Annotated in this window: 44 protein-coding genes, 1 pseudogene and 1 CRISPR repeat array (1 of these 46 running past the window's edge); of the genes and pseudogenes, 7 read left to right on the top strand and 38 right to left on the bottom strand. The window is 68.4% G+C overall.

Going from position 1 to position 57,671, the window contains the following annotated elements; translation table 11 throughout:
* Positions 1 to 1,451 carry the 5' portion of a hypothetical protein gene (locus tag FJR00_RS13990; protein ID WP_141339271.1) on the bottom strand. Its footprint begins 1,225 nt before the window's first position, so 1,451 of the gene's 2,676 nt are visible here — the first part of the coding sequence; it begins with the start codon at positions 1,449 to 1,451; its stop codon lies off the left edge, out of view.
* A 465-nt stretch (positions 1,452 to 1,916) separates the two neighbouring features.
* Between FJR00_RS13990 and FJR00_RS13985 the strand changes: the two genes are divergently transcribed.
* Positions 1,917 to 3,554, top strand: a complete 1,638-nt coding sequence (locus tag FJR00_RS13985) for an SGNH/GDSL hydrolase family protein (RefSeq protein WP_141339270.1) — start codon at positions 1,917 to 1,919, stop codon at positions 3,552 to 3,554.
* A 591-nt stretch (positions 3,555 to 4,145) separates the two neighbouring features.
* On the opposite strand, the gene FJR00_RS13980 is transcribed toward FJR00_RS13985, so the two are convergent.
* The 5 genes from FJR00_RS13980 to FJR00_RS16050 form a co-directional block, all read right to left on the bottom strand.
* Positions 4,146 to 5,183, bottom strand: a complete 1,038-nt coding sequence (locus FJR00_RS13980) for an Eco57I restriction-modification methylase domain-containing protein (protein WP_141339269.1) — start codon at positions 5,181 to 5,183, stop codon at positions 4,146 to 4,148.
* A gap of 1 nt (position 5,184) precedes the next feature.
* Positions 5,185 to 8,478, bottom strand: coding sequence for a DEAD/DEAH box helicase (locus FJR00_RS13975; RefSeq protein WP_141339268.1), 3,294 nt, complete (start codon positions 8,476 to 8,478; stop codon positions 5,185 to 5,187).
* Positions 8,471 to 9,031 carry a methylase gene (locus FJR00_RS13970; protein ID WP_181409642.1) on the bottom strand — a complete coding sequence of 187 codons (561 nt, stop codon included), beginning with the start codon at positions 9,029 to 9,031 and terminating at the stop codon, positions 8,471 to 8,473. Before FJR00_RS13970 ends, FJR00_RS13975 begins: the two co-directional genes overlap by 8 nt.
* A gap of 704 nt (positions 9,032 to 9,735) precedes the next feature.
* Positions 9,736 to 10,299, bottom strand: a complete 564-nt coding sequence (locus FJR00_RS16055; RefSeq protein WP_202876687.1) for a thermonuclease family protein — start codon at positions 10,297 to 10,299, stop codon at positions 9,736 to 9,738.
* A gap of 88 nt (positions 10,300 to 10,387) precedes the next feature.
* Positions 10,388 to 10,744, bottom strand: a complete 357-nt coding sequence (locus FJR00_RS16050; RefSeq protein ID WP_238330503.1) for a hypothetical protein — start codon at positions 10,742 to 10,744, stop codon at positions 10,388 to 10,390.
* 1,510 nt (positions 10,745 to 12,254) lie between these two features.
* On the opposite strand from FJR00_RS16050, the gene mobF reads away from it, so the two are divergent.
* Positions 12,255 to 17,984: a MobF family relaxase gene (gene mobF, locus FJR00_RS13955; RefSeq protein ID WP_141339266.1), complete on the top strand. Its 5,730-nt coding sequence runs from the start codon at positions 12,255 to 12,257 to the stop codon at positions 17,982 to 17,984.
* A 10-nt stretch (positions 17,985 to 17,994) separates the two neighbouring features.
* A pseudogene (locus FJR00_RS13950) lies at positions 17,995 to 18,174 on the top strand (hypothetical protein); the annotation flags it as partial.
* Positions 18,175 to 18,213: 39 nt separating this feature from the next.
* A CRISPR array of direct repeats spans positions 18,214 to 19,875; the repeat unit is 37 nt; unit sequence GTTTCTATTCGCTATGGCGCGAGACGTGCTTCAGAAC.
* Between the two features lie 355 nt (positions 19,876 to 20,230).
* Here FJR00_RS13950 and cas2 read toward each other — a convergent pair.
* From cas2 to FJR00_RS13815, 26 genes are all read right to left on the bottom strand, one after another.
* Positions 20,231 to 20,518, bottom strand: coding sequence for a CRISPR-associated endonuclease Cas2 (cas2, locus tag FJR00_RS13945; RefSeq protein WP_141339265.1), 288 nt, complete (start codon positions 20,516 to 20,518; stop codon positions 20,231 to 20,233).
* Positions 20,509 to 22,377: a CRISPR-associated endonuclease Cas1 gene (gene cas1 / locus FJR00_RS13940; RefSeq protein ID WP_181409641.1), complete on the bottom strand. Its 1,869-nt coding sequence runs from the start codon at positions 22,375 to 22,377 to the stop codon at positions 20,509 to 20,511. The genes cas2 and cas1 overlap by 10 nt, the downstream gene beginning before the upstream one ends.
* 5 nt (positions 22,378 to 22,382) lie before the next feature.
* Entirely contained in the window at positions 22,383 to 23,159 is a 777-nt protein-coding gene (gene cas6 / locus FJR00_RS13935; protein WP_181409640.1) for a CRISPR system precrRNA processing endoribonuclease RAMP protein Cas6, read from the bottom strand.
* Positions 23,152 to 23,499 (bottom strand): hypothetical protein, encoded by a 348-nt coding sequence (locus FJR00_RS13930; RefSeq protein ID WP_141339262.1) that lies wholly within the window; start codon positions 23,497 to 23,499, stop codon positions 23,152 to 23,154. The genes cas6 and FJR00_RS13930 overlap by 8 nt, the downstream gene beginning before the upstream one ends.
* A gap of 22 nt (positions 23,500 to 23,521) precedes the next feature.
* The gene (locus FJR00_RS13925) at positions 23,522 to 24,691 is read right to left on the bottom strand and encodes a hypothetical protein (protein ID WP_141339261.1); all 1,170 of its coding nucleotides are present in this window, start codon (positions 24,689 to 24,691) and stop codon (positions 23,522 to 23,524) included.
* 71 nt (positions 24,692 to 24,762) lie between these two features.
* On the bottom strand, positions 24,763 to 25,182 hold the full coding sequence (locus FJR00_RS13920) for a hypothetical protein (RefSeq protein WP_141339260.1): 420 nt from the start codon (positions 25,180 to 25,182) through the stop codon (positions 24,763 to 24,765).
* Complete coding sequence (locus FJR00_RS13915) at positions 25,182 to 26,504, bottom strand: RAMP superfamily CRISPR-associated protein (protein WP_141339259.1); 1,323 nt, start codon at positions 26,502 to 26,504, stop codon at positions 25,182 to 25,184. Before FJR00_RS13915 ends, FJR00_RS13920 begins: the two co-directional genes overlap by 1 nt.
* On the bottom strand, positions 26,501 to 26,914 hold the full coding sequence (locus FJR00_RS16680; protein ID WP_377466741.1) for a type III-B CRISPR module-associated Cmr3 family protein: 414 nt from the start codon (positions 26,912 to 26,914) through the stop codon (positions 26,501 to 26,503). The genes FJR00_RS13915 and FJR00_RS16680 overlap by 4 nt, the downstream gene beginning before the upstream one ends.
* Before the next feature lie 638 nt (positions 26,915 to 27,552).
* Positions 27,553 to 28,116 (bottom strand): RAMP superfamily CRISPR-associated protein, encoded by a 564-nt coding sequence (locus tag FJR00_RS13905; RefSeq protein ID WP_141339257.1) that lies wholly within the window; start codon positions 28,114 to 28,116, stop codon positions 27,553 to 27,555.
* A complete protein-coding gene (locus FJR00_RS16675) occupies positions 28,113 to 29,501 on the bottom strand; it encodes a Cas10/Cmr2 second palm domain-containing protein (protein ID WP_377466739.1) in 1,389 nt (462 codons plus the stop codon). Before FJR00_RS16675 ends, FJR00_RS13905 begins: the two co-directional genes overlap by 4 nt.
* A gap of 89 nt (positions 29,502 to 29,590) precedes the next feature.
* The gene (locus tag FJR00_RS13895; protein ID WP_238330502.1) at positions 29,591 to 31,387 is read right to left on the bottom strand and encodes a hypothetical protein; all 1,797 of its coding nucleotides are present in this window, start codon (positions 31,385 to 31,387) and stop codon (positions 29,591 to 29,593) included.
* A 568-nt stretch (positions 31,388 to 31,955) separates the two neighbouring features.
* The gene (locus FJR00_RS13890) at positions 31,956 to 32,603 is read right to left on the bottom strand and encodes a hypothetical protein (RefSeq protein ID WP_141339254.1); all 648 of its coding nucleotides are present in this window, start codon (positions 32,601 to 32,603) and stop codon (positions 31,956 to 31,958) included.
* The gene (locus FJR00_RS13885) at positions 32,600 to 34,126 is read right to left on the bottom strand and encodes a type IV secretory system conjugative DNA transfer family protein (RefSeq protein WP_141339253.1); all 1,527 of its coding nucleotides are present in this window, start codon (positions 34,124 to 34,126) and stop codon (positions 32,600 to 32,602) included. Before FJR00_RS13885 ends, FJR00_RS13890 begins: the two co-directional genes overlap by 4 nt.
* Complete coding sequence (locus FJR00_RS13880) at positions 34,123 to 34,572, bottom strand: hypothetical protein (protein WP_141339252.1); 450 nt, start codon at positions 34,570 to 34,572, stop codon at positions 34,123 to 34,125. The genes FJR00_RS13885 and FJR00_RS13880 overlap by 4 nt, the downstream gene beginning before the upstream one ends.
* A 67-nt stretch (positions 34,573 to 34,639) precedes the next feature.
* Positions 34,640 to 36,220, bottom strand: coding sequence for a peptidoglycan DD-metalloendopeptidase family protein (locus FJR00_RS13875; RefSeq protein ID WP_141339251.1), 1,581 nt, complete (start codon positions 36,218 to 36,220; stop codon positions 34,640 to 34,642).
* 5 nt (positions 36,221 to 36,225) lie between these two features.
* Positions 36,226 to 37,548, bottom strand: coding sequence for an ATP-binding protein (locus FJR00_RS13870; RefSeq protein WP_238330501.1), 1,323 nt, complete (start codon positions 37,546 to 37,548; stop codon positions 36,226 to 36,228).
* A gap of 209 nt (positions 37,549 to 37,757) precedes the next feature.
* The gene (locus FJR00_RS13865) at positions 37,758 to 39,266 is read right to left on the bottom strand and encodes an SCO6880 family protein (RefSeq protein ID WP_141339249.1); all 1,509 of its coding nucleotides are present in this window, start codon (positions 39,264 to 39,266) and stop codon (positions 37,758 to 37,760) included.
* A 61-nt stretch (positions 39,267 to 39,327) separates the two neighbouring features.
* Entirely contained in the window at positions 39,328 to 40,758 is a 1,431-nt protein-coding gene (locus tag FJR00_RS13860) for a TrbL/VirB6 family protein (RefSeq protein ID WP_141339248.1), read from the bottom strand.
* Positions 40,758 to 41,660: a hypothetical protein gene (locus FJR00_RS13855; RefSeq protein ID WP_141339247.1), complete on the bottom strand. Its 903-nt coding sequence runs from the start codon at positions 41,658 to 41,660 to the stop codon at positions 40,758 to 40,760. The genes FJR00_RS13860 and FJR00_RS13855 overlap by 1 nt, the downstream gene beginning before the upstream one ends.
* A 1-nt stretch (position 41,661) precedes the next feature.
* On the bottom strand, positions 41,662 to 41,970 hold the full coding sequence (locus FJR00_RS13850; protein WP_141339246.1) for a hypothetical protein: 309 nt from the start codon (positions 41,968 to 41,970) through the stop codon (positions 41,662 to 41,664).
* Complete coding sequence (locus FJR00_RS13845; protein WP_141339245.1) at positions 41,967 to 42,899, bottom strand: hypothetical protein; 933 nt, start codon at positions 42,897 to 42,899, stop codon at positions 41,967 to 41,969. The genes FJR00_RS13850 and FJR00_RS13845 overlap by 4 nt, the downstream gene beginning before the upstream one ends.
* Positions 42,896 to 43,672: a hypothetical protein gene (locus FJR00_RS15840; RefSeq protein ID WP_181409637.1), complete on the bottom strand. Its 777-nt coding sequence runs from the start codon at positions 43,670 to 43,672 to the stop codon at positions 42,896 to 42,898. Before FJR00_RS15840 ends, FJR00_RS13845 begins: the two co-directional genes overlap by 4 nt.
* An 849-nt stretch (positions 43,673 to 44,521) precedes the next feature.
* Positions 44,522 to 45,751: an NAD(P)/FAD-dependent oxidoreductase gene (locus tag FJR00_RS13830; protein ID WP_141339243.1), complete on the bottom strand. Its 1,230-nt coding sequence runs from the start codon at positions 45,749 to 45,751 to the stop codon at positions 44,522 to 44,524.
* A gap of 9 nt (positions 45,752 to 45,760) precedes the next feature.
* The gene (locus tag FJR00_RS13825; protein ID WP_141339242.1) at positions 45,761 to 45,991 is read right to left on the bottom strand and encodes a helix-turn-helix domain-containing protein; all 231 of its coding nucleotides are present in this window, start codon (positions 45,989 to 45,991) and stop codon (positions 45,761 to 45,763) included.
* Positions 45,991 to 46,497: a DUF2975 domain-containing protein gene (locus FJR00_RS13820; RefSeq protein WP_141339241.1), complete on the bottom strand. Its 507-nt coding sequence runs from the start codon at positions 46,495 to 46,497 to the stop codon at positions 45,991 to 45,993. The genes FJR00_RS13825 and FJR00_RS13820 overlap by 1 nt, the downstream gene beginning before the upstream one ends.
* 221 nt (positions 46,498 to 46,718) lie before the next feature.
* On the bottom strand, positions 46,719 to 47,546 hold the full coding sequence (locus FJR00_RS13815; RefSeq protein ID WP_141339240.1) for an SDR family oxidoreductase: 828 nt from the start codon (positions 47,544 to 47,546) through the stop codon (positions 46,719 to 46,721).
* Positions 47,547 to 47,633: 87 nt separating this feature from the next.
* Here FJR00_RS13815 and FJR00_RS13810 point away from each other — a divergent pair, with 87 nt between their 5' ends.
* On the top strand, positions 47,634 to 48,176 hold the full coding sequence (locus FJR00_RS13810) for a TetR/AcrR family transcriptional regulator (protein WP_141339239.1): 543 nt from the start codon (positions 47,634 to 47,636) through the stop codon (positions 48,174 to 48,176).
* Between the two features lie 307 nt (positions 48,177 to 48,483).
* On the opposite strand, the gene FJR00_RS13805 is transcribed toward FJR00_RS13810, so the two are convergent.
* Positions 48,484 to 48,717, bottom strand: a complete 234-nt coding sequence (locus tag FJR00_RS13805; protein ID WP_141339238.1) for a hypothetical protein — start codon at positions 48,715 to 48,717, stop codon at positions 48,484 to 48,486.
* Positions 48,718 to 48,946: 229 nt separating this feature from the next.
* The gene (locus tag FJR00_RS13800; protein WP_141339237.1) at positions 48,947 to 49,729 is read right to left on the bottom strand and encodes a helix-turn-helix transcriptional regulator; all 783 of its coding nucleotides are present in this window, start codon (positions 49,727 to 49,729) and stop codon (positions 48,947 to 48,949) included.
* 851 nt (positions 49,730 to 50,580) lie between these two features.
* Here FJR00_RS13800 and FJR00_RS13795 point away from each other — a divergent pair.
* The 3 genes from FJR00_RS13795 (at position 50,581) to FJR00_RS13785 (ending at position 54,287) form a co-directional block, all read left to right on the top strand.
* Positions 50,581 to 51,513, top strand: a complete 933-nt coding sequence (locus FJR00_RS13795; RefSeq protein ID WP_141339236.1) for an NADP-dependent oxidoreductase — start codon at positions 50,581 to 50,583, stop codon at positions 51,511 to 51,513.
* Between the two features lie 542 nt (positions 51,514 to 52,055).
* A complete protein-coding gene (locus FJR00_RS13790) occupies positions 52,056 to 53,237 on the top strand; it encodes an IS110 family RNA-guided transposase (RefSeq protein WP_141339235.1) in 1,182 nt (393 codons plus the stop codon).
* Between the two features lie 678 nt (positions 53,238 to 53,915).
* The gene (locus tag FJR00_RS13785) at positions 53,916 to 54,287 is read left to right on the top strand and encodes a DUF1622 domain-containing protein (protein ID WP_141339234.1); all 372 of its coding nucleotides are present in this window, start codon (positions 53,916 to 53,918) and stop codon (positions 54,285 to 54,287) included.
* A gap of 246 nt (positions 54,288 to 54,533) precedes the next feature.
* On the opposite strand, the gene FJR00_RS13775 is transcribed toward FJR00_RS13785, so the two are convergent.
* The 4 genes from FJR00_RS13775 to FJR00_RS13760 form a co-directional block, all read right to left on the bottom strand.
* Positions 54,534 to 55,409: a potassium channel family protein gene (locus FJR00_RS13775; protein WP_238330505.1), complete on the bottom strand. Its 876-nt coding sequence runs from the start codon at positions 55,407 to 55,409 to the stop codon at positions 54,534 to 54,536.
* Positions 55,410 to 55,728: 319 nt separating this feature from the next.
* Complete coding sequence (locus tag FJR00_RS13770; RefSeq protein ID WP_075957153.1) at positions 55,729 to 56,175, bottom strand: AAA family ATPase; 447 nt, start codon at positions 56,173 to 56,175, stop codon at positions 55,729 to 55,731.
* Between the two features lie 143 nt (positions 56,176 to 56,318).
* The gene (locus FJR00_RS13765) at positions 56,319 to 56,795 is read right to left on the bottom strand and encodes a hypothetical protein (RefSeq protein WP_141339232.1); all 477 of its coding nucleotides are present in this window, start codon (positions 56,793 to 56,795) and stop codon (positions 56,319 to 56,321) included.
* A 126-nt stretch (positions 56,796 to 56,921) separates the two neighbouring features.
* Entirely contained in the window at positions 56,922 to 57,476 is a 555-nt protein-coding gene (locus FJR00_RS13760) for a DUF2500 domain-containing protein (protein ID WP_141339231.1), read from the bottom strand.
* Between the last annotated feature and the right edge of the window lie 195 nt (positions 57,477 to 57,671).

Below are 57,671 nucleotides of genomic sequence, written 5' to 3'. Positions count from 1 at the left end.
TCCCCGGCCGCGGGCGCGTCCGCGGTGGGAGCCACCGGACCGAGCTCGAGCTCTGCGGGATGGACAACCGCCGCAGTCTCCGCACGGCCGTTGCGGGTGATGACGACGTTGAACCGACCGTTGGTGTCCTCGTCGACCTGGATCCGCCACGGGACAGGAGCGACCACGACCTGCCACAAGGACCACAACACCTTCAGCACGGCGTTGGTGGGGTCGGTCGAGATGATGTTCGACGTCAGCGCGGTCACGTCCGCTCCACGCGGCACCTCCAGCCCACGGGGCTCCTCGCCCCCCATGGTCTCCAACAGGGCGACCAGGTGGCCGACCGTGGCCTCCTTGTCCGCGTTGGCGGTGTCCCTGACGGCGATGGACAGGCGTAGACGGGTGGCCATCTCCGTCGCCACAAGCACGACGCCAAGTCCGGCGAGCACCGAGCCGATCACGAGGAGAAGCACACGGTCCGAGGCTTGGGTGACCGCTCCGATGACGGGGACGGCCACAGCGAGCGACCCCAGCGCAAGAGTCCACCAAGCCCCCGGCCGCAAGACGGCAAGCATGATCGAAGCTGCAACCACAGCCACTGCTGCGAAGACGAGTACTGGTATCTCGATGGCTCCATGGAGACCCGTGGGCAGGCTGGCCGCGATCGACAACGCCGCCGCCAGCACCGTCACGCCCGATACGAGGGCGAGCCAACCGTGTCCACGACTGCTGACCCGCGGCCAGCGCCGCGGCAGGGGGACGACCAGCCGAGCCATCACCATCAACGCGAGCCCCACGAGCGCGACGGGCAGCGCGAGCGTCTGCAAGGGGTCGACGACCGCGGTGACCGCCTTGTGCCACGCACGCTGCACGGTCGCCAGGAGGCCTTCGTCGACCGGTGGAGGGTTGTCACGGTTGCACTGAAAGGCCAGCTGTCGCGCGCCCCGCGCGTCCAGACCGGCCGCGTCGACCGGAGGACACAGGTCAGTCTGGGCGGGCGAGGTTCCTGCCGGGTCGTCGGCAGAGCCGTCAGCCTCGTTGGCAGCTGCCGCCTCCAGACTCGTGGCCAGGGAGGTGTAGGCCTCTCCCCGGGCGATGCGGATCAGCGCATCGACCTTCACCTCACGGCACAGGTCGGGTTCGTCCACGGGTCCGTCGTCAGGATCAGCGGTCGCAGTTGACCCATCGTCGGTGGGTGGGTCTTCCCCGGCCTCACCGGTGGGCGTGGCCGTCGCACTTGCCCCATCGGGTACCTGTTCATCCAGCAGACCGAGGGCCTTCGTCGGCCACCCTTGGGCGTTGAGATCCTCCGCCTCCCTGCACAGGTCCAATGGCCCCTCCGGAGCCTCACCACCGGTCTCGGCAGCGATCGCCTCCTGGTGCACGACCAGCGGCATGCTCAGGCCACCCATCATGACAACGAACAGCACACGAAGAAGGAACTGTTGGTGGAGCACCCTCAGAGTCATGCCGCGCACCTCCGCCCGAGAGGATGAATGTACTGCTAAGACAGTCCTCACCGCAGCCGGACGGGCGGGTGGGACCTGCGGCCACCGATCACGGCACCGCGGACCCCCATCGGTTCGCTGTTGCGACCAGACGCGCACTACCCTCCCCCGGTGAGATCACGCCCAGATGGTGTGAGACGCCCGGGCGTTCCTGCAGGTCACGCCCTGGGTGATCGGAGACGACATCCGATCGTGACCACCCTTGGGCGGGAGCCCCATTCTCAGGGCAGTCGTCGCGCCCCGACCGGGTTTCTAGGAACCTCATGGCTCGGCCCGAGGAGGCGCCCTTGCACAGCGTCACTGAACGTTGCGAACGCTCAGCGAACGGTGCCTGACTAATCTCACTTGACGGCAGGTAATGAGGCGCTAGGCCCCATCACCGTGCCATCGCCAAGGCCCCAAAGCAGACCTCAGGAGGAGATTTTGATGCCTGGTCAGAACAGGAGCGGTGCGTTCTGGGACTCGATGAAGATCAAGAACCAAGTCTCGGAATTCCTAGAGGAGCAACATGGCCAGGAGGCGAAGAAGCCACCTGAAAGAGTCAAGAGCAAGGGGATCGACGTCCGGGTTGAGCCTGTCGTCCGTGGCCGTTACGACGCAGACAGCCACCGCTGGGACCCTGCCTCCATCACCCCGGGCGACTACCGGCTGCGAATCACACTCGCGAAGAACGTCATTCGGAGAGGCCGGGGCATGTGGGCTACCGCTGCTCGTTGGTCTCTGACGGACGCGTCCGGGATCGAACGATCAGGTGAGGCTCCCCTCCCGGAGTTGCCTGGCGCCGATGACTTGAATATCGACGTGGGCGGAGAACCAGGGGGGGCGGGCGATTTCCAGAAGCCGGTCCGTGAGGAGGCGGGCCAGACCAGTGGCGAGCTATCCTTGACGGCACGCCAAGCAGGCCCTTTCACGGTACGGATCACCCCACTGTTCGGACAAGATGGGGAGATCGGAAGTGCCGGATCGACACTCACCTATCAGGGACAGATCGAGGATTGGCTAATCTGCGTTATGGGTGACTCCTTCGCCTCAGGCCAGGGCAATCCGAACCGAGAAGGAGAACTGGACTTCTTCGACGACAAATTCGCCGCCAACTTCACCACGCTCTTCTGGATGGACGCATTCGATGTGAGCGGTCGGCCGCCCACCTGGCAGGAGCCTCTGTCCTGGAGGTCTAACAACTCCGGCATTTGTTGGGCCGCTTCTCGGCAGCATACGAACGAACGTGTCATCAGTTTCGTCTCGACCGCTGTCAGCGGAGCCGAGGTGCGCAACGGTTTGCTGACGCGACAGAAGAACGGTGATGCACCCCTACCCCACCTGCATCCGGAAGGCCAAATCAGTGAGCTCGCCGATCTCCTAGGGGGACTTGGCCAAGGAGGCAGGCCAGACGTTCTCATGCTCAGCATCGGCGGCAACGACATGGGATTTGCCCAGGCACTCCAGTCCCTGACGAAGGAGACATCGTCGTGGTGGGATTTCTTCACCGTTCTCAACCTCTTTGCGCCGCCCTTGGCCTTTGCCAAAGCCTACGCCTCCAAAGGCGTGCACAGCCCGGGTGAAGTGCAGGCTAGGGTTTTGGAGCAGTTGCGTGATGGCTCGGAATTCTCCCGATCCCTCGAGCAGCTCGCACATCGAATCAACAGCGAACTGCGGCCCCGCGCGGTCATGGTAGTCGAGTACCCGACCGCACTCTTCGATGGGGACGACGAACGCCCGCAGGCAGGCTGCGGCCTCTTTGATGTCCCGTCACTGGGATTGTCTCTGAGCGAGGCCGAAGCCGCACTTGTCGAAGCGGTAGGCAATGCTCTCAACGCGCGCTTGGAGGAGTGGTGCGAGAAACACACCTATCGCTATGTGGGCGGGATCGCCCGAGCGTTCAAGGGACATGGCTACTGCTCGAGCGACAGCTATTGGCGAGCCGCTGAGGGTACCGTGCGCAAACAATTGGACAAGGAAGGCGTCTTGCACCCTGACGCGGGCGGCCATACCGTCATCGCCGACATCATCGGCCCCGTTCTGGCACAGGAGATGGGGCGCTTGCGTAGGCCAGCGCGCGGTTGAGTGGCCCTCGCGCAGATCGGACACGGACTAGGATTCCTCCCATCAACTCCGCGTCATCTGGCTGCTTTAGTCGTCAGACCGACCACTTTCTCCGGATCTCAGTTGACTCCCCGCCCGAGCAGCATCCGCTGGGCCTGAGGATCACCACTGTGTCCGGGTATTAGAGGCCCCTCGGTGCTTGCTCCGTCCGTCCAGGGGCTGCGACGTGGCATCAACATTCGGACCAGACCCCCTTCGGACAGTTGCGTGAAAGCAGGCCATCCCGGGGTTTCGCTCACCACCACGACCCGAGCGGCGATGCCGTGCGCCGCATCCAGGTGAGACAAGGCGCCGGGACGTGAGATCATCGCTGCAACGTCGCTGGTCAGCGACACGGTGATCGGATCGGGTATCCGACAAAATGGGCCGGTCCACGGACGAGCGAGAACCCATTCCTACAGGTCGTGGCGCTCCTTCAGGCCCGCCTCGACGGGGTTGACGGCCTCAGGGGCCGCCCCACTGCCGTCTGCGACGCTGTAGACGCGCTCACCGCTCGTGCTGCTCTGTCCTGTCTGTCTCGACCCAGTATCTTTCACCGGTCCGAACACCCGATCAGCTCATCGGCTTGACTTTCTCCTCGATAAAGGCGATTTCCTCAGCGTTCAACGCATACTTCGCGTAGAGCTGCCGGTCGATGTCGGGAATGGGCTTAGTCCAGTCGATGTCTGATGCGTCCGTGAAGTCCTGCAGCGGTACAAGGTTCCACTTGATGGCGGGGTTGTGCTGCGTGGTCTTGAGGACGCCTAACATTGCCCGAGCGAACTTGGACTTCACGTACTTGAGGCACGACACCGCCTCGAGCTCGGTGTCATACGCCCCGATGCAGATGAAGGTCTGCGTCACACCAGTCGCCGGACCCATGGTCACCGGACCCGCCAAGACCTCGCCAAACTTGCCAGATCCATTTGCGGCCGCGACGACCACCTTGTGTGCGTCGACAACTGGAGGGGCGATGAGATAGTCACGGCGGATCCACCGCGTGGCTCGGTTGCGGGGCCCAAGGAGCCCTAGGATCCCGAGGTACTCGTGCCCATCGTCAGGCATCGTTTCCATGCAGACCTCGCGCATACGATCGAAGGTATTGGTCTTCAGCCGAGTGCCGCTCTTTGCCGGGATTCGTGTCTGCAGCTCCGGGTGGTCGATGAACACCTGGTTGGTCCACTTACAGGGGTGCTCGGTGATGACGGTTGCCAGGGAGTCCTCTCCTAGCGCCTGCACAGAGTTAACGATGCTCTGCACCTCTGGCATGTAGGCCAAGGTGCCGATCGGGCCGATCACCCGAGTCTCGTCACGGTGAGTCACAACGATCCCTCCCTTGATGTCGGTCCCAGGGAAGACGGTCGCTGACGATGGCTCGAATAGCGCGACCTTCAGGTGCTCATCCGTAAGCACCTTCCGATTCCAAGATTTCGGGGTTTGCCCCGCGTTCGAGAGGAAGCGGCCAGGCGTGATCAGTACAGTTTGCACTGACACCTCGAAGGCCGCATCCATGAACTTGTCGTAGATCGGCGGTGCTTTGTTCTCGTTGTCACCGACCAGGTCCGCCTGGTACGGCGGGTTTCCGATGACGACGTCGAACTTCTTGCTCATGTCAGTTTCCTTCCGCCAGCATCCGGTCGACCACCGTCTGCCGTTCCTGCTTGCTCATGCTGATGAGATTGTCGACCGTGAAGTGGCCGGAGTCCTCGATCCACCTCTTGCGTGTCGGGATGCCACCGGAAACCGCCTCGATGGTGATGCGGTGCAAAATCTTGTTGTGGCTCATCTCGAACACCTGTGAGGTGAGGATGTGCCGCAGCCTCTCCTCCTGGTCTGGGTAGATTTCTGCCAGGCCGGTGTCGAGTCGCCGGACCAGCTCCATGAGGAACAACCCGGCCGTGGAGAACAGATCGGCGAAGGTCTTGGTCGGGTCGCTGAAGATGCCGGGATTCTCGGCTTCAAGGATGTCGACCATCCGCTTGACGACGGGCTGTGGTGTGAACACTAGGGACGTTTTCTGCTGGGGGATGTAGGCGAAGATGTTCTCGGTCTGGGCGTCGTCGAAGTAGTTGGCCAGGGCTTCCTTCTTGTCGAGGAACTCCTGGACCGCCTGGTCGAACACGGGCGCGTCGAACATGCCGGGGATCGTGGTGACCGTGCCGTCCTCCTCGGTGACCTCCTGACCGTCGCGCAGGAGGCGAAACTCCTCCTCCGTGATGCCGGTGATCTCCTCGAAGACGTCGGCCGGGGTGTAGTCGTCGAAGTTCGCCAGGCGCAGGTCGCGGTGGCCGTAGGCCATGAGGAACATCGGGATGGTCCGGGCGAACCCTCGCAGGTGGGACCGAGCGTCGTCCATCGTCTGGTTGGCGCGCTTCTGCTCGGTCCTGGTCTCCTCACGAATGACGACCTCGGTCACGATCGAACCCAGTGACTCCTCGACGATGCCCAGGACGTTCGCCTTGAGCGCCTCCTCCAGCTGGGCCTTCCTGACCTCGATGTCCTGCGCCTCGTCCTCGGTGGCGGCGTTCCTCAGCTCGTCCTCGAGATGCTTGGTGGCGATGGTGTGCTCCGCGTAGGCACGTTCGACCTTGGCCTGGACGGCCTGCTCGGTGCGCTTTTCGTCGCGTTCGACCTGCTTGTTGGACAGGTGGTACTCCTCCTTGAGCGCCTGGCGCGCTTCGCGTGCCTGGTTAGTCACTGCCTTGGCGATCTCGCGGGCCGCCACATGCGCGGGGACGTCCGGTGCGGGTGTCGGGATGTCCTCGACCCGGTAGACCGGCTTGCCCAGCTGCTCCACCTTGGGGTTGATGACGGTCTCGACGTCGACCTGGACGTTGCCGTCAGGATCGGTCACCGGGGGCGGCTGCGGAATTTCTAGGGACTCCCCAACCTTGACCTTGCCCTGCTTCGCCGTCGGAAGTTTGTCGAGGATCTCCTTGACGTGCTCGCTGTATCGGAAGATGCCGGCAACGTTGGCGAACAGCAGGTTCGACAGGAAGCCACGTCGCACGACCTCGCGGGCCTTGAACACCTGCGGGAACGTCAGCACCTTGGAAGCGTCGAGCTGGATCATCCGGCCTTCGGTGTCCTCGCCCAAGATGGGGAAGAAGTTCAGCAACGTGCGGATGTTCTCCCGGCGCGCGTCCGGGTCGCCGGAGGGGTTCGGATGCAGATTGTTCGCGAACTCGTCGAAGATCCTCAGCGTGCGCTCGGGTGCGAAGTCGAAGATGTAGGCGTTCTCCTTACGGAACACCTGTCCGTTGCGCTCGAAGATGCGAGGGTTCTGTGCCCGGAACGCGGCCTGCATGTACTGGGCGGGAGAGGACATGTCCGAGAGCATGATGACGGCGGTCCACTCGGGAACGGTCACGCCGGTGGTCAGCTGGCGGACGGACAGGGTGATCGTCTTCCCGTCCGCCTTCTCGGCCTCTGCGATGGCGTTGCGGACCCTGTCCAGGGACTTCTCGGTGGCTTCGAGGTCGGTGTCGTCGTGCGAACGTCCGTCGCCCGCGGCCAGGACGATCGTGTAGTCCTTGAACACCTCGTGCTTCTTGAGCAGCCGTTCCAGTGCCTTGGCCGAGGCGACACGGTTGAGCAGCCAGAACGAGTGCCGGATCTCGTCGCGCAGCTCAGGGGTGGAGAAAGGGTACTTCTCGTTGGTCGTGAGGCTGTCGAGGAACTTGATGACCTCTGCCTCGTGCTCGAAGAAGCCGTTGTCCTTGGTCGCGAAGAACTCATTCAGGTCGAACGTGAAGTCGATGTTCGCCTCGTCCTCGTCTACGGCCACGCCGACTTCGAGACGGTCGGTGATCATCCGAGACAGCTGGTAGGTCAGGAGGTTCAGCCTGGGCAGCGCCGCGTACGGGTTCTCCTGGGAGTCGTCGTCCCACGCCTGCCGCGCGACCTGCTCGTCCTCGTAAGTCCAGTTGAAGATCTGGTCCTGATCGAACTTGCCCGAGGCCAGCGCCTTGAACGGGGTCCCGGACAGATGGAGGGTGTACCTGCGCTTGATCTGGTTGAACGCCACGCCCGTCTTCGCGGTGTCGACACCCTCGTGGGCCTCGTCGATGACCAGCAGATCCCAGTCGAACTGCGCTATGTGCCTCAGCTTGTCGAAAGGACCGCCGAAGTACTGCGACCCCTTCAGATCCTGCAACGAGACGAACTCGACGATGCGCGGGTCGAAGTCCTGATACTCGTTCGAGAACGACCTCCACTGGGCGCGGGTCATGGGGCTCCGGTCCTTCAGAGACTCCGACTCGGACACGAACTTGAACGTCGTCTGGTGTCCGATGAACATCGTGAAGTCGTCGAACCAGGAGTTCGCGATCGCGGGCCGGTTGGTGAGGACGAGGACCCTGCGCACGTCGTCAAGGGTGCGCATCAGGTGGTAGGTGGTGAGCGTCTTCCCGAACCGCGGCTTGGCGTTCCACAGCACCTCGGTCTTACCGGACCCAAAGGCCTCGATCGCCTGGTCCACGGCGGCCTGCTGCTCCGGCCGCAGGACGTAGTCCTCCTCGGCAACGGCCCGCTGCAGATCGGAGAAGTCCTGACCCGCGAAGCTGTTGAAGTAGTCCAGCGACGACCTTCGGGCCACAGCGAAGTGGTGCCACTCGGTGCGCTTCGGCGCGGTCTCCCGCTCGACCCCCTGCTGCTGGAGGTAGGCATGGAAGTCCTTGTCCGTGAAGCGCCCACCTCCCTCGGACGTGAACAGCGCCCGGCGCGACCATTCCTTGCGCTTCTCGATACCCAGCTGAGAAGCCTGCTGGGCGATCCGGGTGTCAGCGTCCGCCTGCTCGGTGTACCCGATCTTCTCCCAACCCGCGTACTTGGGGATGTCCGGCGTGGACCAGGAGTAGATGAGGGGTGTGATCTGGTGGAACGTCCTGAGCTTTGGGCTATCCACGTGCTTTTCCCTCCCGGTGCACATGCTCGATCCGGCATGGTGAGTAGCGTTCATACTCGGTGAAGTCGAAGGCGCCGCCACGAAGCGAATTGAAGGTGAACAGATCGCGCTGGACGAGCGACACGTCGCCCTCGACACGGGTCCACCACGAGAACTGGATCGGGGCACCGCTCGGGTCCAGGCCTGTCAGGGTGTCCCCACGGACGATGTTGGTGTCTATGAGGAAGGCAGCCGCACGGTACACGTGGGTGCGGTGATAGCAGCGCACCCCGTGCCGCCGGTGGAACTGGAGAAACTCCGCGAGCATCTTCTCCTTGGCGATCTGATGGTTGTCCTCCAGCAGCTCGATCCCGTAGATGGAGGCCAGTGCGAACAGCGACTCCCGGATCCACTGCCCGGCGGGGTACTGCTCTTCGATAGCGCTGAGCTTGCGGTGCAGGATCGCCAGGAGGAAGTTGCCGTCGCCTGCCGCCGGCTCGAGGAATGTCTTGTCGACGAAGCCGGGTCCGCTACCCAGCTCTTCTGGGACAAGGTCAAGCATCTGGTCGACCATGTACCGGGGCGTGAAGACCTCACCGTAGGTCCGGACACGGTGCCGACACTTCACGATCAGCTCCTCGATGCTTGTCCGGTTCGAGCCAACGCTTGGGCGGACTGCGGTAGACGGTGAATAGGACCCGCCCTGTGTGGGAATCGCTACTGTCATTCGTTCCAGGGCACCTCGTCCGCCAACTCGCCGCCACAGTCCCCACACGCTCGGCTGGCGGTCCCCCACAACGCGTCCATCGGTGCGTCGCTCATACGTCCTCTCGTCGTTCGTAGGACCCCAGCACGATCGCGAGCGCCTGGTAGGTCGATCCAGCGTCCGACAAACCTACAACGTGCAACACGCAACACATCGCAACGCGCCGGAGATCAGCTAGGGATCAGGCTCCGGCCGAGTGGCCATCACCAGGTTGACGGTGCGCCCCTGACTCTGGGCCGTAGACGGAGCCGCTGGTGGTCCAGCCCGCGAGTCGGCCCGCAGCTTCCGACCGCCAGACGGGAATGGTGTCGAAGTTGCCGACGGATGAGCTGGTCGGACACCATCTCCGATCGTCGGCGCCACCATCAGCGATGACCGGTCTCGGTCTCACGGCGCTCTCACGGCCGCCGGTGCCGGTGCCACTTGATTGTTGGGGGTGCCCGTAGCAGCGCGCGCACGACCCGTCCTAGAGGCCGCGCACGGCTCCCTCCCGAGCTAGCCGGCCGGGTCGGTCAGCGTTCGCAGACGATCCCGTCGCTGTCGGCGTCGCGGTACCAGTGGTACTCCGGGTCCACGCCGACGACGTACGGCCCGTACCCGTTGGCGATCGCCTCCTTGCAGGTGCCGAACTGGGGATCGGTGCCTCCCCCGGCCGGTGGCTGGGGGACGAACGGCTGCGGTTGCGGTGCTGGCTCGGGCGCGGGTGGGGGCGCAGCTGGGGCGAGGCAGGAGTAGGCCTGCGGGCTGGCGGCGTCGGCGGCGACGTACTCCGCCTCGCGGTGGTGCCACCCGTAGCCGTCGCGGGAGTCGTACCGGGCGATGGCCAGGCCCTCCTGGATCAGCGTCAGGCCCACGTCGCGTCCGTCCACGTCCAGGTAGCGGATCAGCCGCCCGTACCGGTCGATGCTGTCCGCGCCCGCCTTGACCAGGACCGCCTCACGGTCCCGGGCCAGCTCCATCATCCGGGCACCGGCCTCCTCGTAGCCGCACTCCCCACGCTCGGGGGTGTCGATCCCGGCGATCCTGATGCGGGCACCGGTGGACACGTCGACGGTGTCCCCGTCCACGATGGCCACGACCGTCGCGAGCTCCCCCGCGGCGGCCTTCTTCTCCGCAGCTTCCTCGGCTGCCTTCTCCTCGGCCGCCTTCTTCTCTGCGGCCTCCTCAGCAGCCTTCTTCTCCTCGGCCGCCTTCTTCTCCGCGGCTTCCTGGGCGGCCTCCTCCTGGGCGGCTCGCGTCTCGGCGGCGAATGCGCTTGCCCTCCTCGGCGCGTGCCTCGGCCCTCTCGGCGCGCCTCGCGTCGGCCGCCTCCTTCTCCGCAGCCTGCTCCGCGGTCTCGTCGTCGGAAGGCTCTTCCGGCGTCGTCGGCACCGGCTCCTCGGTAGGAGCCTCCCGTGTCGCGGCAGGGACGGGCGCGGAGGACACCGCCGCGGGGTCCGACTCCTCGACCCCGACCATGGCCACGACGGACACCGTGAGCAAGACCAGTCCCCCGATGAACGAGGCCACGGTGATCAGCACGCCGATCAGAGCGGCACGAACCATTCCTTCTCCCCATCTGCCTGCTTCGCTGCAGGACATCTCCGGCTGGCGGGGGCCCCTTTCAGGACCCCGCCCCATCAGACCTTCGCGGAGGCAGGTGATGGCACCCCTCGGCACGTTCTGGACGGCTGTGACGTTACCCCGCACCTCCGACAGGCCTGAAGGCTCCGTCACTGTGGTCCTCCATGGGTCGGTGCCTGCGGCTGCACGACCCATGGCAGATTCCCGGGCACGCGTCGACGTCGTCGAGCAGACCGAAGGTCGCCGGCAGGTGGGCGCAGAGCGTGCCGGGAAGCCACCCGCTGTCCCCTCCGGGTCAGTGCCCGGGAGCGAGCGTCAGATGGGACACGCGCCCCGGACTGATGCCTGCCGCCTTGGCCACCACCGAGGGCCTCACCCCTGCCTTGACAGCAGCTCGCACGGCCCGGTTACGTGCTTCTCGAGCCCGCCTCTCCTCGAGCACAGCCCGCTCCAACGCTGCGGCTGCGGCCTCGACCGCTTCAAGCTTCATCCGCTCGTGCGCGGCCGTCGCCCCGATGTCCATCCTTGGTCCCTCCACCGTCGTCGTTCCCGACCGCCAAGGATGCCGGACGGCGAAGACGACGGCGTGAAGGTATCCACAGCCCGGGCTATCCGGCGACGGCGCGCAGGGGGACCAGCAGGGTCTCGCTGTTCAACCAGAACGCCTACGGCCAGGCCGGTGACCGCAACGGCAAGGGCCAGCCGCATGGGCACCTCCCCACGGTACCGGTGCACCTTGCCGGTTGATGGGACACGGGCGATGGAGGCGCTGCGGCCCGCCGGAGCCCCGGTTCAACCCTCCCGTGCCCCGTTGACCTCGCCTGCGTGCATGGTCTTCTCGACTGGGCGGTGCATCATCCGCAGGGCCTGCCTCGATGTCAGGCCCTGCACGCCGCACCATCTCAAGGCGTCTCGGACGCTGAGTCGCTCGTCCTGAACCATCGTGCGCAGTGCCTCCCCTGCGCGTCGTTCGTGATCGGCCACCGCGGCGTCGCGCCGCGCCAGTTCGACGGCGACCGTCTCCCCTGCTCGGGCCAGCCGCTTCTCCCGCGCGGCACGCTCGGCCCGAACCCTCGCCCTGGCCTCCCTGGCCGCCCGCCGTGCCTCCTGCGCCGCCGCTTGATCCGCCATCTGCGATCACACCCTTCCTCGAAACGACGTTCCACATCCCACAGGCAGTACCCAGGACCGTCCCGGTTCCAGCGATCCTCGAGTGACCTCGCGACCCGACGACGTCGAGCACCGACGTCCCCGCCCATTCCCGCTCCGCTCAACTCCCACACACCTCTTGCATCCACGGGAATTTCGACGCGAGTCGCACCTGGGTTGACCGCGTCCCCACCTGCGCTTTTCGGTCCCAGATCGCCCGTTCGACGGAATTTGTCCCGGTGCCTGGAACCGTGTTCAGCGGCCCGTGCTGGTCCAGTCTGCGGACCCCGTCCGCCCCCCATTGCTGCGTTCGGGAAGCGTGACGGCCTCCATCCACAAGCTGACCGCCGGGTCGGGGTATGACTACCTGACCCGGCAGGTCGCGCGGCAGGACGCCACCGAGGTCGGGCACAGCGGGCTGGGCAGCTACTACACGGCCCAGGGCGAGGCTCCGGGTGTGTGGGTCGGCGCGGGCATGGCCGGGATCGTGGGCCTGGCCGCCGGCGAGGAGGTCACCGCCGAGCACATGACCCGCCTGTTCGGCACCGGGGAGCACCCGCTGGGTGATGAGTCCGGGCAGAGCTTGGGCCGTCCGTTCCGGGTGTACCGCGGGCGCGAGGACGTGACCGGATTCCGGATCGAGGTGGCGCGCCGGTTCGAGAAGCACAATAAGGCTCTCGGGTTGCCGGTGGACCACCCGATCTCGGTGGAGGAACGCGCGAGCATCCGCACCCAGGTCGCCCTGGAGATGTTCCGTGCCGAGCACGGCCGCGAGCCGTTCGATGAGCGGGAGCTGGCCGGGCTCATCGCCAAGCAGTCCCGGCCGCGGACCATCGCCGTGGCCGGGTTCGACCTGACGTTCTCCCCGGTGAAGTCGGTCTCCACGCTGTGGGCGGTGGCCGACCGCCCCTTGGCCCTGAGCATCGAGGCGGCCCACCAGGCGGCTGTCCGGGACGCCCTGGGTTACATCGAGAAGCACGCCCTGTTCACCCGCACCGGTAAGGACGGCGTGCAGCAGGTGGACGTGCGCGGTCTGGTCGCCGCGGCGTTCACCCACCGCGACTCCCGCGCCGGGGACCCGGACCTGCACACCCACGTCGCCGTGGCGAACAAGGTGCAGACCGCCAAGGACGGGCGGTGGCTCTCCGTCGACGGGCGCACCCTGTTCAAGGCGATGGTCTCCGCCTCCGAGGCGTACAACACTGCCCTGGAGAAGCACCTGCGACCGCTGGGGATCACCTTCGCCGCGCGTGCAGTTCGCAGTGATGCGCACAGGCGGCCGGTGCGCGAGGTCGTCGGTGTCGACGACCGGCTCAACCAGGCGTGGTCGACCCGGCGGGTGAGCATCCAGGCGCGGCGCAGCGAGCTGGCGCAGGCGTTCCAGGCCCAGCACGGCCGGCCGCCGACCCCGGTGGAGTCGATCCAGCTGGCGCAGCAGGCCACCCTGGAGACCCGGGACGCCAAGCACGAGCCCCGCTCCGAGGCGCAGCAGCGGCAGACGTGGCGGGCAGAGGCCCTGGCCGTGCTCGGTGACCAGGACGGGCTGGCCTCGATGGTGGACGCGGCGCTGTCCGGTGCTCGCACCCACGGGCTAGGGGAGAGCGTCGATGAGGCGTGGGTGGAGCGGACCGCAGCCCGGGTGGTGGACACCGTGCAGGCGTCCCGGTCCACGTGGCAGGTGTGGCACGTCCGGGCCGAGGCCCAGCGTCGCGTCCGCGCCGTCGACGTGCCGCTGGAGCGGGTCGAGGACTGGGTCGAGCAGCTCACGCAGGCAGCGCTGGCGCGTAGCAGGGCGATGACGTCGGCCAAGGCCGACACCATCGTCGAACCGGAACCGTTGCGCCGGGCCGACGGGACCAGCGTCTACACCGTCGCCGGATCTCAGTTGTTCACCTCCACCGCGGTCCTTCAGGCCGAGCAACGGCTGGTCGCCGCTGCCGGGGTCACGGACGGGCGCCGCGCCTGCGAGCAGGACGTGGACGTGGCCCTGCTGGAATCGGTCGCCAACGGGGTGGCTCTCAACGCCGGGCAGGCCGCCCTGGTCAAGGGCATGGCGACGTCAGGGGCGCGGGTGCAGCTGGCGATCGCTCCCGCAGGGTCGGGCAAGACCACCGCCATGCGGGCCCTGGCCCGGGCCTGGGAGTCCTCCGGCGGGACCGTCGTCGGGCTCGCCCCGTCCGCGGCCGCCGCCGCGGTGCTGCGGGAGAACGCCGACACCCAGGCCGACACCCTGGCCAAGCTGGTCTGGCACCTGGAGCACGACCCCGAGCACCTGCCCACCTGGGCCCGGGACATCGACGAACGGGCCCTGGTGGTCATCGACGAGGCCGGGATGGTCGACACCCTGTCCCTGGACAAGGCCGTGGAATTCATCATGTCCCGAGGCGCCTCGGTCCGGCTGGTCGGAGACGACCAGCAGCTGGCCGCGGTAGGCGCCGGAGGGGTGCTGCGCGACATCCGCGCCACCCACGGTGCCCTGCACCTGACCGAGCTGATGCGCTTCACCGGGGCCGCCGAGGGCGGCGCCTCCCTCGAGTTGCGCGACGGTCGCCCCTCCGCGCTGGGGTTCTACCTCGACACCGGCCGGGTGCACGTCGGTGACCTGGCCACCATGACCGAGGACGTCTTCGGTGCCTGGTCCGCCGACCGGGCCCGCGGCAAGGACGCGATCATGCTCGCCCCCACCCGGGAGCTGGTCGCCGAGCTCAACCAGCGCGCCCGCGACCACCGCCTGGACGGAGCCCCCCGCCCCACCGACGAGGTCGCCCTGTCCGACGGCAACCACGCCTCGGTCGGGGACACCGTCATCACCCGCCGCAACGACCGCCGCCTGCAGACCGCACCGACCGACTGGGTCAAGAACGGTGACCGGTGGACCGTGCTGGACGCGCGCCGCGCCGGGGCCCTGGTCGTGCAGCACACCCGCACCGGCCGCAAGATCGTCCTGCCGGCCGACTACGTCGCGGCCAACGTCGAGCTGGGGTATGCCTCCACCGTGCACACCGCCCAAGGGGTGTCGGTCGACGTCACCCACGGCCTGGCCACCGGGCAGGAGTCGCGCCAGCAGCTGTACACGATGATGACCCGCGGCCGGGACGCCAACCACGTGTACCTGGAGGTCGTCGGCACCGGGGACGAGCACGACGTCGCGAAGCCGGACACGGTCAGCCCGCGCACCGCCATCGACCTGCTCGAGGCCATCCTGGCCCGGGACGAGGCACCGGCCTCGGCCTCCACCCTGCTGCGGCAGGCCGACGACCCGGCCGTCCTGCTCGGGGAGTCCACCGCCCGGTACGTCGACGCGCTCTACACCGCCGCGGCCGCAACGGTCGGCACCGAGCGCCTCCAGCGCCTCGACGAGGCCGCTGACCGTCTGGTCCCCGGCATGACCGGCGCGGCGGCGTGGCCGACCCTGCGGGCACACCTGACCCTCATCGCCGCCGCCGGCGGGCAGGACCCGGTGCAGGCGCTGACCGGCGCGGTCACCGCGCGGGAGGTCGACACCGCCGCCGACCCCGCCGCCACGGTCGACTGGCGCCTGGACGACACCGGGATGCGCAACACGCCCACCGGACCGCTGCCGTGGATCCCCGGCATCCCCGCCACCCTGGGCACCGACCCGACCTGGGGGCCCTACCTGGCCGCCCGCGCCCAGCGCGTCACCGACCTCGCCACCGAGGTCGCCGAGCACGCGGTCACCGCACCCACCCCCGAGTGGGCCGCACAAGGAACTGCACCCCCGGCCGATGACGTGCTCGCAGCCGTCGCCGTCTGGCGGGCCGCCAACCAGGTCGAGGCCACCGACCTGCGCCCCACCGGCCCGGCCCACGCCTCCAAGGCCGCAGCGACCTACCAACGCCAGCTGCGATCGCAGATCCAGGGCGACCGCTCCCCCGCCCTGGCCGAGTGGGGACCGCTGCTGGCCCAGGTCGCCCCAGGTGCGGTCAAGGACGCCTTCGCCCCGGTCCTGGCCGAGCGCCTGGCCGCCGCCACCCGGGCCGGGATCGACGCCGCTGCCCTGGTCCGGGAGGCCGCCGGCACCCGGGCACTGCCGGACGACCACGCCGCGGCCGCGCTGTGGTGGCGCGTCGCGCAGCACCTGACCCCGGCCGTGGACACCACCGCCGGGCCCGACCAGCTCCTGTCCACCACATGGGTGCCGACCCTGACCAGCAAGCTCGGGGAGCACCGGGCCCAGGCGATGCAGACCAGCACCTGGTGGCCGGCGCTGGTCACCACCGTCGACCACGCCCTGCAACGCGGCTGGTCCCTGGACGACCTCGCCGCCACCGCACCCACGCCCGGCACCGATGTCGACGACGCCGCGGCCATGACCTGGACCATCAGCACCCTCCTGGACGACCCGACCCACCTGCACCAGGCCGCCGGCCCCCACGAGCAGGACCTCGAGCTGGCCGCAGTCGCTGTCGACCCGCACCCGGTCTCGGTGCAGGCCACCGACGCCGAGTACCGCCAGTACCTCGACACGCTCACAGCCTCCTCCGCCGCCACCGACGTCGACCAGGCCGACGACCTCGACATCGCGCAGGTGAACGCTGGTCTGGCCCTGGCCGCGCAGTACCGCCGGCTCATGGGGCCGCTGGACCCGACCGACACCGACCTACAGCGGGCCTACGACCGCGCGGTCCAGGCGCAGGAATCACCCGTCCCGCTGCAGCGGCTGGCGCAGGTCAACGCGATGGCGCTGCACTACTACGAGCAGCAGCTGACCGCCGGTGGCTGGGCCCGCGACTACCTGACCGACCGGTTCGGCCAGGACGTCGCCGGCCACCCGCACGTGCGCCCCGGGTACGCCCCGACCGGCTGGACCCGGCTGGCCGACCACCTCCGCGCCCAGGGCGTCACCGACACCGAGCTGCAGACCACCGGGCTGGCCACCACCACCAAGGACGGCCGCCTCATCGACCGGTTCCGCGACCGGGCCGTCTTCCCCATCACCGACACCAGCGGGCAGGTGCTCGGCTTCGTCGGCCGCCGCAACCCCTCCACCACCGATGACACCCCGCACGCCGGTCCCAAGTACCTCAACACCCCCACCACGCCCCTCTTCGCCAAGGGCAACCAGCTCTACGGCGCCGACGCCAACCTCATCAAGGCCGGGGCCACCCCGGTGCTCGTCGAGGGCCCGATGGACGCCCACGCCATCACCCTCGCCACCCACGGCCGGTACGTCGGCCTCGCTCCGCTGGGCACCGCCCTCACCGACGACCAGGCCGCGCAGCTGGCCCAGCTCGGCGGCCCGGTCATCGCGGCCACCGACGCGGACCTGGCCGGCCGCATGGCCGCCGAACGGGCCCACTGGCTCCTCGCCCAGCACAACATCCCCACCTTCCACACGCCCCTGCCCGAGGGAACCGACCCCGCAGCCATGCTCCACGACCAGGGCGCCGACGCTGTGACCGGCGCCATCCTCGGCTCCTGCCCCCTGTCCGAGGTCCTGCTGGAGGAGCGGCTGACCAACCTGCCCGCCGACGAGGCGCTCGAGCCGGCGGCCCGGGTCCTGGCCACCGCCGACCCGTCCAGCTGGGACCGCACCTGCACCGAGATCGCCGACCGGCTCGGCACCGACGAACAGACCACCCGCCGGGCCCTGCACCAGGCAATCAGCGCCTGGCACGACGACCCCCACGCGGTCGCCACCCAGCAGCTCGACAACGCCCGCGATGTGCGAGCCCGGCTCGAAGCAGCCGCCCGGCAAGCCCCCGAACAGCGGTGGGCTCCCCTCGCCGACCAGCTCGACACCCGACTCACCGCCCAGGAGGACTGGCCCGCCCTGGCCCACGTCATGCAGCACCTGCACGACGAGGGCCACGACGTCCAGGCCCTGGCCCAGGCAAGCATCACCGACGAGCCCCTGGTGTCCTCCCGCCCGGCACAGGCGCTGCGCTACCGCCTCGTTGTCGTAGTTCCATCCGCGGGCAGCACGCAAGGGCCCAAGGACGCCATCGCCAAAATACCGGCCCGGCCCGAGACCGAACGGGCCCTGTCCCACGAACTATCTCATGGTCCCGTCTCACCCGGACGGTGATTCCTGCCCCATCGCGATGGCGTTCAAACTCATCGAGTCCGCGCAGCGACGCTGGCGAGCGGTCAACGCCCCGCCCCTGGTCGCCCCCGTCCGTGCCGGCGCGACCTTCGAGAAGGGCAAACTCGTCGAACGACCGAGGAATCAGAAGACCAGCAACACGTCGCGTGCTAGGCCGATCTACAGCTCTTGACAATTAATCGGTGGCTTCGTCACCGTGCGCAGTTGCCCTAGTTTTTATCCCTATGGCGCGAGACGTGCTTCAGAACCGCAGCAGTTGAGCGAGAGGGCGGCAAGCACCGTCGAACCGTTTCTGTTCGCTGTAGCGCGAGACGTGCTTCAGAACAAAAGCCTATGACCTTCTGGTCCGTCCACACCGAGGAGTTTCTATTCGCTGGAGCGCGAGACGTGCTTCAGAACGCGATGCCGGCCAGCTGGACTGAGTAGTTCACTGTCTGGTTTCTATTCGCGATGGCGCGAGACGTGCTTCAGAACCCGCAATCGTCTGGCCCAAGCCAGCGGAACCAAGTTTCTATTCGCTATGGCGCGAGACGTGCTTCAGAACGCAACGGCACGAACCTCGCTCCGGCGGCGTTCGTTGTTTCTATTCGCTATGGCGCGAGACATGCTTCAGAACTCGTGCGTCACCGTGCGCAGTTGCCCTACTGCGCCCGAAGGTTTCTATTCGCTATGGCGCGAGACATGCTTCAGACCTCGTGCGTCACCGTGCGCAGTTGCCCTACTGCGCCCGAATGTTTCTATTCGCTATGGCGCGAGATATGCTTCAGAACTCGTGCGTCACCGTGCGCCGTTGCCCTCCTGCGCCCGAAGGTTTCTATTCGCTACGGCGCGAGACGTGCTTCAGAACCGGAACATCGCATCGATGATCAACGAGGGTCACGTTTCTATTCGCTATGGCGCGAGACATGCTTCAGAACTCGTGCGTCACCGTGCGCAGTTGCCCTACTGCGCCCGAAGGTTTCTATTCGCTACGGCGCGAGACGTGCTTCAGAACCGGAACATCGCATCGAGGATCAACGAGGGTCACGTTTCTATTCGCTATCGCGCGAGACGTGCTTCAGAACGAGCGGGTCAGAAGGTACATCCAGCGCTTCATCAACAGTTTCTATTCGCTATGGCGCGAGACGTGCTTCAGAACTCGAAGAGGTCGCACGAGCCGTAGATGTCCTCGCCTCGTTTCTATTCGCTATGGCGCGAGACGTGCTTCAGAACAAGCCCGATCCGACTCCGCCAGCAGTCATGACCTTCGCGTTTCTATTCGCTATGGCGCGAGACGTGCTTCAGAACAGAGGAACGCTAGTGCTTGCGATGGCCGGCGTGGTTGGGTTTCTATTCGCTATGGCGCGAGACGTGCTTCAGAACAGATCGAGATCGCACTCACGGTGGGCATCTTGTTGTTTCTATTCGCTATGGCGCGAGACGTGCTTCAGAACACTCACCGAACATGCAGCAGGACTTCACGAAGGACGAGTTTCTATTCGCTATGGCGCGAGACGTGCTTCAGAACCCGCGACGGGTCCCGACAACAGTGACGTGGTTCCGTTCGTTTCTATTCGCTATGGCGCGAGACGTGCTTCAGAACGGGCTGGGTCGACATGCTGGACGCGGAGATGTCCTCGGTTTCTATTCGCTATGGCGCGAGACGTGCTTCAGAACGGCAACAACGCCGACGAGAAGGCGCGCAAGCTCCTGTTTCTATTCGCTATGGCGCGAGACGTGCTTCAGAACCACGACCCTTCGCGAGGTCAGCGGCGTCATCAACGAGTTTCTATTCGCTATGGCGCGAGACGTGCTTCAGAACCCCTTCGTCTCGATGTCTGCGGACCTGGATGTCGAGTTTCTATTCGCTATGGCGCGAGACGTGCTTCAGAACGAGAATCGTCGAGAGGAATCATCATGAGCTCCTGGCCCGTTTCTATTCGCTATGGCGAGACGTGCTTCAGAACACGATACCGAGCTGGCCGATGAGTTCATCGCTGAGGTTTCTATTCGCTATGGCGCGAGACGTGCTTCAGAACCCTTGGTCAGCCACGAGCACTCTGACCAGCGACGTTACAGGCTGGTGGCACACCCGGCAAGGCGGAGCCGGCAGAACCGTAGTGGTGAGGCGTTCCCGGAGTGTTCAAGTGCTGGTCACCCGCCCTGCACACCCGAGGTTCCGGTTGGGCAATGGCCCACCCAGTGTCCCTGGAGCTCAACGGAACGATCGCGGACGAACGTGAGGTTGGTCAGAGGACGCACCAATAGAGCACTTTGCTCGTCGGTTCGGCCTGACCGATGCACCGCACGTCGTCCCAGCAGACAGCACACTGGGGGAAGAGGTAGAACGAATCCTGCTCCAGGTCAAGGATGGTGTTGGCGCGCAGGACGACATGGGCCAGCTGCTCCTCATCGAGGGTCAGGATGAAGACGGATCGTTGCGTGCGGTCCCCGACCGACTGCAGCAGCGCGGCAAGTCGGGCTCGTCGTGAATCGTCGCGGACATCGTAGGCCGCAACCACCGTCCTCAACGCCATGACAGACCTGTCCATGCCACGTCGGGGTCAGAGATACTTGCAGCGAGCCGCTGCGCCTGCCGGTACAGGTGACACCGCCACGTCCCCGAGAAGCCCGGAAGAGCACCGCGGGTCATGCGCAACATCCGCCGCTCGTAGCCAGAGAGCATCTCTTCCCGGCCCGCCCTGGTCAACAGGATTCCCGTTCGTCCCGTTTCACGATGCGCGTGGCCCGGCGTCAGGCGCCTGTGCCGTGCTGCCTCGAGGACCACCTGATCCACGATCAACGGCCGGAATTCTTCCAGCAGGTCCAGGGCCAAACTAGGGCGGTTACCATCGTCCGAGTGCAGGAGGCCGATAGCTGGGTCAAGCCCCGCGGCGGCCACGGCGCTGACGCACTCTCCGAGGAGGACGACGTAAAGGAATGATAGCGCTGCGTTGGCGACGTCCATCGGAGGCTGGCGACTGCGGTGCTCGAACATCAGGTCGGCGGGGAACAATGAACCGAAAGCTGGAAAGTACGCGGCTGCGGCCGCACCCTCGACACCCATGATTTCTTGGGCAGAGGAGGTCTCGGGCAAGAGTCGGAGGCTCCGCTGCAACTGACTGACCGCTGCCGGGACGTCGTCGCGGTGGGCTCGTCGACCGAAGCGCTGGAGCACCACCGCCTGCTTTCGGATCTTCGCTTCAACGATGGCCCGGCCCAGAGCCACGGCGTCCTGGGATCCCTGCGCCGCCAGTTGCGCCCGGACTCGTTCGACACGCGTCACCCCGGCTGCCTGCAGACTACCCAGGTAGCTCCCGCGCCTTGACGCCAATACGACGTCGACACCGTTAGTCAACGCCCATGACCGGGCACCCGCGCTGAGTCCGACGCCGCCAAAGAGCACGATTCTGCTGACTCGCGAGGTGGGCACCGATAATAGATCGACGTCCTGCGCAGACTCGACCAGTAGCCGTCCAGCGGCAACGCGAACGCGAGCGCCCTGGGTGGCCACATACACCACCTTGTGCTCCGGCTCCTCCACCCCGGCCTCGGAGAGTACCGGCGGGTATCGTAGACCGAAGTCCTCGCCAAGGAAGGAAAAGCCCTCCTCGAAAGACATGATTGCCGTGTCCTCGGAACCTAGTTTCATGCCCATCCGTTCCAAGGCGCGCGAGGTGTGACGTAGCGCCTCCATGCCTTCACCCCGATCAGAGACTGCGATGGCCACGTTGTCGGCGTAACGGACCACCGAGAAGCCAGCCGCCAACACGGCCTGGTCCACTTCGACGAGGATCAGGTTGGACAGCAGAGGCGACAGTGCACACCCCTGCGCTAGCCCTCTCACAACCCCACGTCCGCCGCCAGGACGCTGTACCTTGCGGTCTAGCAACAGGTCCACGACATCCAACAGTTGCCCATCGTCGACCAACGCGCCCAATCGACGGCGGGAAACGGCGACCGGAGAGCTGGGAAAGCAGTCGTCGATGTCCGTGAGGGCCACCCACCTGAAGCCTTCGTCGCGGTGGCGGGCGAGTTCCTGGACTGCGTCCGCAACGCCCAGTCCGGGGCGGTAGGCGTAGGACGCCGGTCCGAGCACGGGATCGACGATGGGTACAAGGACGTCGTGCAGTGCGCGCTCGACGACTCGATCCCGGATGGTAGGGACTTGCAGTGTGCGGTCATGGTCCTCCAGTCGGACCTCCACCAGGTCCGCGGGCCGGTAGGCTCCCCAAGCGAGATCGGCCTGCAGCCGGATCAGTTGCTCGTCGAGATGCTCGGCGAACCGGGTGGTCCCTCGGGTCAACTGTCCGTCCTCGCCGTCTCTCTTCACCACCGCCGCCCAGGCCTCGCGCAGCGCGCGCTCGCTGAATGCACGGTCCGCGAGGAGGCCCATGTCGGTCAGGCCCCTGCCGGCCTGGTCAACGGGCGCATCTGTCGCATGTCGCGGGGAGCTCCCATGCAGTCGACGGTGGTAACGCCCATCCCCTTGAGGGTGAAGGACCCGACTCCCGTGTAGGGGGCAAGGCGCAGGAGTGCCTCTGCGACGTCGCTGTCGGCCGTCGCGCGCAGCACGATGGATCCCTTGCATGCGGACACGACCTTGAGCGTTGAGGGTAGTCCCCTGGTCCGGCGTTCGGCCGCGGAGAGCACGTCGCTGACCACACTCAGGTCGCTCGCCCACATCTGGGGTCTTGGCGGGATCGGTATGGGGCTCCACAGTCGCCATGCCCGATGGAGGTTTCTGACGATCGTGTCCGGCACCGGCAAGGGGGTCGTCCGGTTTCTGGTACTCCAGGTCGTGGGCTCGTGGAAGGTCAGCCTCCATCGGTCGGCATGGCTCCACGTGGCCAGAGCACCCCACGACTCCGCGTGCAGCAGCTGCACCTGGCGGACCGTACCGTGCTGGCTGCCCAGTCGGATCGCTGCACCCGGCCTGGCGTGCTCGTGCAGTCGGTCTTCCGCGAGCTCGCTCACGATTCCTACCTCCACCTCCAGCCCGCCTGCTGCCCAACCCGGGCCGACAGCGTCTACGGTGCGGGGGTACAGCGAGTACGGCTTGTCCGTCGCGCGGTGATCGGATCCGTCGAACCATCTCGTCATGGCGGCGTGGACGAACTCGGGCGTCACCCTCTGCGGGTCGATCCCGGCGATGCTGATCAACCAGCGGCTAGGCATCGCCGAAACTCCTCCACCGGGCGAGGGCATGACAGCCGTCGACGCGTCCCTGCGCATCGCGGTGCTCTCTGTAAGGGAAGACCACATCGGTGCGCGACGACGCCATGGCCGTTATCCGGGAGACGATCACCAGCGTGTCTGCACGTGGCTCGGGGAGCCCGGTCACCTCGCCCTCGCTCCAGACCTCCACCAGAGGAACGTCGCAGCCCTGCACTGTGATCGTGCCGGCCACCTGCTCCCGGTCCTGGGTCCGTGCTGGACCTGTGGGCTCCGGTGGCCACATCGTGATGGCGGCATCGCCCTCGTAAAGGGTGACAGGGTGCGAGGTGAGGTTCAGCACCCGAACCGGCCCTTGCTGCTGGTCACGTGGCTGCATGTGTGTGCTCGCCGTCCGGTGGGTGGATGAAGAGGCCGTCGCGGATGGCCAGGGCCGAGAGCTCGGCCACCTCGGGTTGAGCGGGATCGACCCTGGCTACGAGGAAGCAAGGGCTGGGTTCTGCGGGGTCGTTGGAAGACTCTTGGTTCAGGAGCAGCGGCACGAGCCGCGACCAGGGGCGCCGGGCGGCCGGGGGGATGATGGGGGTGCCGTTGGCTCGTCCGGGACCGCCCAGTCCGTGACCGACAGCGATCGCCACGGTCTTGGGCAGCCGGGCGGCCAGGTAGACCGTGGCCCGGGGATATGAGGTCAAGGTCTGGGTGATGGCGGCGATCACCGCCCGGGTGGCCGACTCGAAGTCGGGTGCCGTTTTCGCGCCTGTTGCCGGCGCACCGGGCTGGTGAAGGGTGACGGATACCGGCCTGCCATGCTCGTCCAGAATCCCCACGACGTGGCATCGGTCAGTTGTCAGGCCACGAGGGGCGAAGGAATGGCTGTTGGGGGTCAGGTACACGCTCAGCAGAACGCTGCGGACATCGGGGTCCCCGTCTGCGGGCAGTTGTGGTCCGATGCTCACCACCTTTGTGTCCGGAAGTTCCTCCCCACCACCCTTTGCCATCCTCCACGTGATCGCTTGCTCGCCGTCGCCCCCGAACTCGATGAGTCTGGTGTCCTTCGGGGCGTGCATGCGGTACCCCACAGCCAGCGCTACGGCGTAGAGCATGTTGGGGGCGATGGTGAAGCTGGTTCGCGTGTCGTCCTGAGCCATCAGCAGCTGGAGCTTGTGGGTGACCGAGGCGACCTGGTCGGAAAGGTCCCACACTCCCTGCCGGGGCTGAGCGATGATGTGCTCGGCGACGACCTTCTCGTCACCGTAGGTGTTGCCGAACTCCGACTCCATGTCGGCGTACAGGTCCGGCATCCAACCCCCGATCAGGCGGACGTAGTACAAGGTGCCGCGTTCTTTGGTGACCCGCGCCTGGGTGAGCAGCAGGATGACCAGCAGCACCGCGCTGACGATGCTGATGAGCAGACGGACCCACTCGTGGTTTTCCGTCCAGACCTCGATCACCACCGATCCTGCGGCCGCAAGGGTGACGGCAAGGATGGTGATGCCGGAGGCCAGCACGGGTCGGCGGTGGCTCCACAGGTCCACCCACTGCTCCGCGAGTCTTTCCTGCGATCTCTTCAGCTTCTTCCGGGGGTACCGCAGACCGGATGGAGGAATCATGCGACGCTCATCGGCCGCAGGAAGAGCAAGCCTCCCCGGCCCATGTCGGGGACCTCGACGTGTTCGAACACCTGTGCGCGGGCTTTCGTCGCGCGGCCCTTCGCCTGGGCCACCTGACCCAGGTCGTGCCACGGGACGGTCTGCGAGATCACCACTTGTACCAGTTGAGCAGCGTCCAGTGGTTGCTGGTGCTGCACCAGTCGCGCCGCGTACGCCCGGTGACCGGCCCAACGAAGCCGGACCAGAACGGTACCGTCGAGGTTCCAGCCGTGCAGGAGGGAGCTCTTGGGTGGTGTCTCGGGCAGTTCTTCCTGGTGGAAGCCGTCGAGATCCTGCCACTGGTAGGTCATGCCAGCCTGAAGGCGACGCACCTTCTCCCAATTGGTGAGAACACCCCCGGTGAGATACCACTCCATCACGGTCTCCTGCTTCCGACGAAGGTCGACATGGTGTGCTGGGCCTGGTCCAGAGGCATCAGTCTTGGCCCGGCCGCGGGCTCGGGGGCCAGTTCCACTCGGCCGTATCCGCGACTCGCACCGCCCCCGAGACGTACGAATCCTTCGTGGAGGTCCTGGGCCACCAGACGGACCAGGGCCTCGAGCAGGCGCCAGGCGTCACTGGGCGGATCAAGTCGCTCGATGACCACATCGAAGGTGCCTTCGATGATGACCTCGTCGGTGAACAATGCCGAGTCTTTCGCGCCGCCGGTGAACCTGTCTATGGCCACGTGTTCGAGGGTTTCGGTGCGAGCATCTCGGACAGCGCTGTCGAGAATGCGGACTGAGGCCCGCCGCCCGCCTGTCGGGCTCGTGAAACCGAACAGCTCGCAGGAGAGGCACACACCGCACCGCTGCTCCGGACAGTCCGCCAGGCCGAGGGTGTGCAGCATGTAGTCGAGCCGCGACCGCAGGATGCCTCGCACGCTGCGGCCGGGGATCACCAGGTCCTGACCCATCCTGACGACCAGGTTGACCCTTGGTCGGGTCGTGCTTTGTGTGGTTTCGCCCGTACCGAAGTGGAGCGGTTCGACGATGCGCAGCGGGATGACGATGGTCGCCCGGGGCTCTGGATCGGCGATGGCGACCTCGTCTGTGGCCACCACCGTGCACAGCTCTGGCCCGTGGTGGGTCAGGTAGAGGAGGAGGTCACGCTCGTCGGACAGGTCCAGGGTCCCTGTGCGAACCTCGACCACCTGCGAGTCACCGCGACCGTTGGTCACCGAACTTCCCAACAGCGGGTGCCACGTGCCGAGCGCCTCGCTGACGACCGCCGACTCCCCCGGTGTCGGGTTCTCGAGCAACCAGAACGTGATGAACTCGGTTCCGGGCGGGAGGCGCCGGACGTGACGCTTCGTGCTTTCCCGCGCCGCGCCCCTGTATCGATCTACTGCCGTGGAATGCTCGTCGAGGAAACCCTGGTCACCGCGGTCCGGGGTTCTGCCACCCAGGACGCACAGTCGACTGGCGTTGGGGTCTTGGCCTCCCCGGCCCATCAGGCGAACCAGGTCCGTGTCGCCGACGCCTCGGGACTGCAGGTGCTGACGAAAACTGCCGGCCAGCGTGGTGCCCGGCATCACGCTCCCGTTGCCCAGCTCGACGACCGGGACGGCGTCTGGTCCGCTGATGCCGGTGGCCTCGCCCAGGATGGGCGTCGACTGCGGGGCCATCACCCCGCCTGGGCTGGTCAGCCGGATGGTGGCCGTGAACACCTGCACCGTGCGCAACCGGGTGACGTTCATACTGCGGCTCCGCAGCTCCGTGTGGTGGCCAGGGCACCGTAACCCTCATGACGGCGTAGACCCAGACCCTGCATGGCGAGGGTCTGCAGTGCCGTGTCGGTCAGGGGCTGTGCTGTGCGAACCAAATAGGTCGTGCCCGCCGCCACGACTCTCTCCTCCGGCTTGGGAAGGCCAGAGGCTGCGTGCCAGCCGCCGTGGACGTCCCATCGTGGATCGCTCCAGGGGTTGGTGAGGCGAACCTCTGCCTGAAGCAGATCCTCCAGCTCGGCGGTGTCGGGGACAGGGGCCGGGCGTCCAAACTGGTCGACGAAAACGCCAGGGGAGGCGAGCCGCAGGATTGCTTGCCTGTCTGATCCGGGCACTCTCTCCAGGGTGGGTGCTGGGCCCGCGGTCAGTTCGATCGTCGCCATTCCTTGGGTCGAGCCGGCGCCCCCTAGCACCACTCGACCCGTGCACAAGTCGAGCAGTTGGGTGAGCAGATCGACGGCCCCCTTCCTGCCCGCGATTCCCCCGCGGAACACCGTGCCGCGCGGGACGACCTCGCGCTCGAACAGTCTGGTGTCGACTGCGGTGCCACTCTGTCGTGAGATCTCAACATGCATGTCCCGTCGCAGGCCCCGCGGACGGGCGCCACGGTCTGGTGGACCGTCCGGTGCGGGTAGCTGCCCTGTAGCTTCTTCGAGCGGTCCACCGCAGGTCGGGCATTCTCCAGCGGTTGGACACTCCTGGTCCAAGGCACGATCCCACGCCGGTCGACACTGCGGTGACGGCCGTCTCTTGTGACGCAGGATGGCGTGCGACAACGGGAACCCGCCGGTGTAGCTCGGCCGGAAGATCAGGTCACCTTCGAACAGGGCTTCGAACTCGGTGCGCCGAGGGTGCTCGGGCGTGGGTGCGCCGTGAGCGTTGATCCATACCTTCGCCAGCGCCCCTCGCAGGACACTCCCTGGCACGTGGGTGAGCGTCGTTCGAATCTGGCCGCCCCGTGGCCGAGAGCCTAGCGTCGCGGCCTGTTCCAGGGTGATGCGGACGTCGAGCCAGTGATCCATCAGTCGCCTTCCTCGATCGTCCAGAGACCCAGCTCCCTGAGCGAGTCCTGGTTCAGCTCTACCCCGCCGGTGACTCCGACCCAGCCGAAGCCACGTCGGCGCATCCCCCCGAGGAGGTGGATCGCCCTGGCTGCGGCCGTCAGGGCCAACGCCTCGGCACGGGCTTGTTCACTCCCGGTGCAGTCGATCCGGTCCACGCGGAACTGCGCCTGGCGGGTCTGGCCGACCCTGGCGCGCAGCAACATGTCCTGGGTGCTGGTGTGCGTGTCGGGATCGATGGAGACACGGAACCTCTCCGCCGGTGCTACCGCGCCCGCCTCACCATCGGCCGGTACGACGAACCAGTGCCACGGGCTCGGCACCTCCGCACTGCCGAAGATCTGCTCCAGGCGGCGCGGCGGCAGCCCGAGCACACGAGCTGCAGCGTCACTCATCAATCCCTTGATGTGCGACTCGCGCAGAGGATCGACGAGGTCGACGGTGGCGTCGAAGCCGGCTCGGGCCTGGCCGGTCGCGATGAGGAACGGTGAGTGGAAGTGCACTGTGAAGGCGAGGGACGTCATCGGGAGTCCTCCTGCGACGACCGACCACCTGGGTGGGGGTCAAGGTCGGCGGCAACCTGCAACGCCCACTGGACATCCTCCAGGTGACCTTCCGGCGTCGTGGACGAGCCGACCAGGCGTTCCACCAGGTGGCGCGTCCCCTGTCTGCGCGTGACCTCCGAGACGAGTTCCCATGCCTCTGCTGCCTCGTGGTTCGCCGCCGCGTGCATCATCACCGTCGAACGATGGGCACGAGGCACAGAGGCGAAAGTCCGGATGGTCTCAAGATGGGCGCGCAACCATGTCGCGGGTCGTGGTGCGGGATGGCCACTGTCGGGTTGTCCGCGCACTGAGTCGCGCCAGGCGATCCACGAGTTCATTCCCTGCTGCTTGGCGTCGTCGAGGCCGTCGGAGGCCTCGCGGATCGCGTCGCCGAGGGGGCGCTTGGCATGGTGGATCGCTACGCCGACGGACAGCGTCGGAACGGTGAGGCCCTCCAAGGACCGGCTTTCCTGGGGGCTCCAGGTAGCCGCGAGGGCACGGTCGAACTCCGAGCACAGGGTGACGACGAAGTCCCACACGGCATGCGCGCTGACGGATGCGATCAGGTCATCACCCCCGATCACGTGCGGGATCAGTGCGACGTCGGCGACCTGGCCTGAAGCGCCGTGCAGGAGGCAGTGTCGTGAGGTGGCGTTCAGGACGGCCGTGGTGGTGGCGGACTCGATGGCCCGGGTCACCTTCCCCTTGTTCACACGCTGGGTCGCCGCCGCCACGAAAGCACCTACAGCGTTCCCGTCAGCACAGATGAGCGCTACCCGGGTGGCCGCGTCCTCCGGGTGGCGGCGTCTTCCTGTTGATCGGGCACCTAGGGCTGCGAGTGCGCTCAGGTCGTCGGGGACGTTCAGATGGACGTGCGGGTGCTGCGCACGGAGCTCATCCCACAGGCGACGCAGTGACCATGCACGTTCACGGGCTCGGTAGGCGGCATGCTGCTCGCGCAGTCCACAGTCCTGGCACCGCTCCGCCTCCGCGGTCGGGGGCGCCGAGGAGCTCGCCCCTCTCGGCACAGCCGTAGACCTGCGGCATTGGCGACATGGCCGGGCGGCTGGGTTCTCCAGTCCAGGGGGAAAGGACTGCAACCACCCCTCAGGCCTGGCTCGTCTGAACTCCGCGTACGTGGCCGGCTGGCCGCTGGACCACGTCGCGGTCAGTGCCGCTGCGGGGAGGGAGGCTCTGAGTACTCTCAGGGTCGTTTCTGCCTGCCGTGCGGCAGGCACCGTCGGGTCCGCCGCGCGGAGGCTGACGATGCCCGAGACGTTGCCAGCCTCGACATTCCATTCCCACCCCGACGAGGTGTCCAGGAACTCCGTCCACAGTTCCTCGTCCGTCGCCTGGCTGAGCATGGACGATGCGCCCCGCAGGCCCCGAAGATCTGGGCTTCGGAAGAGCCAGTCCTGGATTCGGATGATACCGACGTCGAGGTAGTGCACCGTCAGCGTCTCCTCTGCTCAGGGACACCCGGCACGGTCCGGGCGTCTGCCGTGTCCAGCACCTGCTCAGTTGCTGGCTGCTCGGCGGTGGGCAGCGCGACGAACGGCGTGATGGTCCTCGTGCGTTCGCGACTGGTCCGTTGGTGCCCGATGGATTCCTTCCAGAAGTGGAACGGGGCCTGTTCCGGCGGTCCTTCGTGCCGTGGGTAGGACACGAGCTGGGGGTTCACGAAGTCTTCGGTGACCATGTGAGCCAGAGCACGCCAGGTGCGGACGACGGGAGCGGGCGCGGCGGCCACGAACGCCTCCACCGCCGCGTCCGCGGTCAGCGCGTCAGGTGGGTCCTCGGAGTCACCGGTCCACCGGGCGGGCATGTCGGCCAGGTGGAGGGTGACACCGGACCGGGCCGCACCCAGCCCGAACGGCTTACCGCCGCCCAGCCGAAAACGCGCCGCCTCGGCTGGCACGTCAGAGTCGTGCCATGCCGCGAGCCACCGCGCCGGGTCCACTGCGGCGATCAAACTCCCGACCTGTTCGGTGGACAAGCCCTCGAAGAAGATCTGGACGGTGAATACCGAGCCGACCGGTGCGCACGCCCGGTGCACCACCTCGTCCTGGGCCGCCCCAGCGGTCTGGGCCTCGATCCGTGCGGCGCGGCCTGGCCAGGAACTGGTCCAGTAGCGTTTGGAACCTCGGATCGGGCGAGGCTGCCCGTGGTCCGCCGAGGCCCCCCACTCGCGCAGCGGCCGCTGAGGCGCCAGCGGCAGGCGCCGCTGCGCCTCGGGATCATCGGCCATGATGCTCTCTCCGGCGAGATTAAACTGTCCGGCTCCGGGGCGTGGAGAGTCGACACGCGGCAGCGTGAGCACCTCCAGTACCGGCGCGGACGAGAACTGACCGCTACCAACCCACACGTGCCCGGCATAGGAATGCTGTTCTGCACCCCGCCCTTCCTTGACCGCCGCCTTCTCGTCCGTCGTCAGCTGCTCGATCGAACCGAACATCTGACAACTGGGGCACAACAGGTCGGTGCGGCAGGGACTGGCGTCACCCGCGCGCTCGCCCGCGCTGAAGTGACCTGCTGACCTCCAGATCTGGGATAGGCCGACCCATGTCACATCTTTATGCGTGTTGCGCTGGACCCAGACCGGCTGGCCGCGTTTAAGGATCTCTCCTCCCGGGCCTCGGGCGACGAGCCGTCTCCCAAGGGTCTTCCCTCCCCGCCCTCGGTTGTAGGCGCGATCTCCGACAGGCTCATAGAGCCAGCCGTCCAGACCGGGGACCGCACCGCGCAACCCAGGGTTGGTCTTACGGTCAGCGAGCCCCGCTGCCGCATGGTTGAAATCGCTGACCACCTCCGGGTCGACGAGGACCGTCCCCGCCCTGAGCTGGTCGAGACTCTGTGGTCGGCGGACTGCCCGGAACTTCCAGCGGTCCTCAGGCCCTTGTCGTGCTCGGGTGTCGGAGACGAGGAGGGTGTACTCGCCCGCGTCGTGGAAGAACACCTCCGCTGCCAAATGAGGCCTGCTCATGGACGTCTCGACTGACAGGTGTGCCCCGGTCCGTACCTGCTCTCGTTCATGCAGCCCGGCGCACTTGATCATGGGCACCGAGACCACGTCGCTCTCCGGCACGATGTAGAGCCGAAGGGAGGTGACCTCTCCCGTGTGTTGGTCATGCTTGACATCAGCAACGAGGGCCAGCTCGCGCTCGTTGCCCCGCGACATCTGTTCGCGGTACGCAGGCACGAACTCCGTATCGAATACGCGCAGGCAGCTCCCGGAGAGGGCTTCGTGCATGGAGCGGAGGGCCCCGCGTATTGTCGATCCCCTGAGCGGTAGGACAGAGGGGACGTCAGTCGGTGAGGCGGCGTGGGCGGTCGAGATGGGTGTCGTCGCCGTGAACGTGACGTCTAGCCACCCGCTGCGGGTGCCAGGCTCCGCACGCCGGTGCCCCACAGGACGTGCCCTGCGTTGGTCGACGGCGGGCGCGATCGGTACGAAGTTGTATGGATTGATAAACTCCACCATTGCGCTCCGCCTCGTAGTTCGAACTCGTCAAGGTTCTTCTACAACTCTGTGCTGCAGCACGCTAGCGGGTTTATGTCGCAACACCCCCCACCCCCGGGATGCGTGTCGCTATCTGCTCCCACAACAGGGCAATGGCGCCCTTCTGCGATCCACCGCCCCAGAGGCGGGCATCGGCGACCGAGGATCGGGTGCTCTTGCACTCGATTGCGGACTCGCGGGGCGGGAAGTACGCGCGGACCGTCCCAGCAACGGTTCCGCACAGAAACCTCAGATCACACATCACGATCTGCCAGGGTGCCAGCGCAGGTGGGCCAGTCCAGTACAGCCACCACCCTGCCTACTTCCCCTGGGCCTGGACGGTTGGTGGCCGGAGTCGTAGTGCGGCCGTAGGATCCGCCGGGTCCAGGGGGTGCGGCCGTAGCTGGCGGTGGTGGTCGACGTCGCCGGTGTAGTGCCGTGCCCGGGGTTCGTGTGCGTCCTGGAAGCGGACGTGGGCGGGTCGGGCGGGCCAGTCGTGGTGGCGGTTGTCGCAGGCGGTGCGTAGTCGGGTCTTGCGGCGCTCGAAGAAGGCGGGCAGTGCGTAGCGGTGCCATTCCTCGAGGGCGTCGCTGGCGATGGCCTGGCCGGCCTTGCGGCGCTGGTCGGCCAGGACGGCGATCTCGTGGACCAGGTGGGGGTGGGTGGGCCAGCACGGCGGGATGATGTAGGAGGGGTCCCAGACGTGCTCGGTGTTGACCCATTCGACGACGGCCTCGAGCCATTCCCAGAGCTCGGTCCGCATGGGTGGGTCCTGGATGGTGCCGGGGTCCCAGGGGCGGGGCAGCTTGCTGGGGTGGCCGACGGTCTTGCGTGGCGCGTCGTCCCCGTTGAGGGCGATGTCGAGTTCCCGGTAGGCGTGAACGATCATCGGGCCGGGGGCGGGGAAGGGCCTGGCCAGCGGGTAACGTGCCCGTCCCTGTTCTCCTGCCTGGTGGGTCGTGCTCACCGGTCGTGTTCCGCTGTGACGAGGCCGTGCTGACGGGCTGCGGCCAGGGCGTCGGTGGTGCGGGCCTCGGGACTGATCGTGGCGCGCTGGTGGCCCCCGATCTGGTCGCGGAGCATGGCCTGGTCGGCCAGGAGTCGCCTGCCGGGTCTGCCGTCGATGCAACGGTGGAGCCGGGCCATGACGGGTTTGCCGTTCTCGGAGATGACCAGGGCGTGTCGTTCCTTGATCTGGCGGATCTCCGATCCGGTCAGCACGGGGATGTCCTCGGCCGAGTAGGTGCGTCCGCCGCGGTGGCCGGTGTTCCAGGTGGCCCGGCCGACGCGGACCTTGCCGACCAGGTCGGAGACTTCCTGGTTGAAGGCGACGTCCTTGGACCCGCCGAACAGGACCAGGTTGTTGGTCAGGCCGAGCACGGCGCGGGCCTCTTGCTGGCCGAAGATCGAGTCGAGCTGGGCGCGGGTCTGCGCGGCCCAGATGAAGGACAGGCCCAGGGCCCGTTCGTTGGCCATCCGGGTGCGCAGGGTGGGCAGGGGGGCGGTGGAGGGCAGCTCGTCCAGGCAGGCGAGCAGGGGCGGGCACAACCTGCCCCAGCCGGACCGTTGGGCCATGCCCAGCGCGGTGTCCAGGACGTGCTCGGCCAGGGCGGTCATCAGCGGGGAGGCCGAGGCGTAGGGGTCCTCCCGGCCGAGCAGGTAGATGGTGCCCCCGCCGGCGAGAACCTGCCCGATGTTGGTCCCCGGTCGCCCGGGGCCGGGGACGCACCGCTGGCGCATCGGTTCCTGGAAGAACAACGACAGTGCCTGTTGCACGGTGGTGACGGTGTTGCCGGCGGTCCGTTCGTCTCCGTGGAGGGCCCCGTGCAGCAGTCCGTGCCAGAACCTGGCGGCCTGGGGGTGGGTGCGCAGGATCTCTGAGGGTTCGACGGTGGAGCGCGGGTCGGCGACCCACTCCAGCACGTCGTCCAGGGTGCGGCTGGTCAGCGCGGCCGCGTGGAAGTAGGCCTGGATGACCTTGGCGGCCTCGGCGGCGTAGAACCGGGCGGCCTGGTCGCCGTACCCCTCGGCGACGGCACCCTTGATCGTGCCGGCGGTGAACGCCTTGGCCCGCCGCTCGGCCACGACCGCGTCCACGCACCCCTCGATCGGGTCCCACACGAGCTCCGGGAGTCCGGGCACCAACCCGAACGGGTCGAGCACGACGCACGGTCGCCCGTCGCTGGAGCGGGCGGTGAACGTCAGGAGCAGGTCGTCCGGTTTGGTGAGGGTGACCAGGGCCGCCCCGGGAGCGTCGAGCAGGGCAGGGGTGAGCAGGTCCAGGGTCTTTCCCGACCCTTGGGGCCCGATGACCCCGGCGGTGCGGTCCCACGGCACCCACAGGTCCACCCCGGCGGGGGCGGTGGACCGTCCAAGGTTCCATCCTGCGTCCCGAGGATCGAACCTGGTCCGTGCCCGCCGAGAAGGGTTCACCTCCCCGGCCTGGGCGGGGCCGCGGCGCTGGAAGAGGCCGGGCAGGTTGAGATTCATCGTGCGTCCTTTCCGTAGAGGTCGGGCCGGATGACGGCCCTGTGCCTGCGGAGCCGGGGTAGACCCAGCAGCGACGCGGCCTCGGTGCGGGAGGCCATGCCCCGCAGCCGGCCCGGTCCCCAGCGCCGGTAGGCCACCACGGACAGGCCCAGAGCGCCGAGCAGGTTGACGGCCGCTGTGATGAGCACCCAGGTCCGCAGCGCCCCCGGTTCGGCGACGACGCCGGGGTTGGTCAGTCCGGCGCCGGCGTCGCCGCGCAGGAGGCCGGGCAGGCTGGGGAAAAGCTCGGTGGCGGGGGGCCAGCCCCAACCTCCGCCGGCGAGGAGGTTGGCCACGGCCCGCCCGGTATGCACCCCCAGCACCGCGATCAGCATCAGGGTCAGCAGGATCGCCAGAGGGATCTCGTAGGTCCACGGGTGCGGGTTCTTGAGTCTGTCCTGCTGCATCGCTTCCTCATCTCCGGGTCGGGGGAACTGTTCTGCGTCCTGAAGCGGACGAGGACGGTCCAGGGACTCAGCTGGGTGCTTTCGGGTTGTCGTCGATGTTGCCCAGGCGCCAGATCTCGAAGATGTTGTTGTCCAGCGCGCGGCTGTAGCTGAAGAAGCCGACGCCCTTGGCGGGGTTGGCGGCCTCGATGCTGGTGCTGGTGGCCGGGTCCCAGACGAACCCGACGTGCCCGATGGTGTGCGGGCCCAGGTAGGAGTCGAAGAAGAACAGGTCCCCCGGTTGGGCCTGGTCGAGCGGGACGCGGAACCCGTTGCCCATCGCCAGCCAGTCCCGCTGGGCCTGGGCGGTGCGGGGGGCGGTGATCCCGATCTGGGCCATCGCGGTCTGGGTCAGTGAGGAGCAGTCCCAGGCGTTCGGCCCACCGGCGCCCAGGATGTAGGAGTCCCCCTCCTGTCCGGCCGCGAACGCCAGCATCTGGGCCACCCGTTCGCTGCTGACCGGGGGCAGGTCGGGGTTGCCGCCCTGGCCGTCACAATGCAACGGGTCTCCCAGCACCAATCCACCCCCATACTGCTGGGCGTAGTACAGGACGTCGTTGACGTACCAGTCGGCGTGGTTGTACGCGAACAGCGCATCACGCACCCCCTCCTCGCCTCGGTGCACCCCGGAGGCGGTCAGGTATTTGGCCGCGGAGTGGACCGAGTCGGCATCGTTGTCGATCTGCGCCAGCCCGTCCCCGTCCCCGTCGACCCCGTAGGCGGCGAAGGTGGCCGGCATGAACTGCATGAGGCCCCGCGCACCCGCCGAGCTGGTGCCGGTGTTGGCCCCGTGGGCAGTCTCGGCCATCCCGATCCCTGCCAGCAGTGCCCACGGGATGCCGTACTCCGACCCGGCCTGCTCGTACAGCTCCTGGATTCCCGACGGGATCGGCAGGGACGGGTTGTGCAGGGAGTCCTGGCGGGGCTGCCCCGGTGCGGGCAGCTCGAACCCGATGCCACCCTCCCCGTCCTCGGGCAGTTCAGGCACCCACGGTGGCAACGCTTCCTCCCCCGGCGCTGCGGAGGGTGCCACGGCGACACCGCTGAGGGGGGCACCGCGCTCGAGCATGAACGGCACCGGGTCGATCGGCTGCCCGTCCTGGCGGATCTCGAAGTGCAGGTGCGAACCGGTGGAGTCACCGGTGGACCCCTCGACCCCGACCCGTCCACCTAGTGGGACGGCCTGCCCGAGCCTCAGCGGGCTGGGTGCCGCCAGGTGCAGGTACCGGGTGCTGATACCACCCCCGTGGTCGATGGTGACGGTGTTCCCTCCCCCGCTGGTCCACCCGGATCCGGTGACCGTGCCGGCCGCGGCGGCGACCACCGGGGCACCCGCCGGCTGGGAGGTCATGTCGACCCCGGCGTGCAGGCGCCACTCCAGGTGGATCGGGTGGAACCGCTGCCCGAACCCCGAGCCTGGGGTCAGGGCATATGCGCTCTCGTACGGTGGCCGCCAGTCCCCGGTGACAGGAAGGGTCCCCTCGCACAAGAGGGTGCGGTGCACCTGCGCCGCCGCGGGCGTGGCCACCGAGGCCACGAGCACCGCGGTGGCCAGGGGAAATCCCAGCAGCACCGCGAGAGCGGCCATCACGGCCAGGACGCCTTTCACTCACCTCACCTGGCCGACTCGATACCGGTGTTGGTGTTGGCCAGTGCAGCCTCAAGCGGGTGCAGGACGGTGGCCACCTTGTACATGCGGTCCCCCACCTGCCACACGGCGCGGCCCGGTTCCTGCCGCGCCCACGTGGTGATGGCATGCACGGCCAACGGGCCCAGGCCCAGGATCTCGTCGAGCTCGCCTGCGACCTTGGGGCCCTGGCCGTGCAGGATCTTGATGTCGGCCAGGTGCAGCATGTCCCGGGCGATGGTCTGGGCCACCGAGCCCTCGTCGCCGGCCGAGAGCAGGTCAGACGGTTTGTGCGCGACCGCGTACTGGATGTCCCCGCCCTGGCCGGCGAAACCACGGGACAGGCGCATGTCGGCGTCGAACGCCTTGACGGCCTCCGGCCCCAGCCGCAGCTGCCGCCACGCCTCGTCACGGACCACCACGCGCTGGTCGGCCCGGGAGACGACCTCGCGTTGCCCGGCACCCCAGGAGCCCAGACACGTCAGGGCGATACCCACGGCCTCCTGGGGCAGCCGGGACAGGGACAGGGACTGGATCGGCGCGAGCCAGTCGATGTCGACGTTGGTGTGCGCGTCGAACATGCCGGCCAGCGCGCCGTTGACCAGCTGGCCCAGGGCGTCGCGCAGCAGGCGCGTGGAGTCCATGAACTGCCGTGTGCTCTCGAACCGGGTCGCCGCCACCAGCTCGGGGGCAGGGTTGTCCAGGGCGTGCCACAGCCCGGGCAGCGTGGTCTCGGTCAAGAAGGTGGCGCCAGCGCCGTACCCGGTCAGGTCGGCCAGGGCGGTGCGGACCACGGCCTCGTCGCTGGGCCCGAACGGGACCAGGCTCTCCCCGATCTGCTGGGACCCGACCAGCGCCCGGATCAGGGTCAGCCACCGGGAGAACACGGACTGGGCGCGACGTTCGGCCTCCACGGCGTCCAGCTGCTCCCAGCCGTGGGCCAGCGGGCCGAGGGCCAGAGGGTTGACCCGGGCGCCCAGGCCGGCACCGAGGGCGATCGGTTCGACCCCCAGGAACCGGCACACCCCCTCGTACTCGTCCTTGGTGTCGCCCAGGATCAGGGCCCGGTACCCGAAGTCCATCATCCGCAGGATGAACGCCTTGGTGGTCCCGGACTTGCCCATGCCGGGCTTGCCGAAGCACATGATGTTCGGGTTGCTGATCGGCACATCGCCCCGGACCACCCAACCGAGCGGGTCGCAGTGGAACGCTGCCCCGGAGGCGACGTCGATGCCCATCTGCGCCCCGGTCGGGGGCAGTGCGGGGGTGGGGATGAACGGCCAGAACGCCGGAGCCTGGTCACTGGTCATCCGCCAGGTCGCCACCGGCGCTTTCGCCGGGGCCCAACCGCGATCTACCTTCCGTGGTCCTCTGGGACTGGTGGGCCGGAACACCCGAGGCTCCCGCTCCTGCTTTGCGGGCGTCGGTGCCGGTGGGGCGTCGTGACCGAAGTCGGCCAGCAGACGGGCCACGTCCCGGCCGGTGCTCGCCCGGCGGCTCCTCGAGGCGGCGCGCATGCTCAGCCCGCCTTCCGGGTCAGGCAGATGCCCATCGGCACCACCGAGGCGGCGAAGGCCACGTCGTGGGCCAGGTCCAGGCGCAGCGGGGCGAACCCCGCCCGGCGGATAGAGGAGTCCAGGCGGCGACCGGCCTCGGCTGCCCGGACCGTCTTGGGCACCGTGACCGTGGCCACGGCGTAGGGAACGGTCAGGGAGTTTCCGCGGGCCAGCTTGGACTCCAGGGCGCGCACCTTCTGCGACTCGTCGACGTCCTTGGTGCGCTGCTTCATCCGTGCTGCGACCCGCAACGACTGCCCCAGGTCGGCACCGAACTCGCTGTTGGCCGACTGTCGGTCGGCACGGCCCGGCGGCACCAGGGGGTAGCAGACCATGAAGGAGCGCCGCTCCCCGTCCTGGTGCGGGATGAGGACCGGGGCCAGCGCCCCCATCGCGGCCCCCTTGACCGGCAGCTTGACCGTCGAGGAGACCGAGTTCCACGCGTCGTGGGAGTAGTGCCGCACGGCGGCGTCGGCACCGGAGGGGCCGGCCATCTCCCACGGCACGTCGGTGCACACGCCCGTCTCGGTCTGCGCGGCGGCCAGGGCGTCGATGATGGTCGCCCGGTCCCCCGGGGCGAACCCGGTCCGGCACGCCTGGGCCAGCTGGGGGCTGGTCAGCCACTCCACGCTCGAGACGCCCAGGCCGCCGCGCAGGTGGGACTCGACCTCGGCGATCGCTGCGTACAGAGCCCTGGCGCGACCGTTGACTCCCCCGCCGTACTCCCGGGCCACCTTGCCCAGCCGTGACTCGGGCACCACGACGGTGACGTACTGCTCGGTGCGCACGGTCGCGGCGGTCAGCGACTCGTGCAGGTCGTCGTTGATCGCCGTGACCTGGGCCGGGGCGCCCGGGCTGCGGTGGCGCCGGACCCAGTCGGCCCGCTCGGCACCGTCCTCGGGGACGGTGCGGACCATGAAGATCACCTCGCAGGCCAGCTCGGCCCGCACGGCCGCGTCGAGCAGCTCGGCCAGGCCCTGCCCGTAGACCTCCCGGTCCTGCGCCTCGGCCATGCCCAGTCCCGGGTGGACGATGCAGGCGGTGACCGCCCAGGTCCTCATCGAGTGGTTCTGGATCAACGCGACCCGCCGGTGGGAGTGCCCCGTGGGTGGGCCCTCGTGGATCACGACGCTGGCCAGGATCCCCGGCAGGTCCGCCTGCTCCTGCTCCTGGGGTCTGGCCTGCCCGGTGGTGGCCCGCGCCCGGAACCTGGTCCAGCCGGCCAGGGTCCCCGCCGCCAGGGACACGGTCGAGGTGATCCACCCGGTCATCGACCGGCCCCGCACCGGGACGGCCACGATCCCGAACAGCAACCCCCACAGGAGGATGGACAGGCCCACCGCGGCCCAGTCCTGCTTGGAGATCGACCAGGCCACCGGCAGGACCGCCGTGGCCAGGAGGCCGAGCTGGAGGCCGGTGAGGCCGAAGAACCACCCGATGCGGGCGCGGGTGTAGTCGCGGTAGACGGTCATGGCCGTGTCCTTCCTGACGTCGTGCCGGCGGGGGTCGTGCTCCGGGCGGTTGGGGCGACTCTCACGGGGTCACGGCCCCGGCGTCGGCACCGGCGGCTGCCGCACCGGTCCCTGAGGTCGCGCCGCCGCCACCGGGTGGGGTGATCGGTCCGGCCCCGGTGCTGGGACTGGTCTGTGCCGGAGGTGGTGCCTGGACCGCTCCCCCGCCGGCTTCCCCGCCGCCGCTGTCGGTGTCCTCGCCGCGTTGTTCGGGGTGGGCGAGCCGGTGCCGGTCGCCGGTGGGCCGGGAGGGTTGGAAGTCCGGGACGTAGGTGTTGTGGCCCACGCCGGCCTGGTTGGCCAGGTCCGCGGCCACCGCGGCGCCGCGGGTGCCGGCCGAGACGAACGACCCGACCCCTGCCCCGATCACGGCGGCCGCCGCGCCCAGGGCCGGGTGGGCCAGCCCGCCGGCGGTCGATCCCAGGCTGGTCGTGGCCGTCACCGCTCGCTGGTTGGCCTGGCCCTCGGCGGACACCTCCCCCGCGGGGCGGCCGTGCCCGTCGAGGGTGGACGCGGCCCCGGAGGTCGCCACGCCGCGGCCGGTGAGTCCGCGCAGACCGCCGTGGGCCTCGTACCCGGCGCGCATCGCGGCCCCGGAGGAGGTGCCGGGGTCCACGAACGCCAGCAGCTTGAACAGGGCCAGCGGGGAGAACGCCGCGATGCAGATCAGGAACACCCCCGGGATCGCGGTGCCGATCGTCGTCGCCAGCCCGTCAGCCTCACCTTGGACGACGCCGGTGGTGACCGAGGTGCCCAGGCCGAGCACGAGGGCGACCAGGACCGGGGTGAACGCGGCCGCGTGGAACCACCGGAACGACGTCCAGAACCAGCCCCTGGAGAACCCGGCCGCCAGCCCGGCGGCGGCGATCGGGCCGGTGGCCACCAGCACCAGCAGGGCACCGGCCCGGGTCAGCATGACCAGCAGGAACCCGACCCCGCCGAGCCACAGGACCAGGCCCAGGAACCCCAGGACGGTGGCCAGCAGCGCGTCGGTGATGTCCTCGGCCGCGATGACCAGGGAACCGGAGGGTTCCCAGTGGGCGAACGCCTCGACCCCGAACATGGCCCGCAGCAAGGACCTGGTCAGGCCTTGCGCGGCGGCCAGGATCATCACCGTGTACCCGACCCAGGCGGCGAACACGACGACGAACTGGGCGACCCCGATGCCGGCGTGGGCCAGGTCGGTCCCGTCCCGTCGCCAGGCGGCCACGCCAAGCTGGACCATCGCCAGGATCAGCAGCAGAGCGATCGCGAGCCAGAACGTGGTCCGGTACACCTGTCCGGCCGGGCCGTCCGCGGTCACGTCGGGGGTGAGGATGGCGTCCACCAGGCCCAGGACGGTGCGCAGGAACCACAGCCCGCCCATCCAGATCGCCAGCATGATCGAGGTCCACGCGTCAGCTACCAGCTCCCCGACCGCCTTGGCCGCCAGGTACTCGAACGGGTTCGGCATCACGGACCACCCCCCGACCCACCCAGGCCGGTTTCGGCACCGGGGGGCGCCTGCCCGGTGGGCTGGTCACTGGCCGGGGTCTGATCGGGGGCCCAGGGGCGCCACCCGGCCCGGGCGGCCAGGTCGGTCCCGGGCCAGGTCGAGGGTGCCGGGGACACCGGGCGGGTGGTGTCGATCACCCACCGGTCGCCGGTCCAGGTCATGGCCTCGCAGTGCCCGTAGGCGGCCCGGGCCTGCTCGACCAGGGACGCCTCCAGCTGCAGAAGGACGCACGCCACCGTCCAGTCCGGCCCGTCGGTGCCTTTGACCTGGCCGGCGGCCGGGACCACGGTCACGGCCAGGCCGGCCTCCTTGGTCTGCCCGGCCTGGCCGGCGGCGGTGAGGAAATCGGTGACGTTGCCGGTCATCACCCACCTCGCCGGGTCGGCACCACCGGTGGACCAGGCCCGGTAGATCTCGTGCGTGGCCGGCACCGACATGGCCCGGATCACGGTCACGTCGATCGCCGCCAGCTGTCCCACCGCACCCTCGGGGGCCCGGGGGAACCCGGTGGGCACGTCCACCGGGCCGGTCGTCGTCGGCGAGGGCACACCCAGGGGCTCGGCGATCGTGGTCGTCACCTGCCCCTGCCGGTAGGAACGTGGGTCGTCCACGGACACCATCGGCGCGTCCGCGATCCGTTCCCGCCGAGCAGGGCCCTCCTGCGGAAGGGTGGCCTCGTCCAGCACCACCTGGACCGGCGGGGTGTCCTGTCCAGCCAGGGTGTCGGGTTCCTCGCCGGTCAGGACCTGCCAGATGAACAGGCTCAGGCCGACCAGCAGGACCAGGCCTGCGGCCAGGGCTGCGGCGAGGATGGCCAGCAGTCGCCCGCGGCCCCACGCTCCGGGTGTGGTGGTGGTCATCTCAGACGCACCCGGTGCCCATCATCGCGTCCAGGATCCCGGGCAGGATCAGGTAGGCGATCACGGCGACGAAGACGATGACCAGGCCGATGATGCCGCCCGTGCTGGCATGGGGCATGCCGAACATGCGCCCGCCGGCGATCGCTGCCACGGCGATGACGACGCCGAGGAAGAACAGGATGCCCACGCCCCACAGGACGTACCCGAGGATGTTGTCGACGTGGACCTGCGCCCCCGGTGGGGCCTGCGGGCAGACCTGGGCGACCAGGGAGCCGGCGTGGGCCAGGACGGGAGAGAGGGGGGTGGTCATCGGGTGCTGCCTTTCGTCGGTGCGGGTCGTGCCCCGGTCAGGCCGAGGGCGTGCAGGAGGTCGGTGGCCGCGGTGACCAGCCCGCGCGGGAGCGGTCGGGTGTCCAGGCCGTGCACGGCCAGGCCCGGGTCGTGCGGGACCAGGGCCACCCCGGTCAGCAGGTCCCGGGTGGCCGGGCCGGTGCTGTGCCGCACCGCCGCGGGCCACCGGCGCGGGGCCGGCCCACGCACGGCCAGCACCGGCCTCGGGCCTGAGGGCCCCAGGCGTTCCAGGGTTTCTTCCAGTCGTCTCATGCCCGGGACGGTGGCGGTGGTGACCAGGACCAGGTGCTGCGCCGCGGCGATCGCCGGGCCCACCCACCCAGGGGCAGCCTCGAGCCCGTCGGGGTGGCACCCCGCGTCGACCACCGTGAGCGGTTCCTGTGCCAGGCCTTCCGGGTCGGTGGGCGGGTCGGGGTCGGGCAGGGGCACCGGGCCGGGGTGCTGGCGGCGGTCCAGGATCACGTGGTCGCGGCGGCCGCGGACCCACCCGGTGCCGGTGGGTCCGAGCTCGGCGGTGGCGTAGGCGGCCAGGCCGCTCGCGCCCGGGGCGGCGGTCTCCAGCAGGTGCACCGGGCGGTCCGTCGCGGCGGCCAGGGCGACGGCCACGGTGGTGCACCCGGCGAAACCGTGGCACCCGAGCACCGCGACCACCTCCCCCGCCGGGGACCACTCGCCTTCGGCGGTCGGCGCACCCGGGGCCGTCGAGGGGTGCGGGGTGGTCCTTCGGAAGCGGCCGGCTGCGGCCGCGTGCCACGCGGCCCGCAGCTCGGCCACGCTCACCCCCGCCCGGCTGGTGCCGGGCGGGTCGGCCGCATGAGGGGTCACCGGTGTCGAGGCAGCAGGTCCCATGACGGCCACATGCAGGTTGCGGGTGGGTGCGGGGTTCATGCGGTCCTGGCCCGGTCCGCGTACGTGGCCTGCAGGGCCTCCAGTGCCCGGTGGGCCCGCCGGAAGATGGTCGTGCGGGACGAGCCGTGCTCGCGGGCGACCTGGTGGGCCGCGGCCCGACTCAGCAGTCCCGCCCGGCACAGCGTGGTCGTGCGGGTGGTGGTGTGTTCGGACAGGTCCAGCAGCACCTGGCAGTCCTGCCGGCTGACCACCCCCCGCCGGCGGGCGTCGGCCAGCAGCTCGTGCACCAGGTCCACCGCCCCGGCCGAACCACCGTCCGGGGCCGGGGCGGGCAGCAGGTCCATGTCCTCCGAGGGGGTCTCATGGTCCACCCACCGGGCCGTGACCTCCAGGTCGAGCAGGACACCGCGGCGGGCGCTCAACATCACAGAGGGGGCGACCTTGACCCGGTTGCGCCAGGCCACCGTCCGTCCGCTGATCCACAGCTGGGCCGCGACCGCCTCGTCCACGTCCGGGCCGTACCGGGCCAGCGACCGGGACAGGCGCACCGCCCCCGGCATCAGCACCCACAGCAGCACGCCGGTGGCCGCCGTCTCTCCCCCGCCGTCGGGTGCACCCAGCTCGGCCAGGGCCAGCAGCACCTCGTTCGCCCGGGCCGGGGCGGCGTCCAACGACCACTGCCGCAGCCCCTCGGGTCCCACCCCGACCTCCAGGCACGGGTGCAGCCCCGCCCAGGTGTCCCACCGGGACCGGGCCGTGGCCAGCAGGTCGCAGTCCCACCCGGTCAGTCCCAAAGCTGTCGCAACACTCATCTCGAGCTCCTCTTCTCGTGCGAACACCACGAGAAGCTCCCCGAGCAGCGCTCCCGGTTACGTCCCCACCAGGGCCCCACCACACCCCTGCCAGGGTGGGGACGCTGGAAGAACCGCAGGTCAGGGCACGTCCCTACACGTCCCTGGAAACGGCCCTTGACCCAGCCCCCGACCACGTTGACCGAGGAGCTCGGGTGAGCGTTACGCTGCCCGGTGCCGGCTTCGACCGGCCCGCGGGGGACGTGCGCGTCGCCCGGTAGCCCATCACCGCCGGGCAGACCCCACCGCCGCGGGCGGCCCTCCCGGGGAATACCCCCCCCCTGCACCCGGGAGGGCCGCACACAGGCCACCACGTACCCGTCCGAGGGTCGAGCACCTCATGGTCGATACCGGGTTCAGGTCCGTGACGGAGGCGTCGTCGTGACACGACCTTGCCGTCACCTGTTCCGACCCACCCACGGCGCCGTGAGACGTCTATGGGACCCACGGTCGACGACGAGCGTCGTCCCCCGGTGTCCGCGGCGCCCTGGTCAGGACGGGCCGTTCGTGCCCGCCGGTGGCTGGAGGGGCCCGCCCGGCCAGGCGCTCTCTAGAGCGTCTGTGCCGTGGGCACCCGGTGATGCTTGAAGTAGGCGTCGTCCCCGTCGGGCCAGTCGTTGTCGAGCAGGATCACGTGCACCTGGGTGGGTTGCCCGCCGTAGGAGACGTCCTTCCAGATGGTGATTCCCTCGACCCCCTCGAACGAGCCGGCGTCCTTCTGGACGGGCGCGCTTCCGCGGTAGGCACCGTTGAGAGTGCTGGACGCAGCGGATGTCGTCGGTGTGGCCCGAGGCGATGGCGGCAAGTCCGCTAACGGGGAGTAGTGACCCGCGCGTCGCCGGGGCACGCCTCAACGGTTCGGCCCTGGCGTGGGGTGACGTCTTCGCCTTCCCCAGGTGCGGTAGGGGCGTCGATCGGGAAGGACCTGTCGGAGAACAGGATCTGGCGTGCAGCAGCGCGGCCGGGGGTCGTGCGCAGGCCGGTGAAGGCGGCTTCTACCAGGCGGGATGAGCTGGTGTGGGCGAGCACGGTCCGAAGAGCTGTTCGGCCCCGGAGCCGACGGCGCAGGGGGGCCGCGTCGTAGCGGTCCAGGCTCTCGCGCCGTCCCGTCCTCAGTGCCTCGTCGAGGATCAGCGCCGCGTGGTCCGACAGGCGCAGGCACGGGTCGAGCCCTCCGGCGGTCAGCGGGGACACGGCCCCCGCGGCGTCCCCGACCAGGAGACCGTCCCGGTTGCCGATCCTGCGGAGCAGCCCGCCCACAGGGATCGGACCGGCACGGTGTTCGACCGGTCCGGTGCGCGTGGCGGTCGACAGCCCGGGGGCCTGGGCACGGTAGGTGGCCAGGCTCTGGCGCAGGCCGTGGCGGAACTGGGCGGGGTACCCGGCTGTCCCGACGTGGACGTGGACGCCGTCGTGCACGACCCAGGCCAGGTAGCCGGGGGCGATCCGCGGGTCCAGGGTGCAGTGGAACGTCGGTGGCGGATCGGTCGGGTCGTGCACCGGGTAGGTCTCCTCAGCACCCACGAGCAGGGCACGGTTGGTGTCCAGTCCGAGGTCCCTGGCCACGCGGGAGCGGGCCCCGTCGGCGCCGACGACCAGGCGGGCGAGAACCCGGACTGCTCCGTGCGGTCCCTGCAGGTGGTAGGCCGCGCCGTCGCGGCCCTGGTAGCTGGTGCCGAGCATGATCTGAACCCCGTGCTGCTCGGCCTGCTCCCCGGCCCACGTGCACAGTTCGGCCATCCGGCCCACGCGGAACTCATCCCGCTCGCTGCGAAGGTCCACGGGTCTGCGGTGGCTGGGTGGGTAGAGCACCACGCGCCGGATCGCGGGGCCGAGCGTGTGCGGGGGGAAGTGGAAGTCCTGCAGGGTTCGGTGCACGAAGATGCCGGTGGTGCGGATCCCCACGCCCAGCGAGGCCCGGCTGTCCACGAGCAGCACCTCGTGGCCTGCTTCCGCCAGCCGGGTGGCGGTGCGCAGTCCTGCCAGGCCGGCGCCCACCACCAGGACGTCGACGTGGACGGTGACCGGAAGGTCAGCCATGGCAGCAGGTCAGCCGGTGCCGGACGGGCTGTCACCGTCCGGCTCCCAGCGCAGCAGGTCCCCCGGTTGGCAGTCCAGCGCCTCGCACAGCGCTTCCAGGGTGGTGAACCGTACCGCCTTGGCACGGCCGTTCTTCAGCACGGAGAGGTTGGCCGGCGTGATGCCGATCCTGTCGGCGAGCACGCCCACGGCCATCTTGCGCCGGGCCAGCATGACGTCGATGTCCACGACGATCGGCATCAGATCACCTCGTCGAGCTCGGAGCGCAGCTGACGGGACTGCACGTCGAGGGCGACCGCCTGCGCGAGCAGGGTGCGCATCACGTAGACGAGCAGGGCGACCCCCGCGGCCACCAGAGCCAGCCCGGAGATGATCCCCACCATCCCGGGAGCCACGGCGTCACCCTCGACCGCGTGGTTGGCGAACCTGGCCACCACCGCGACGCAGAGCACGAGAACCGAACCTGCCGTGATCGCACCGATGACGATGTGGACATAACGGAAGCTGGCCGGGGAGAACACGGTGCCGCGCGCGGCCATCGTCAACAGCCTCCACACGCACACGGCGATGACCTGCAGGCACAGGATGCCGAGGACGGCGATCACCGCCAGTGAGGTGCGGAACCCCTCGCCCGCCTCGTCCATGTCCAGCCACAGCAGCGGGACGATCAGCACCTGCACCACCAGCGAGCCCAGCAGCGCGATCGCGAGCACCACCCGCAGGCTCAGCACGACCCACCTGTTCATAGCCATCTCTTTCGTCGAGAAACAATGCAGAGGTATCGTACAACGATAGATTCTGAACGTGCAACGATGATCGGAAGGTCGCGTGGCCGTGCCACCCCCTCCAGGCCCCACCTGGCGGCCAGGACCGGACACCCGCATCCGGTCCTGACGTTGTCGTCCGGGCGGCCCCGGTTCAGCATCTGGAGCACCATGACGTGCCGGGCCTGTCTGAACCGGGTGGGTTACCGCAGGCCGAGGAGCCGGGCTCCGATGGCGTCGTTGAGCCGCGTGGGCAGGACTGCGTTCATGGTGACCATCGCTCGGGCCTGGGCCCCGGCGGCGTAGCGAGCACGAGGGCGGCGCGCGGTCAGCGCCTGCTCGACCACCCGGGCTACGACGTCCGGCGGCACGGTCCGGGACTGGAGCGTGCTGACCAGCTTGAGCATGCCGCTGATGTGTTGCGCGTAGAGCTCGCGGTGGTTGGCCGCCATGCCCTGCTCCATGTCATGCAGCAATGGCTGGATCTGTTGCCACGGGCCGGTGTCGGTGGGGCCGGGCTCTACGACGGACACCTCGATGTGCCAGGGCCGGAGCTCGACCCGGAGCACGTCCGCGACTGCTTCCACCGCGAACTTCGATGCGCAGTAGGCGCCCTCCATGGGCACCGGCGCCCGGCCGCCGGTGGAGGAGATGAAGACGATCCGGCCGCCGCCGGCACGGATCTGCGGCAGTACGGCCTGCGTGACGGCGACCTGGCCAAAGAGGTTGACCTCGAACTGGCGGCGAAGGTCTGGGACGGAGACGGTCTCGATCGGGCCGAGCACGCCGATGCCGGCGTTGTTGACCAGGGCGTCCAGCCGGTCGGGCAGGTTGTCGGCCAGGGCGGCGACGTGCGCCTCGTTGGTGATGTCGAGCAGGTCCCTCGTGATGCCGCGGTCCTCGCGCCCCAGGCCCTCCCCGGTGAGTTCCTCGCGCACGCCGGCGAAAACGGTCCATCCGGCGCGGGCCAGCCGCAGCGCGATGGCCTCGCCTATCCCGCGACCGGCTCCGGTGACCAGTACCGATGGCATGGGGAACATCCTTTCCGGCAGGCGCCCCGCCTCACCCGTCATACTACTCGCGTAGTGGCACGGTGTCACTACTCATATAGTGCTCAGATGAGATCGTTGCGGGACCGTGCCCTCGATGCCGCCATCGAGTTGGTGGGCACCCAGGGCCTGAAGGCCTTGACCCACCGCCGGATCGACGAGCGGGCCGACCTCCCGCCGGGGTCCACGTCCAACTACTTCCGGACGCGCGACGCCCTCCTTCGTGGGGTGGCGGACGCCATCCTCGAGCGGGAGATCTCTGGGATGCGAGCCACGTTCGCCCCGCAGTCGGCCGAGGAGCTCCTCGAGGCCATGGTGGCGCTCCTGGACCGCACCACCGAGGACCAGCGCACACTGACCAGCGCCCGCCTGGTCCTCTTCATGGAGGCGAGCCACAATCCCGCCTTGCGTGAGAGCCTCGGACGGGGTCGGGCAACCTTTGAGGCCGCCCTGCAGGGGGCACTTGCAGAGCTGGGCGCCACGGACCCGGTTGCGGCGACCCGGGCCATGATGGCGTGCGCGGAGGGACTGATCCTGCATCGCGTCGCCCGCCACGACGACAGCGACATCCGGCCGGCCCTCGAGCTCGTCGTCCGCGCCGCCCTGGCCTGAACGCGTTCATGACCCGCCAGCGAACGAAGGCGACCACCGTTCCGACGCTCGCTGGCCTGGCGCACGGGTCGCGCAGCCCAGACGACCCGGCCGCGCGACCCGACCCCCGCGGACAGACCCGGATGGCTGCAGCGCTGGGGGCATCTGCCCGGCTCTGGCCGGCAGCCACACCCGGCGGAGCCCCGGAGCGTTGGCGAGCGTGACGTAGATCATCACCGTGCGCTGGCACGAGTGGGTCATCCGCGTCCTCGGGTGCTCCCGCCCGTGTGAGAAGGCGCGAACAATTGAAACTCGGAGCGGGGGACGGTCAGGGGCAGCCCTCCGCGACGTCGTGCGCCAGTGGTTTCAACGCCTGGCCGAACGGCGTCCCCTCCAGGAAGAACTCCCTGATCTCGAGGATCCGGTTGGACACCGTGCGAGGCGCCTCTACGGCTTGTGCCTGGAAGACTTCGCCCAGGCAGGTCGCGTTCTCGTTGGGCGACTGCGACGCACCCGCCGTACCTGCGACTCCCACCATGACCGTTCCGGTGATGGCGGCCACGGCAATCGTCCTTGACATCACACCCATGACCAATCCCTTCTCAGTTGCTCTCGACAGCGTTCGCTGTTGATGCCAAATCTAGAAGTGCCTGCTCGTGCCTGACAGTGGCGCTTTGGCCACCCTCAACCGCGTGCCATGGGTGGATGTCCCGGCACGGCCTCCTTCGCGAAGCCTGCAACTTGCCGGGCAAGGCCCGCGGCCTACGACCACGAGGCGGCTCGCCGGCGGCTCACACAGACGCCGTCAGGTCTGCCCGCGAGGGGACCTCTTGTCGCCAGCGCACGGCGAGCTCCGTGCGGGATCGTGCCCCGGTCCGCGCGAAAGCATCCTCCAGGTGCTTGCGCACTGTCCTCGTGGTCAGACCGAGACGACGCGCGATCTGCTCGTTGGTCAGCCCCAGCGCCACCATGGACGCCACCTGCTGCTGGCGAGGCGAGAGGACCTCGGCCCCAGGGACGCCACCCGAGAGCTGGCGCAGCGCCCCAAGGCTGGCGCCGACCTGCAGGGCGGCACCGACTGCACGCGCGAACAACTGCAGCGTCTCGACCGTCGGGTCGTCGAAATCTCTGTCGTTCCGCCAGAGCGAAAGCAGGACCAAGCGACCCGGTGCCCGATCAAGGGTCAGCCCGCACTGGTAACGAGCCCCGTGCGGGCGCAGACACAGCTCGAACACCGCGCTGCCTTCCAGGGCCGGCAGGTCGACCACGTCTGTCAGCCGGGGGGCAGGTGTCGGAGTACTGGCGAGGTGGGCCGCGTACGGATGGGAGGGGAGCAGCCGATCCCACGTGGCGAGCATGGTCTCGGTCAGCGGCGCGCAGCCATGAAGGACCAGCAGCGGGTGTTCGGCGCCGGGAACGAAGAGCGTCGACCCTGCCTCGAAAGTTGCGCACGAGACCAGATCCGTCCCGATGCAGTCGGCAAGCAGTTCCAACACCTCGGGCAGTGCGTCATGCCCTTCCGCGAGCTCGTGGCAGAGAGCACTACCCCTGCGCGTCAGGCGCCGGCCATCCATCTCTAGAGAATGGGGTCGGCTCGGCCGCCACGCAAGGGAAGATCGACCGTCCGCAAGATCCCAACGGGGGTGAGCACTACCTCGGCTTCGGAACAGGGCCGCTCCGACTCGCCTTGCGGGTGCGTCAGACGGCCCGATGGCTGTCGTCCAACAGCCGCCGACCGCGGCGCAGCCGTAGAGATGCACTACTTTGAACTGGAACCGGCCGAGCAGCGCAGGCGACTGGATCAGCGCCAAGCCGAAGCCCCCCACGCGAGCTGGCCGATGTCCGAGAATGACCTGGCCACATGGGCGCCCACGATCGAGATCCCCTCGCCAGGTGAGCTCCACGGCACCGACCCGATCGACGCACCACCCGTAGGCTTCGACACCTGGGATGACTGGCGCCTCCAGCGCTGGCCGCCCTCGGTCCCTTGAGACCGACGTGCCTCGGTCCTCTCGTTCACTGCCACAGCTGCGAAATCCGTCAGAGGGCTCAGCGGATCACCTCGGCGGAACACGTTCGACCGCACGCGGCAGTAGCGTGCGGCCTCGCTCAGGGCGGCAGCACCGCTGGTTCTCCTCGGCGGGAACTGCGCCGCCAGGTGGGTGCGCACCATGGGCCAGAGTCCGGTCTGGAATTGATCGTCGCGGCCGCCTGGCCGGACCGGAGCCCGGTGGGGACGCCCCTCTGCTGAGCATGGCCCGGCGGGTGAGGATCGGGAGCCGGTGGACGAGCCGTTGGTCCAGGGCGGCGTCGTGTGGATGTTGGTGATCGCGCCGTCGCCGGGAATGCGCACCGGGAACTGACGGTTGCTGCCGCCGGAAGGTGACGAGCCCCGCCGGGGCGAATTCTTGTGAGAAGGAGCACGATGAAGGCAGTGTTTTACGACGAGTACGGTGGTCCCGACGTCCTTCAGTACGGCGACCAGCCTGACCCGAAGGTGGGGCCGGACAGCGTGCTCCTCGACGTGCGGGCATCGTCGGTCAACCCGGTCGACTGGAAGATCACCGCCGGCTACCTCGACGCTGCCCTGCCAACCTACTTTCCGGTGATTCCGGGTTGGGACGTGGCTGGCGTCGTCGTGGAGCCGGGAGTCTCGGTGACCGAGTTCCAGGCCGGTGACGAGGTGATCGGCTACGCCCGCATGGACACGGTGGGGTTGGGCACGTTCGCCGAGCGGGTCGCCGCTCCGGTGCGGGCTCTTGCCCGGAAACCGCGCAACGTGTCCTGGGCCGAAGCAGCCACCATCCCCCTTGCGGGACTGACGGCGTACCAGTCACTCGAGGCGGTCGGCGCGACCGAGGGTGACACTGTCCTGGTGCACAACGGAGCGGGCGGCGTGGGTACCTACGCCATCCAGATCGCCACGGCGTGGGGAGGCCGCGTCCTGGCCACTGCGTCCGAGAAGAACCACGACTTCCTGCGCTCGCTCGGCGCCGAACCGCTGACCTACGGCGACGGGCTCGCGGAGCGCATCGCCGAGGCGGCGCCCGATGGGCTTGATGCCGTCGTCGACTTTGTGGGAGGCGACGACTGGATGGCATCCCTGCCGTACCTGAAGACGCCCGAGCGGGTTGCCTCCGTGGTCGACGACAGAGTGAAGGAGAAGGGTGGCCGTTACATCTTCGTCCGTCCCAACCCTGTCCACCTGCTTGCGCTCACCGAGCTCGTGGAGGTCGGGAGGGTGAAGCCGGTCATCGCCGACACCTTCCCGCTGGAGCGCGCGGCCGACGCCTTCCGTAGCAGCATCGAGGGACATGTGCGCGGCAAGATCGCCATCACCATCGGCGACCAGAGCTAGGTAAGGCTTGTCGGACCCTGCGCCGGGGTGGCAGCCGCCGCTGCTTCTGGCGCAGGGTCCGTACACTCCCGCTATTGAATATGGAGCACTTGTAGGTTGGCGCATTGCCGCTCCTCTGCCTTCGGAGCGGGCCTGGAGCTCCTCGGCTGAGCCTGGCATCGCCCACCTCGATCCGACCTAGTCCAACAGTTGCACACTCGCGGCTCGCACGCGGCTGAGTTGAACGGACAAGCCGGCCCCTGTGCGGCGTGACCAGACCTTTCGCGACCAGCGGCAGATCCGGGCGAGCGTAGCCGCCCTCAGCGCGGCTACGTGTCTCATTGACGGCAGGATCGGGCCCGGCCAGGCTCGGTCCCAGGTGACCGGGGCGGTCGTTCTCTTTGCGGCTGCCCACGCTCTTGGCGTGAGGCTCACAATTGGCGTGCGTCGTCCCGGTCACCGCCAGGGCTGCGAGAGGCTCAAGAGGGGTATGCCCAGCCGTACGTAGCGGTGCCCTCCCAGCTCGACACCACCGTTGTTGTCGCGAGCAAGGGAGCACGAGCATGGACGAGCAGGTTCCGCGGGTCGTGATCGGGATGGACCCGCACAAGCGCAGCGTCACGATCGAGGTCATGACCGCCGAGGAGGCAATCGTCGGCAGCGGCCGGTTCGGCACCGACCTCGACGGGTACGGCCGGCTGCTGGCCTATGCCCGTCAGTGGCCCCAGCGGGTGTGGGCCGTCGAAGGGCGCGCGGGCATCGGCAAGCACGTCGCCGACCGGCTGGTCGCCGACGGTGAGGACGTGGTCGACGTGCCGGCGAAGATGTCCGCGCGGGTGCGGATCTTCGCCACCGGGCAGGGCCGGAAGACCGACGCCACCGACGCCCACTCCATCGCCCTGGTCGGGGTACGCATGTCCGGGCTGCGCCCGGTCGTCTCCGATGACCAGCTCGAGATCCTGCGGATGTGCGTGGACCGGCGCCGCTCTCTGGGTGAGGAGCACGTCCGCAAGGTGTGCCAGCTGCACAAACTGCTGCTCGAGCTCATCCCCGGCGGGGCCAAGACGTTCCTGTCCGCGGCCCAGGCCAAGGAGCTGCTCAAGAAGGTCCGCCCCACCACCGCGGCGGGCAAGGTCCGCAAGACCCACGCCCTCGAGCTGACCGAGGACCTGGCCCCGATCTACGCGCGCACCAAGGCCGCGGACAAGGAACTCACGGCCCTCGTCGCCGAGACCGGCAGCTCGCTGATGGACCTGCACGGCATCGGACCCTCCGGTGCCGCCCGGCTGCTCGTGGAGGTCGGCGACATCACCCGCTCTCCCGACCGCAACCACTTCGCGTCCTGGACCGGCACCGCCCCGGTCGACGCCTCCTCAGGCGAGCACGTCCGCCACCGGCTCTCGCGAGGCGGCAACCGGCAGATCAACCGGGTGCTGCACATCATGGCCGTCGTCCAGCTGCGCACCAGAACCACCGAAGGCCGGGCCTACTACGACCGGAAGAAGGCGGCCGGGAAGACGTCGATGGAAGCGCTGCGCTGCCTCAAACGACGCCTGTCTGACCTCGTGTACAAGGCGATGCTCGACGACCTCGCTGGACACACGACGACGGGCCCGGGAGGGCAACTGGGTGACGACTCTGACTCCAGCGCGACCGGCTCACAACCCGCTGCCGGCTCTTCGGACAAGCCTCTTCCCGGACCCGCCGCTCCCAAGACTAGAACCCCTCTTCCGGCGGCGTCTTGACATAGAGGGGTGCCAATAGCGTGCGACCACGCTCCTGGCGGCAGTAGCGGGCGCCCAGTGATGGCCGCGATTCGATGCCAAAGGGTGGATTGCCGCAACGCTGGACAGGAGCGAGCGGGCCGTGTCATACCTGAAGGGTTCCCGGTAAGGAGCGCGCAGCATGAAGTTGCGCCTGGCCCTGAAGGGGAGCACACGGTCTACATCGAGCACGGCGTCTGGTACGACCCTTCGACCAAGCACATCCATGTCACGGCGCCTGGCACCAAGGGCGCGCACTGGTCCTACGGCAAGTCTGATAAGGGCTATCTGCAGTACAAGGCGATGCTGCGGGAAGCTCCGCGCTGGCCGGATGGTGTCGACCCGAGGCACATGAAGTACCAGGTGCGGCAATCGGGTGCGTGCTGTGGCGCGCTGGCAAACCTAGGTGGTGAGGGTACTTCGGGCTCGGGATGAGCCCTTTGATACTGCTCGCCGGCACCATGGCCAGTCCTGCTTCAGGGGTGCGGCTCCGGGGGAGACCCCCGGGCACGACCGGGCGGTCGACTGGGCAAATGCGCACGCCTAACTGGTGGCAGATGCCTATGTGATCGGTCAGCAGGTCGTGCTGGTTTCGGTTGCGGGGGCTGCCAGGCGGGTCAAGCATGGGGTGATCCGCCCCACCGCCCCTGAGGAGACCGCGTGCCCGAGGAACTGCTGCGGCAAGGCGTCGACTGGCTCGTCCTGCTGATAGAGGCGGCTGGAGCGGTCGTCATCGGCGTGGGTGCAGCCTCCGCCTTCGTGCTGTTCGTCTACGCCGTGGCCCGCCGGGACACCGCCGGCTTCGTGCGGGTCCGTCTGCTGCTGGGCCGCTTCCTGGCGTTGGGGCTTGAGTTCCAGCTGGCCAGCGACGTGCTGACCACAGCGGTCGCGCCGACATTCGAGGAGATCGGCAAGCTGGCCGCCATCGCGGCCATCCGGACAGCGTTGAACTACTTCCTGGCCAGGGAGATCAACCGCGAGCGTGAGGAGCTGGAGCGGGCCACGACGAGCGTCGATCCGACGAAGCCGTGAACCAGGTGCTCGACGTCGTCGCGACGGCGGTCGTGGGGCTCGGCATCTTCGCCGCCGCGGGGGTCGGCGCCCGTGCCGGTCTTCGCCAAGGCGTGCCCGTGCTGCTCGACTTCCTCCTCGCCGCCGGTCTTCTGCGTCTGTCGACCGACCTGGGCTGGGCCGGTGCCGGCAGCGTCGCCCTCATCGTCACGATCCGTCACCTGGTCACTTTCGGGCTGCACGTCGGTGGCTCCGCGGCCGAACCGTTCAGGCACATCCCTGCGGGTCGTGCTGGGCGGCATAGGCAGCCAGCACCCGAGCGGGCTCAGCACCTAGATGGATGAAGCCCTCGTCCAGGGCGGTGCTCAGCTGCTGCACCGCCACAAAGAGCCGACCGCCGCTGCTGCGCACCGCGGGCTCGGACGCCTGCATCGCTGCGGCCTGCAGCCGCAACAGGTACCGCGCCTGGTGGGCGAGGGAGAGTTCCGGCCGGGACTCGCGGAAGTAGAAACCCTCGCTGTGCTGTGCAAAGTCGACCACCACCATGCCGACGTCCGCCCCGAGGGTGTCAAGAACTCTGGTCACGGCCACGGGGTCGGTGTCGTGAAGGGAATCGGCGTAGCCGGTGTCTGCCAATCCCTTCAACTGCAGGGCGAGCGCACGCCGGCGGGACAGCGGCGCATACACCTGCGTGAACCACGTCAGGCCGGCTGTCAGCAGCGCAAAGCCAGTGAGGGCCTCCAACGGGGACACCGCCCTGATCCACGGGTCGGTGGCGACCACGTCGCCGTAGCCCAGTGTCGTCAAGTTGACCGCCGAGATGTAGAGCACCTCAACGACGTCGGAATACTGGCCGGGGTCAATCCCAGAAGAGTAGGTGAAGCCTTCCGGAATGTGTGGAAGGCAAACGAGAGCCCATCCGCACACCTGCAGCAGTACCCACACCAGCAGCACCATGAGCATCGCCGAGGGACCCACGACCCCGATCCGGTGCTTGGTGGCCCGTGAGAGTCTCCACAGGCCGGCCAAAACGGCCGAGCTCAACTTCCCCTGCCCTGTAGGGTGCAACAGCGTTCGAAACATGTCCTGCAGACCGGCCAGCACGAGCACACCACCCGTGACGGTCAGGACAACGGGCATCATCACGGCGCTCCCTCGTGCGCAGCCTGCTGCCTTGACTGGTCCCTCCCGTGGACCACTCCGGTCCCTGGCACATCACAGGTCTTCCACATCGGGCGCTCCCTTCGTCACCGCGCGCCCGCGCGATCCGATCGGCCGGGGCGATGGGACCACGGTAGGGCCACACGGAAGCGACACGCGCCTACCGGCACCGTGACGAGCATCCCGAACGCCGAGAACCAGACCGCACCGGTGCCCAAGCACGCTCGTGCGCGACCAGCGGCAGTAGCGTGCGGCCACGCTCAGTGCGGCAGTAGCGTGCGGCCACGCTCAGTGCGGCATGTCAGTGAGTTCGGATCAGTTGCTCGACGACGTCGGCTAGGTCGTTGACCGGGCGGGTGCCATCTACTTCAAGGGTCGCTCCGCGGCGGAGCAGGGGCTCGACGGTCTCCGCATACTCACGGATCTCCATCTGGTCACGCGTTGTCTTGCCGTAGGGGTTGTTGGTCCGACCTCGCACGCGGTCGAGCAGGACGCTGACCGGTGCACTAAGCAGAATGATGTGCTCGAATCGGTCGTAGAAGAGGACCTGGTTCTCAACGGTTCCGGAGACGACGATCGTGTCGTGCTCCGCAAGCAGGCTTGACATGCGTGTTTCGTCCCACCGCCCCGGATGGTCCTCCCACCCGCCGTAGTCGGTGTCGACCGTTTGATGGCCCCGCCGGCGAAGCTCGTGCAAGAGGGTCGTCTTGCCAGCACCCGACATCCCGGTCACCAAGATCCGTGCCATGACCGCAACCTACTGGCTGGGCGAAACTTCCCGGAAGCGGCAATACCGGACGTTTGCTCAGCCCCTGCATCGGCCACGGGATGATTCCGCGTTCGAGTCCGATCCGAGGGCCAGGTGACGCCGGGGGTTGCGGGTTTTCGCGTCTAAAGGTCGGGCCGCACCGCCCGAACGGCCGACAGCAGTCCCTCGGGCCGCTGCAGCCCCACCGTGTACTTGTGGCCGTTGCGCATGGTTACTTGCACCGCGTCTCCCTTGCGCAGGGCCAGAGCAGTGGCGCCATCGATCTGGCCGACTCCAAGGACGCCCATCTGTGCCAAAGGGTTCACTTCGACCCGGTGCAGTGTGGAGACTTCTCGCAGGCTGACCCTCTTGCGCCACACCGGAAAGAGACGCAGTCGCAATTCCGCAGCCGTGACCTCGACCACTCCGTGGATCACCAGGATCAGGCTCGTGACGCCCAGCCCTATGACGAGCCCGACCGTTCCTTTCAGCGCCGACATGGGTTCAGTCACGGCAGCGTAGACCACAAGTCCGGCCACCACGATCGCGCCAAGGCGGACAGCCCACTGGAGTGGGGCAGGGAGGAAGAGCTTCTCCTGGAAGGCGGCCACATCGCTCACCGGCCCTAGAGTATCGCGATGCCTAAACCGGGCCGGCAGCACTAGAGTGGCCACGCTCCGGGCGGCAAGAGCGGACGGCGCGAGGCTGGCCGCTCGGAGTGGTTCAGGGAAACGTTGCGGTTGGCCTCAGGTTGTGTTCGGCGGCCGGAGGGAGGGGCCGCCGGGTGCTTCCCACGAGCCGTCCGTTGGGATGACGCGCCTGCGCTCGAACCCGCGATACCACGTGCCCTGATGGGTAAGTTGCCCCTGATCCCCCTCCGCGAACTGGCCGTACTCGCGTGGTGGGATCTTGACCTCGATGCGTTCACCACTCCCAACCTCGAACGTGGCGAAGTAAGCGGTCTGCACCGCGCTGTCGCCCGCCCCGCCCTCGGTGTGGGTCCGCTTTCCGACCACCCGTGCGGCGACGGTCTGCTCGGGCAACGCGGAATTGTTGGCGAAGGTCTGCCCGGCTTGGACCAGCTTCACGACGACCACGATCACGAAGATGATGAAGAAGATGCCCATGAGCACCGGCATCGCGGAGAACAACCCCTCGCCCGGTCCAGCAATAGGGTCGAGAGACACCCCCGGATCGAACTGCACGTCAGGATCCATGGCCGGGCCCGATCCGTTGGCGCCTGCCCACAGCGGCCGCCACATGGTCGTATGCATCAGGCCCACCTCCTCGATGAGTGCCAAGGTTCAACTCGGCCCAGGTCGGACGCTACCGTCCGGCGACGGGTTCCCGCGGCCAGCACCCCCCGATCGGGTCAAGAACCTTTCTTGGGTCCCCGGCAAGCGCTGTCCGTGCCGGGCCAAGCATGTGTTCGGCCAGGCGGACGCCCCGAAGACCTAACGCCCTCCGAGCGGCAGATGCGCGCGTCCTCCGGTACG

It is taken from the genome of Ornithinimicrobium kibberense, from assembly GCF_006519705.1.
In the GTDB taxonomy this organism is placed as follows: Bacteria; Actinomycetota; Actinomycetes; order Actinomycetales; family Dermatophilaceae; genus Ornithinicoccus; species Ornithinicoccus kibberensis.
The sequence above is the reverse complement of the archived record's forward strand: the minus strand, read 5'-3'. Positions and strand labels throughout refer to the sequence as shown.

What these genes read in the sequence shown, in the direction of transcription:
- FJR00_RS13985 (WP_141339270.1), top strand. Translation starts at nt 1,917, where the DNA reads ATGCCTGGTCAGAACAGGAGCGGTGCGTTCTGGGACTCGATGAAGATC.
- FJR00_RS13980 (WP_141339269.1), bottom strand. Translation starts at nt 5,183, where the DNA reads ATGAGCAAGAAGTTCGACGTCGTCATCGGAAACCCGCCGTACCAGGCG.
- FJR00_RS13970 (WP_181409642.1), bottom strand. Translation starts at nt 9,031, where the DNA reads ATGGTCGACCAGATGCTTGACCTTGTCCCAGAAGAGCTGGGTAGCGGA.
- cas2 (WP_141339265.1), bottom strand. Translation starts at nt 20,518, where the DNA reads ATGGCGTTGAGGACGGTGGTTGCGGCCTACGATGTCCGCGACGATTCA.
- cas1 (WP_181409641.1), bottom strand. Translation starts at nt 22,377, where the DNA reads ATGGGCCTCCTCGCGGACCGTGCATTCAGCGAGCGCGCGCTGCGCGAG.
- cas6 (WP_181409640.1), bottom strand. Translation starts at nt 23,159, where the DNA reads ATGCCTAGCCGCTGGTTGATCAGCATCGCCGGGATCGACCCGCAGAGG.
- FJR00_RS13920 (WP_141339260.1), bottom strand. Translation starts at nt 25,182, where the DNA reads ATGGAGTGGTATCTCACCGGGGGTGTTCTCACCAATTGGGAGAAGGTG.
- FJR00_RS13915 (WP_141339259.1), bottom strand. Translation starts at nt 26,504, where the DNA reads ATGAACGTCACCCGGTTGCGCACGGTGCAGGTGTTCACGGCCACCATC.
- FJR00_RS16680 (WP_377466741.1), bottom strand. Translation starts at nt 26,914, where the DNA reads ATGGCGACGATCGAACTGACCGCGGGCCCAGCACCCACCCTGGAGAGA.
- FJR00_RS13905 (WP_141339257.1), bottom strand. Translation starts at nt 28,116, where the DNA reads ATGACGTCCCTCGCCTTCACAGTGCACTTCCACTCACCGTTCCTCATC.
- FJR00_RS16675 (WP_377466739.1), bottom strand. Translation starts at nt 29,501, where the DNA reads ATGCTCAGCCAGGCGACGGACGAGGAACTGTGGACGGAGTTCCTGGAC.
- FJR00_RS13895 (WP_238330502.1), bottom strand. Translation starts at nt 31,387, where the DNA reads ATGCACGAAGCCCTCTCCGGGAGCTGCCTGCGCGTATTCGATACGGAG.
- FJR00_RS13885 (WP_141339253.1), bottom strand. Translation starts at nt 34,126, where the DNA reads ATGAATCTCAACCTGCCCGGCCTCTTCCAGCGCCGCGGCCCCGCCCAG.
- FJR00_RS13880 (WP_141339252.1), bottom strand. Translation starts at nt 34,572, where the DNA reads ATGCAGCAGGACAGACTCAAGAACCCGCACCCGTGGACCTACGAGATC.
- FJR00_RS13870 (WP_238330501.1), bottom strand. Translation starts at nt 37,548, where the DNA reads ATGACCAGTGACCAGGCTCCGGCGTTCTGGCCGTTCATCCCCACCCCC.
- FJR00_RS13865 (WP_141339249.1), bottom strand. Translation starts at nt 39,266, where the DNA reads ATGACCGTCTACCGCGACTACACCCGCGCCCGCATCGGGTGGTTCTTC.
- FJR00_RS13860 (WP_141339248.1), bottom strand. Translation starts at nt 40,758, where the DNA reads ATGCCGAACCCGTTCGAGTACCTGGCGGCCAAGGCGGTCGGGGAGCTG.
- FJR00_RS13855 (WP_141339247.1), bottom strand. Translation starts at nt 41,660, where the DNA reads ATGACCACCACCACACCCGGAGCGTGGGGCCGCGGGCGACTGCTGGCC.
- FJR00_RS13850 (WP_141339246.1), bottom strand. Translation starts at nt 41,970, where the DNA reads ATGACCACCCCCCTCTCTCCCGTCCTGGCCCACGCCGGCTCCCTGGTC.
- FJR00_RS13845 (WP_141339245.1), bottom strand. Translation starts at nt 42,899, where the DNA reads ATGAACCCCGCACCCACCCGCAACCTGCATGTGGCCGTCATGGGACCT.
- FJR00_RS15840 (WP_181409637.1), bottom strand. Translation starts at nt 43,672, where the DNA reads ATGAGTGTTGCGACAGCTTTGGGACTGACCGGGTGGGACTGCGACCTG.
- FJR00_RS13830 (WP_141339243.1), bottom strand. Translation starts at nt 45,751, where the DNA reads ATGGCTGACCTTCCGGTCACCGTCCACGTCGACGTCCTGGTGGTGGGC.
- FJR00_RS13825 (WP_141339242.1), bottom strand. Translation starts at nt 45,991, where the DNA reads ATGCCGATCGTCGTGGACATCGACGTCATGCTGGCCCGGCGCAAGATG.
- FJR00_RS13820 (WP_141339241.1), bottom strand. Translation starts at nt 46,497, where the DNA reads ATGAACAGGTGGGTCGTGCTGAGCCTGCGGGTGGTGCTCGCGATCGCG.
- FJR00_RS13815 (WP_141339240.1), bottom strand. Translation starts at nt 47,546, where the DNA reads ATGCCATCGGTACTGGTCACCGGAGCCGGTCGCGGGATAGGCGAGGCC.
- FJR00_RS13810 (WP_141339239.1), top strand. Translation starts at nt 47,634, where the DNA reads ATGAGATCGTTGCGGGACCGTGCCCTCGATGCCGCCATCGAGTTGGTG.
- FJR00_RS13800 (WP_141339237.1), bottom strand. Translation starts at nt 49,729, where the DNA reads ATGGATGGCCGGCGCCTGACGCGCAGGGGTAGTGCTCTCTGCCACGAG.
- FJR00_RS13795 (WP_141339236.1), top strand. Translation starts at nt 50,581, where the DNA reads ATGAAGGCAGTGTTTTACGACGAGTACGGTGGTCCCGACGTCCTTCAG.
- FJR00_RS13790 (WP_141339235.1), top strand. Translation starts at nt 52,056, where the DNA reads ATGGACGAGCAGGTTCCGCGGGTCGTGATCGGGATGGACCCGCACAAG.
- FJR00_RS13775 (WP_238330505.1), bottom strand. Translation starts at nt 55,409, where the DNA reads ATGATGCCCGTTGTCCTGACCGTCACGGGTGGTGTGCTCGTGCTGGCC.
- FJR00_RS13770 (WP_075957153.1), bottom strand. Translation starts at nt 56,175, where the DNA reads ATGGCACGGATCTTGGTGACCGGGATGTCGGGTGCTGGCAAGACGACC.